The sequence below is a fragment of the Mesorhizobium sp. LNJC405B00 genome (assembly GCF_000502615.1).
GTDB lineage: Bacteria > Pseudomonadota > Alphaproteobacteria > Rhizobiales > Rhizobiaceae > Mesorhizobium.
Map to the genome: position 1 here is coordinate 169,898 of NZ_AYWC01000008.1, position 57,671 is coordinate 227,568.

General features: G+C 63.1%; 48 protein-coding genes, 1 tRNA gene and 1 pseudogene (2 of these 50 running past the window's edge). 17 read left to right on the forward strand and 33 right to left on the reverse strand.

Translation table 11 applies throughout. The features are described 5' to 3' along the window. From leuB to leuD, 5 genes are all read right to left on the reverse strand, one after another. Positions 1-369: the 5' portion of a 3-isopropylmalate dehydrogenase gene (leuB, locus tag X756_RS148940; protein WP_023683822.1), read on the reverse strand. The gene continues 735 nt to the left of window position 1, outside the view; only the first 369 of its 1,104 coding nucleotides appear in the window; the start codon lies at positions 367-369; its stop codon lies off the left edge, out of view. A gap of 149 nt (positions 370-518) precedes the next feature. Beyond that, on the reverse strand, positions 519-869 hold the full coding sequence (locus X756_RS148935) for a VOC family protein (protein ID WP_023683821.1): 351 nt from the start codon (positions 867-869) through the stop codon (positions 519-521). A 12-nt stretch (positions 870-881) separates the two neighbouring features. Then, positions 882-1,265, reverse strand: a complete 384-nt coding sequence (locus tag X756_RS148930) for a RidA family protein (protein WP_023702580.1) — start codon at positions 1,263-1,265, stop codon at positions 882-884. 307 nt (positions 1,266-1,572) lie between these two features. Then, positions 1,573-2,496, reverse strand: a complete 924-nt coding sequence (locus tag X756_RS148925; RefSeq protein ID WP_023730274.1) for a hypothetical protein — start codon at positions 2,494-2,496, stop codon at positions 1,573-1,575. A gap of 64 nt (positions 2,497-2,560) precedes the next feature. After that, positions 2,561-3,166: a 3-isopropylmalate dehydratase small subunit gene (gene leuD, locus X756_RS148920; protein WP_023730275.1), complete on the reverse strand. Its 606-nt coding sequence runs from the start codon at positions 3,164-3,166 to the stop codon at positions 2,561-2,563. A gap of 164 nt (positions 3,167-3,330) precedes the next feature. On the opposite strand from leuD, the gene X756_RS148915 reads away from it, so the two are divergent. Both X756_RS148915 and X756_RS148910 read left to right on the forward strand, forming a co-directional pair. Then, complete coding sequence (locus X756_RS148915) at positions 3,331-3,756, forward strand: GNAT family N-acetyltransferase (protein WP_023730276.1); 426 nt, start codon at positions 3,331-3,333, stop codon at positions 3,754-3,756. 140 nt (positions 3,757-3,896) lie between these two features. Then, the gene (locus X756_RS148910) at positions 3,897-4,628 is read left to right on the forward strand and encodes a DUF72 domain-containing protein (RefSeq protein ID WP_023730277.1); all 732 of its coding nucleotides are present in this window, start codon (positions 3,897-3,899) and stop codon (positions 4,626-4,628) included. Between the two features lie 204 nt (positions 4,629-4,832). On the opposite strand, the gene X756_RS148905 is transcribed toward X756_RS148910, so the two are convergent. The 4 genes from X756_RS148905 to X756_RS148890 are packed head-to-tail and all read right to left on the reverse strand — an operon-like array spanning position 4,833 to position 9,832. Further along, positions 4,833-5,999, reverse strand: coding sequence for an FAD-binding oxidoreductase (locus X756_RS148905; protein WP_023730278.1), 1,167 nt, complete (start codon positions 5,997-5,999; stop codon positions 4,833-4,835). Positions 6,000-6,022: 23 nt separating this feature from the next. Beyond that, positions 6,023-7,618 (reverse strand): HAMP domain-containing sensor histidine kinase, encoded by a 1,596-nt coding sequence (locus tag X756_RS148900; RefSeq protein ID WP_023730279.1) that lies wholly within the window; start codon positions 7,616-7,618, stop codon positions 6,023-6,025. Next, entirely contained in the window at positions 7,606-8,301 is a 696-nt protein-coding gene (locus X756_RS148895; RefSeq protein ID WP_023730280.1) for a response regulator transcription factor, read from the reverse strand. The genes X756_RS148900 and X756_RS148895 overlap by 13 nt, the downstream gene beginning before the upstream one ends. Positions 8,302-8,305: 4 nt before the next feature. After that, positions 8,306-9,832 (reverse strand): DUF4173 domain-containing protein, encoded by a 1,527-nt coding sequence (locus X756_RS148890; protein ID WP_023730281.1) that lies wholly within the window; start codon positions 9,830-9,832, stop codon positions 8,306-8,308. Positions 9,833-10,343: 511 nt separating this feature from the next. Here X756_RS148890 and X756_RS1000000169925 point away from each other — a divergent pair. From X756_RS1000000169925 to X756_RS148880, 4 genes and pseudogenes are all read left to right on the forward strand, one after another. Further along, positions 10,344-10,553, forward strand: a pseudogene (locus X756_RS1000000169925) (helix-turn-helix domain-containing protein); the annotation flags it as partial. A 152-nt stretch (positions 10,554-10,705) separates the two neighbouring features. Further along, positions 10,706-11,458 (forward strand): integrase core domain-containing protein, encoded by a 753-nt coding sequence (locus tag X756_RS1000000169930; RefSeq protein ID WP_245264526.1) that lies wholly within the window; start codon positions 10,706-10,708, stop codon positions 11,456-11,458. Between the two features lie 340 nt (positions 11,459-11,798). Continuing rightward, a complete protein-coding gene (locus X756_RS148885) occupies positions 11,799-12,680 on the forward strand; it encodes a CoA ester lyase (protein WP_023730282.1) in 882 nt (293 codons plus the stop codon). Positions 12,681-12,719: 39 nt separating this feature from the next. Further along, positions 12,720-12,926: a DUF1737 domain-containing protein gene (locus tag X756_RS148880; protein ID WP_023673921.1), complete on the forward strand. Its 207-nt coding sequence runs from the start codon at positions 12,720-12,722 to the stop codon at positions 12,924-12,926. Between the two features lie 163 nt (positions 12,927-13,089). On the opposite strand, the gene X756_RS148875 is transcribed toward X756_RS148880, so the two are convergent. Beyond that, a complete protein-coding gene (locus tag X756_RS148875) occupies positions 13,090-13,512 on the reverse strand; it encodes a metallopeptidase family protein (RefSeq protein WP_023702572.1) in 423 nt (140 codons plus the stop codon). Positions 13,513-13,740: 228 nt separating this feature from the next. Between X756_RS148875 and X756_RS1000000169935 the strand changes: the two genes are divergently transcribed. Genes X756_RS1000000169935 through X756_RS148860 form a run of 3 tightly spaced genes read left to right on the forward strand, consistent with a single transcriptional unit; the run spans position 13,741 to position 19,482 of the window. After that, the gene (locus X756_RS1000000169935; RefSeq protein WP_023730283.1) at positions 13,741-14,793 is read left to right on the forward strand and encodes a hypothetical protein; all 1,053 of its coding nucleotides are present in this window, start codon (positions 13,741-13,743) and stop codon (positions 14,791-14,793) included. After that, positions 14,735-16,213, forward strand: coding sequence for a DUF6504 family protein (locus X756_RS148865; RefSeq protein WP_023730284.1), 1,479 nt, complete (start codon positions 14,735-14,737; stop codon positions 16,211-16,213). Before X756_RS1000000169935 ends, X756_RS148865 begins: the two co-directional genes overlap by 59 nt. Beyond that, positions 16,210-19,482, forward strand: coding sequence for an error-prone DNA polymerase (locus X756_RS148860; RefSeq protein ID WP_023730285.1), 3,273 nt, complete (start codon positions 16,210-16,212; stop codon positions 19,480-19,482). The genes X756_RS148865 and X756_RS148860 overlap by 4 nt, the downstream gene beginning before the upstream one ends. A 120-nt stretch (positions 19,483-19,602) precedes the next feature. Here X756_RS148860 and X756_RS148855 read toward each other — a convergent pair whose 3' ends face one another. From X756_RS148855 to X756_RS148840, 4 genes are all read right to left on the reverse strand, one after another. Beyond that, entirely contained in the window at positions 19,603-19,845 is a 243-nt protein-coding gene (locus tag X756_RS148855) for a Trm112 family protein (RefSeq protein ID WP_023672122.1), read from the reverse strand. A 29-nt stretch (positions 19,846-19,874) separates the two neighbouring features. Next, positions 19,875-20,546, reverse strand: a complete 672-nt coding sequence (locus tag X756_RS148850; protein ID WP_023730286.1) for an LON peptidase substrate-binding domain-containing protein — start codon at positions 20,544-20,546, stop codon at positions 19,875-19,877. Between the two features lie 111 nt (positions 20,547-20,657). Next, positions 20,658-21,665, reverse strand: a complete 1,008-nt coding sequence (gene trxA / locus X756_RS148845; RefSeq protein ID WP_023730287.1) for a thioredoxin — start codon at positions 21,663-21,665, stop codon at positions 20,658-20,660. 80 nt (positions 21,666-21,745) lie between these two features. Continuing rightward, on the reverse strand, positions 21,746-22,243 hold the full coding sequence (locus tag X756_RS148840; RefSeq protein ID WP_023730288.1) for a prolyl-tRNA synthetase associated domain-containing protein: 498 nt from the start codon (positions 22,241-22,243) through the stop codon (positions 21,746-21,748). Positions 22,244-22,474: 231 nt separating this feature from the next. On the opposite strand from X756_RS148840, the gene X756_RS148835 reads away from it, so the two are divergent. Both X756_RS148835 and X756_RS148830 read left to right on the forward strand, forming a co-directional pair. Further along, positions 22,475-22,549 (forward strand) — tRNA-Gly (locus X756_RS148835). Between the two features lie 128 nt (positions 22,550-22,677). Beyond that, positions 22,678-24,900, forward strand: a complete 2,223-nt coding sequence (locus X756_RS148830; RefSeq protein WP_023730289.1) for an SAM-dependent methyltransferase — start codon at positions 22,678-22,680, stop codon at positions 24,898-24,900. 20 nt (positions 24,901-24,920) lie between these two features. On the opposite strand, the gene X756_RS148825 is transcribed toward X756_RS148830, so the two are convergent. Both X756_RS148825 and X756_RS148820 read right to left on the reverse strand, forming a co-directional pair. Beyond that, entirely contained in the window at positions 24,921-25,601 is a 681-nt protein-coding gene (locus tag X756_RS148825) for a redoxin domain-containing protein (RefSeq protein WP_023730290.1), read from the reverse strand. Between the two features lie 19 nt (positions 25,602-25,620). After that, complete coding sequence (locus X756_RS148820; protein WP_023730291.1) at positions 25,621-28,905, reverse strand: adenylate/guanylate cyclase domain-containing protein; 3,285 nt, start codon at positions 28,903-28,905, stop codon at positions 25,621-25,623. 291 nt (positions 28,906-29,196) lie between these two features. Between X756_RS148820 and X756_RS148815 the strand changes: the two genes are divergently transcribed. Continuing rightward, on the forward strand, positions 29,197-30,960 hold the full coding sequence (locus X756_RS148815; RefSeq protein ID WP_023730292.1) for an adenylate/guanylate cyclase domain-containing protein: 1,764 nt from the start codon (positions 29,197-29,199) through the stop codon (positions 30,958-30,960). Positions 30,961-30,980: 20 nt separating this feature from the next. Here the strand turns inward: X756_RS148815 and X756_RS148810 are convergent, their stop codons facing one another. The 3 genes from X756_RS148810 to X756_RS148800 all read right to left on the reverse strand — a co-directional run bounded on the left by X756_RS148810 (position 30,981) and on the right by X756_RS148800 (position 33,834). Continuing rightward, complete coding sequence (locus X756_RS148810; RefSeq protein WP_031238748.1) at positions 30,981-32,354, reverse strand: hypothetical protein; 1,374 nt, start codon at positions 32,352-32,354, stop codon at positions 30,981-30,983. Beyond that, positions 32,354-32,875, reverse strand: a complete 522-nt coding sequence (locus tag X756_RS148805) for a GNAT family N-acetyltransferase (protein WP_023730294.1) — start codon at positions 32,873-32,875, stop codon at positions 32,354-32,356. The genes X756_RS148810 and X756_RS148805 overlap by 1 nt, the downstream gene beginning before the upstream one ends. Positions 32,876-33,012: 137 nt before the next feature. Further along, positions 33,013-33,834 (reverse strand): hypothetical protein, encoded by an 822-nt coding sequence (locus X756_RS148800; RefSeq protein ID WP_023730295.1) that lies wholly within the window; start codon positions 33,832-33,834, stop codon positions 33,013-33,015. 298 nt (positions 33,835-34,132) lie between these two features. On the opposite strand from X756_RS148800, the gene X756_RS148795 reads away from it, so the two are divergent. After that, positions 34,133-35,548, forward strand: coding sequence for an adenylate/guanylate cyclase domain-containing protein (locus X756_RS148795; protein ID WP_023698120.1), 1,416 nt, complete (start codon positions 34,133-34,135; stop codon positions 35,546-35,548). 15 nt (positions 35,549-35,563) lie between these two features. Here the strand turns inward: X756_RS148795 and X756_RS148790 are convergent, their stop codons facing one another. The 7 genes from X756_RS148790 to X756_RS148760 all read right to left on the reverse strand — a co-directional run bounded on the left by X756_RS148790 (position 35,564) and on the right by X756_RS148760 (position 45,187). After that, positions 35,564-36,043 (reverse strand): class I SAM-dependent methyltransferase, encoded by a 480-nt coding sequence (locus X756_RS148790; RefSeq protein ID WP_023726700.1) that lies wholly within the window; start codon positions 36,041-36,043, stop codon positions 35,564-35,566. A 201-nt stretch (positions 36,044-36,244) separates the two neighbouring features. After that, complete coding sequence (locus X756_RS148785) at positions 36,245-37,426, reverse strand: ABC transporter permease (protein WP_031238750.1); 1,182 nt, start codon at positions 37,424-37,426, stop codon at positions 36,245-36,247. Then, positions 37,423-38,421 (reverse strand): ABC transporter permease, encoded by a 999-nt coding sequence (locus X756_RS148780; protein WP_023672136.1) that lies wholly within the window; start codon positions 38,419-38,421, stop codon positions 37,423-37,425. Before X756_RS148780 ends, X756_RS148785 begins: the two co-directional genes overlap by 4 nt. 2 nt (positions 38,422-38,423) lie before the next feature. Beyond that, complete coding sequence (locus tag X756_RS148775; RefSeq protein WP_023730297.1) at positions 38,424-40,322, reverse strand: ABC transporter substrate-binding protein; 1,899 nt, start codon at positions 40,320-40,322, stop codon at positions 38,424-38,426. Then, positions 40,319-42,214, reverse strand: a complete 1,896-nt coding sequence (locus X756_RS148770; protein WP_023730298.1) for an ABC transporter ATP-binding protein — start codon at positions 42,212-42,214, stop codon at positions 40,319-40,321. Before X756_RS148770 ends, X756_RS148775 begins: the two co-directional genes overlap by 4 nt. A gap of 151 nt (positions 42,215-42,365) precedes the next feature. Then, positions 42,366-43,706, reverse strand: coding sequence for an adenylate/guanylate cyclase domain-containing protein (locus tag X756_RS148765; RefSeq protein ID WP_023672139.1), 1,341 nt, complete (start codon positions 43,704-43,706; stop codon positions 42,366-42,368). Between the two features lie 302 nt (positions 43,707-44,008). Further along, positions 44,009-45,187, reverse strand: a complete 1,179-nt coding sequence (locus X756_RS148760) for a DUF3095 domain-containing protein (protein ID WP_027050460.1) — start codon at positions 45,185-45,187, stop codon at positions 44,009-44,011. 74 nt (positions 45,188-45,261) lie between these two features. Here X756_RS148760 and X756_RS148755 point away from each other — a divergent pair, with 74 nt between their 5' ends. Both X756_RS148755 and X756_RS148750 read left to right on the forward strand, forming a co-directional pair. Beyond that, entirely contained in the window at positions 45,262-46,350 is a 1,089-nt protein-coding gene (locus X756_RS148755; RefSeq protein WP_023730299.1) for a glycosyltransferase family 4 protein, read from the forward strand. Beyond that, the gene (locus X756_RS148750) at positions 46,347-47,105 is read left to right on the forward strand and encodes a polysaccharide deacetylase family protein (RefSeq protein WP_023730300.1); all 759 of its coding nucleotides are present in this window, start codon (positions 46,347-46,349) and stop codon (positions 47,103-47,105) included. The genes X756_RS148755 and X756_RS148750 overlap by 4 nt, the downstream gene beginning before the upstream one ends. Before the next feature lies 1 nt (position 47,106). Here X756_RS148750 and X756_RS148745 read toward each other — a convergent pair whose 3' ends face one another. The 3 genes from X756_RS148745 to X756_RS148735 form a co-directional block, all read right to left on the reverse strand. After that, positions 47,107-47,958: an MBL fold metallo-hydrolase gene (locus X756_RS148745; protein WP_023672143.1), complete on the reverse strand. Its 852-nt coding sequence runs from the start codon at positions 47,956-47,958 to the stop codon at positions 47,107-47,109. Positions 47,959-48,069: 111 nt separating this feature from the next. Then, positions 48,070-48,537, reverse strand: coding sequence for a cyclic nucleotide-binding domain-containing protein (locus X756_RS148740; RefSeq protein ID WP_023672144.1), 468 nt, complete (start codon positions 48,535-48,537; stop codon positions 48,070-48,072). Between the two features lie 34 nt (positions 48,538-48,571). Next, a complete protein-coding gene (locus X756_RS148735; protein WP_023730301.1) occupies positions 48,572-51,286 on the reverse strand; it encodes an ABC transporter ATP-binding protein in 2,715 nt (904 codons plus the stop codon). Positions 51,287-51,548: 262 nt separating this feature from the next. Here X756_RS148735 and X756_RS148730 point away from each other — a divergent pair, with 262 nt between their 5' ends. Then, a complete protein-coding gene (locus tag X756_RS148730) occupies positions 51,549-52,220 on the forward strand; it encodes a class I SAM-dependent methyltransferase (protein ID WP_084569921.1) in 672 nt (223 codons plus the stop codon). Here the strand turns inward: X756_RS148730 and X756_RS148725 are convergent. The 4 genes from X756_RS148725 to X756_RS148710 all read right to left on the reverse strand — a co-directional run bounded on the left by X756_RS148725 (position 52,198) and on the right by X756_RS148710 (position 56,833). Beyond that, positions 52,198-53,346, reverse strand: coding sequence for a glycosyltransferase family protein (locus tag X756_RS148725; RefSeq protein ID WP_023730303.1), 1,149 nt, complete (start codon positions 53,344-53,346; stop codon positions 52,198-52,200). The two genes, X756_RS148730 and X756_RS148725, sit on opposite strands and share 23 nt — an antisense overlap. After that, the gene (locus tag X756_RS148720) at positions 53,343-54,587 is read right to left on the reverse strand and encodes a glycosyltransferase (RefSeq protein WP_023730304.1); all 1,245 of its coding nucleotides are present in this window, start codon (positions 54,585-54,587) and stop codon (positions 53,343-53,345) included. Before X756_RS148720 ends, X756_RS148725 begins: the two co-directional genes overlap by 4 nt. A gap of 1 nt (position 54,588) precedes the next feature. Then, entirely contained in the window at positions 54,589-55,803 is a 1,215-nt protein-coding gene (locus X756_RS148715; RefSeq protein ID WP_023730305.1) for a glycosyltransferase family protein, read from the reverse strand. Positions 55,804-56,392: 589 nt separating this feature from the next. Then, complete coding sequence (locus X756_RS148710) at positions 56,393-56,833, reverse strand: Lrp/AsnC family transcriptional regulator (RefSeq protein WP_023730307.1); 441 nt, start codon at positions 56,831-56,833, stop codon at positions 56,393-56,395. A gap of 146 nt (positions 56,834-56,979) precedes the next feature. Here X756_RS148710 and rocF point away from each other — a divergent pair, with 146 nt between their 5' ends. Further along, on the forward strand, positions 56,980-57,671 hold the 5' portion of the coding sequence (rocF, locus tag X756_RS148705; RefSeq protein ID WP_023730308.1) for an arginase. 244 nt of this gene lie beyond the right edge of the window; 692 of the gene's 936 nt are visible here — the first part of the coding sequence; it begins with the start codon at positions 56,980-56,982; its stop codon lies off the right edge, out of view.

The following is a 57,671-nucleotide window of genomic DNA, read 5'->3' on the forward strand; positions in this document are numbered from 1 at the left end:
CTGCTTCAGCGAGGACGACGCGGCCAGCGCCGGATAGCAGATGGCGGGCCGGAGATTGGCGAACAGCTCCATATCCTTGCGCAGCCGTAGCAACCCGGCCTCGGGACGCACCTCGTAAGGCACCTTGTCCCATTTCGGCCCGCCGACGGCGCCGAACAGCACGGCGTCCGCAGCCATCGCCTTTGCCATGTCGGCATCCGAAATCGCCGCGCCATGCGCGTCGTAGGCACAGCCGCCGACCAAGCCTTCATCAGTGGCAAAACCGCTGCCGAGCTTTGCGTTCATGGCCGCGATCAGCTTCTTCACCTCGGCCATCGCCTCGGGGCCGATGCCGTCGCCGGCGAGCAGGAGAAGATTTTTCGAAGCCATGGAGAACCGTCCCAACACTGTTTGGAGAAACCGCGGCCTTGCTAAACGCCAAGAGCTTGCGGCGCAAGGGGATGAAGAACGCTACGACGGCGCCCGCGTCTCAAGACCTGGGTTCCTCGCCGTGGCCAGAGGCGGGGGAGAGGAACAAATCACTTGTGCGACAAAATATTCACCAACCGGCCGAACGGATCGCGCACATAAAACCGCCGTACGCCCCAGGGTTCGTCGGCGGGACCATACTCGATGGCAAAGCCGGCGGCCTTCATGCGTTGCAGCGCCGCATCGACATCGTCGACCTCGATGGAGAGGTCCGGCACCGGCGTGCCGGAGCCGCCCTGGGCCATGAAGCTGATCTGCACCTGCATCCGTGCGTCGGAGCCTAAGGTGACGATCCAGCCCTGATCCATCAGCACATCGAGGCCAAGCACGTCCTGATAGAAGCGTTTCGCCGCTGCCGCGTCTGGTGTCCCGATATTGGCCACGATGCGCCGGACCGTCATGGCTTTGCCTCCTCAAGCCGTACGCCGCAGCGCCGTGACTTCGATCTCGATCTTCATTTCCGGCTTGTTGAGCTGGCACACGATCATCGTCGCCGCCGGCCTGATCTCGCCGAAAGCCTCGCCGAGGATGGGGAAGACCACGTCCACGAAGGCCTGGTCGGTGATGTAGTAATGCGCCCGCACCACATCGGCCATGTCGAAGCCGCCATCCCTCAGCGCCTCGGCGATGGTCGCCAGGCAATTGCGCGTCTGCGCCTCCACCGTTTCCGGCATGGCCATCGTCGCATAGTCGTAGCCGGTGGTTCCCGAGACGAAGCACCAGTCGCCCTGCACCACCGCGCGCGAATAGCCGGCGGTTTTTTCGAAGGGCGAACCGGTGGAGATGAGTGTGCGCATGGAGCCTCGCTGTGGTTTCGGACACTTTGCAGGGAAAGGGCCGGCCAGGCCATGGGCCAAGTCAGGTGCAAATCTTGGTCGTCGGCGGGACAGCACCCCCCTCTGGCCTGCCGGCCATCTCCCCTTCAAGGGGGGAGATTAGCAGTTCGGACGCCTTTCTCGCTTTCCACATTTGCGATTGGCGAAAGCCAGAGTGACGTCTGATCTCCCCCCTTGAGCGGGAGATGCCCGGCAGGGCAGAGGGGGGTGTGACGGATCGCGACGGAACAAGCATGAACACCGAGTGTTCGCCGCGCTGCCGCAAACCCTAGTTCCCCGACTCCTGCGCCTTGTCCATTGCTTCCTTCACATCCGCCGGCCAGTCCGCCACCGGCGGCCAGGCCTGCGGCTCGCCATTGTCGCCGCGGCGGGCGAAGTAGAGCGTGTGCTTGGCCGGGTCGACCGCCATGAAACCGTCATTGCTGCCGCATGCGTGCGGCACGCAGCCGGTGGCGTAGAAGGCGCCCGACGCCGTCTTTTCGGTGCCGCCGCCGACCAGCAGGCTGGTCGCCATGTCGGGCATGGTGTCGCCGAGCAGCGTCTGCGCCGCCTTGTAGACGGCCTCATTGTGGAAGGCGTCGATGATGTTCTGGTATTTGGCCGGATCGACGTCCTTCCAGTCCGTACCCGGCTCCGGCGCGTAGGTCAGGTCGCCCGAGATCGTCAGCCCGTCGCTGGGTGACCATTGCAGCGCTTGCTTCGTATCGCCCGGCAACAGATACGGCACGAAATAGATGGCGTTGTCGGCCACCGCCGCCGGCGGCGCGCCGCATTCGTCCTGTTCGAGCTTGAGGCTTTGTATCTCGCCGCCTTCCGGCTTCCAGACGATGACCTTGGCCGGGCCGCACTGGTTGCCGCCGTCGCCGACATCGACCAGCGCCACGTTGACGCCGCCGACCTTGACTGTTCTGTCGAAGAACACGTCGTAATTGCTGGCCAGCTGCTTGCCGTCATAGGCCAGCACCTTTTCGCCATCCTGCTCTGGCTCGGTAATGGTCAGCTGCCCGCCCTCGAACGGGACCGGCCCCTGGCTGTCATCGTCCGCCAGGGCCGCATTGCTCGACGCGCCCGGATCGGCGGCGGACGGATCTTCTGCCGGCACGAGGACCGTGTCGGTCTGTGCTTGCGCGCCGGCCACCGGCATCAGCATCCACGCCAGCGCGCAGGCGCCGGCAAGAAGAAAACGTGTCATGACTGTCCCCTCCGTTCAGCCGCCACGAACCCGGCTTTGTGGCGGCCGGGCCATCTCGTACCACTCAGGCCCAGGGACGCTCGGCAGCGTTCTTCTTCTCGAACGAGGCGATGGCGCCGGCCTTCTCCATGGTCAGGCCGATATCATCGAGACCGTTCAGCAGGCAGTGGCGCTTGAAGTCGTCGAGGTCGAAGGTGACCACGCCGCCGTCGGGGCCGCGGATTTCCTTGGCCTCGAGGTCGACCGAAACCGTCGCATTGGAGCCGCGCGAGGCGTCGTCCATCAGCTTCTCCAAGTCTTCGGCGCTGACGGTGATCGGCAGGATGCCGTTCTTGAAGCAGTTGTTGTAGAAAATGTCGGCGAACGAGGTCGAGATGACGCAGCGAATGCCGAAATCGAGCAGCGCCCACGGCGCGTGTTCGCGGCTCGAACCGCAGCCGAAATTGTCGCCGGCGACCAGGATCTGCGCCTTGCGGTAGGCTGGCTTGTTGAGCACGAAGTCGGGGTTTTCCGAGCCATCGTCCTTGTAGCGCATTTCGGCGAACAGGCCGCTGCCGAGCCCGGTGCGCTTGATCGTCTTGAGATAATCCTTGGGGATGATCATGTCGGTGTCGACATTGACGATCGGCATCGGTGCGGCGACGCCGGTGAGCTTGGTGAATTTTTCCATGGCTTTTGCCCGTTCTTGATCGATAATTCGTTGCGTCAGGGTTTGCTGCGCCCGGTTTACACAAAGCCGCCGGCAAATAAAAGGCAACTGTTGGTGCGCGGCCCGATCGAAAGATCGGCGGCAAACGTCTTTAAAACCGGCTGCCGTTGGTGCACCTTGCGCCCATGACCGCACAATCGAAGATTATCTATGCCAGGGAGCCTGAGCTCGACGTCGCCGAGTTCCGCCGCGTGCTGGTCGAATCCACGCTCGGCGAAACACGCCCCGTCGATGACGACGCCCGGCTGCAGGCGATGCTTTCGGGCGCGAACCTGGTGCTCACGGCGCGGCTCGACATCGAAGGCAGGCCGCTGATCGGCGTTATCAGGGCCATCACCGATTTTTCCTGGGTGTGCTACGTCTCAGAGCTCGCCGTGTCGCAATCCGCGCAAGGCGTCGGCATCGGCAAGGGCCTGATGGACGAGGCCCGCCGGCAGCTTGGGCCTTCGGTCGCCATCAGCCTGATCTCGATGCCTGACGCCGTCGGCTTCTATGAGCGTATCGGCATGAAGCGCATGCCCGACGCGTTCTGGTTCTCACGCAAGGGCTGACGTCGCGTCAGAAGCAATCGCCGATAGGGACCGGGCGGCGGGCAAGGTTCTCGGGCAATGCGGAACGGTGTTCAGGACCCCGCGGAGCAACGCCTCCTTGTCGCCCTTGACCCGCGCTTCATCCGGTCCAAATCCGCAGCATGGGAAATCGCCGATCTCTGATAGGCACCGCCGGATGGGGAATTCCGTCTCGATACAAGGCTGACTTTCCGCAGCCCGGGTCGCATCTCGAACGTTACGCAAAATGCTTTCCGGTCGTGGAAATCGACACCTCCTTCTACAAACCGCACCGCCGCGAGACCTATGAGCGCTGGGCGCACGCCGTGCCGGAGCACTTCCGCTTCGCGGTCAAGGCACCGAAGAGCATGACCCATGAGCATCGCCTCGCCGATTGCGAGGGGCTGACAGAGGACTTTCTCGGGCAGGTCGAAGGTCTCGGCGAAAAGCTGAGCGTGCTTCTGGTGCAGCTGCCGCCAAGCCTGCCCTTCGAGCCGGAGGTCGCCGGCGGCTTCTTCGACATGTTGGGCAGGCGTAGCCTGGCAAGGCTGGCATGCGAGCCGCGCCATCCCAGCTGGTTCGGTGCCGAGGCGGACGCACTGCTCGCCGGTCACCAGGTCGCACGGGTCGCCGCCGACCCGGCTTCGGTTCCGGAGGCAGCAGGGCCGGGTGGCTCGCCCGGCCTTGCCTATTTCCGCTGGCACGGCGCGCCGCGCATCTACCATTCGGGTTACGATGCCGAAACGCTCGACCGGTTTGCGCGGCAAGTGGAAGCAGCGGCCGCTTCCGGTGCCGAGGTCTGGGGCATTTTCGACAACACGGCCGCCGGGCATGCACTGGGCAACGCGATGGCTGTCAGTGCGATGGTTGCTTAGACTCTCGCGGGACAGCACCCCCCTCTGGCCTGCCGGCCATCTCCCCCGCAAGGGGGGAGATCAGATGCCGCGACCGCTTTCGCCAATCGCCGACGTTGCAAGAATGGCGCCTTCGCCGAAGCTGCCAATCTCCCCCCTTGCGGGGGAGATGCCCGGCAGGGCAGAGGGGGGTGGGCGGGAACTCGACAGTGAGCTTTTGCCGCCTCAAATCACGTTCAATTCCCGGAACGCCCTTCCCTCAGCCACTCTGGCGTACCCAAACGCCGAGCAATCCACCGTCCGATACCCGCCATGCACCAACAACTCCGCCAGCGCCTTGCCGACGGCCGGCGCCTGCTGCAGGCCGTGGCCTGAAAATCCGTTGGCGAAGATGAAATTGCCGACCTCGGGATGCGGGCCGATCACCGCATTCTGGTCGAGCGTGTTGTAGTCGTAGTGGCCGGCCCAGGCGCGTGTCGGCTTGATCGCCTCGAAGGCAGGGATACGGGTTGCCAGCACGGGCCAGATCACCTCTTCGAACAGCGGCCAGTCGACGTCGAAATCCCTGGGGTCGGCGGGGCCATCGCCCTCCTCCGGTTCGGCGCCGCCGGTGAGATAGACCGAGCCTTCAGGCCGGACATAGATGCCGGATGGGTCGACCAGCAGCGGCATGTCGACGTATTTTTCCCGCGCCTCGAAGACGAAAACGTTGCGCTTGCGCGGCTCGACGGGCAGCACGAGCCCCGCCATGCCGGCCACCTTGCCGGCATTCGGCCCGGCGGCGTTGACGACGATGCCGGCTTGCAGTCTTTCGCCATTGTCGAGGTCCACTCCGGTGGCGCGGTTGCCCTGCCTCTCAATGCCGGTGACGTCGGCGGCGATGAAATCTATTTGTCTGTCACGCAATGCCTTGCGAAACAGCGTCAACATGGCATGAGCGTCGAACCAGCCCTCGCCGGTACGGCCGAAGGCGCCGGCGCTGATGCCTTCGGTCGACAGCCATGAAAAGCGCTTTGCCAGCTGGTCGGCGTCCTCGAGCAGAATGTCGGCGCCCTCGGCGACCTGCGCCTCGTGGTTGGCTTTCAGGATCGGCAACCCGGCGTCGCCGGCCAGGATGAGATAGCCGCCTTCGCGAAAACCGATATCGGCGTCGGTGCCGAAGGTCTCCTTCAGCCGCCGGAACAGGTTGAGCGTGAACTGCGACAGCCGGATATTTTCCGGAATCGAGAATTGCTGACGGATCGAGGCCATGGACAGCGTCGTTGCCGCATGGGCGAATTGCGGGTCGCGTTCGATCAGCGCGATGGAGCCGGAAAAGCCTTCCTCGCGAAGGTAGTAGGCGACCGAGGAGCCGACGATGGCTCCGCCGATGATGACGATGTCGTAGCGCACTTTGTTCTCCGATCCACCAGCCCTCACGCGGCTGGCAAGGAAATCTCGAAGCGCGTGCCGCGCCTGGAGTCAACCAGCGCGATCGTGCCATCATGCGCTTTCAGGAGGGCCAGCACGATGCCGAGGCCCAGGCCGGTGCCGCCGGACTCGCGCCGCGTGGTGAAGAACGGCTCGAAAATGCGCGCCCTGTTGCTCGGCGAGATGCCGGCGCCATCATCGCTGATCGCAATCGTCACTTTGCCGTCGGCGCTGGCAGCCGCCAGCAAAACCTGGGTCGCGCCGTGCCTGGCGGAATTGTCGATCAGGTTGGCAAGCACGATCGCCGCATTCTCGGCCGAGATGCGCAGACCGGTTTCGCCGCCCGTCTCGATGGTCACAGCCAGCCTGCCGTCCACCGGCAGCAATGCCAGCGCCGCATCGAGCGATGTGCTTTCGCCGCTCGGCGCCAGGTTTTCCGCGCGCGCCAGATCGAGCAGGCGCCGTACCAGCAGATTGAGCCTTCCGGCATCGTTGACGATGTTGCCGGAAAACCGCTTGCGCTCTGCCGCGTCCATCGCCTCGCCGGAATCGCGCAAGAGTTCGGCCGCGCCCTGGATCGCCGTCAGCGGCGATTTGAGCTCGTGCGAGACATGGGTGGCAAAGGTCTGGATCGAGTCGGAGCGCGCCTGCAGCTTTTCGGCCATGTCGAGGAAGGCGGCGGACAGCTCGGCCATTTCGCGCGTGCCGTGATGGTCGAGCGGCCGGATCGCGTCGCGGTCGCCGGCGGCGATGCGCCTCGTGCGCTCCATCAGCGCGTAGAGCGGCCGGCTGACGGTGCGCAGGAAGACCAGCGCGATCAGCAGCGTGCCGAACAGCATGGCGATGGCCGCCAGCGTCACCTTGCCGCGTTCGCCATAGAGATGCTTGACGATGTTGTTCGGCGTTCGAGACAGGTAGATCACGCCGGCGACATGGCCGTCGACCGCGATCGGCATGGCGACGAAGACGCGGACCTTGGTGCCCCGGCTGACCGAATAGAGCGGCGGCGGCGGCTGGTCGGGAATTCGTTGCCTGAGCGCGCTGGCATAGTGGCCGGTAAGGGCGGTGCGCACCTCCTCTACAAGGGCCAGCGACAGGCCGACCTCGTCGCGCCCGGCAATGACGACGCCATGCGGGTCAAGCAGCCGGAAGCCGGCCAGGGTGGTTTTCTGCGTGGTGTCGAGAATGCCCGACAGCCGCGCGCCGATCGCTGCAAAGGCCGGATCGGTGGCGGCAGCGACGCCGGCGGGCCGGGTCGGCAGCAAATAGTCGGAGGCGAGATCGAGGGTAGGCTCGATCGGCTGGTAAGGCGTGTCGTCGCCGCGGCTGGCTTCGCCGCTGTCAGCCTGCATCGGCACCCCAAGCTTCTCCGGGGCAATGGCGGCGTCACTGATATTCTGCGCATAGATGGCGGCGATGACGGCGCCTTGCGCGATCAACTCGCCCTCGGTCTGGCGGATCAGCTGGTTTTCATAAAGCCGGAAGAAGAACAAGCCGACCAGCGGCAGCGCCAGCACCATGATGAGGATGGCGAGGACCACCGTGGCCAGCCTTGGCCGCCATTTGGTGCCGATCCATTTGGCGTCGCTCAGGCGCCGCATCGGCCAAGCCGGAAACCGACGCCATGCACGGTTTCGATGGCGTCGAGACAGCCTGCCGCCGCCAGCTTGGCGCGGATGTTGCGGATGTGGCTATCGACGGTACGGTCGGCGACATGGATGTTGGCGGCATAGGCGCTAGCGACCACCAGGTCGCGCCCCAGCACATGCGCCGGCCGCGCCAGAAATCCTTTCAGGATCGAGAATTCGATCGCCGTCAGCGCCAGCGCCTTGCCGTCGAAACTGGCGCCGTGGCTGGCCGGCACCAGGCTGAGCTTGCCATGCGCGAAGTTCTTGTCGTCGACCGGGTCGGGCGCCACCGGGCGGGCGCGGCGCAGGATGACGTTCACGCGCGCCACCAGTTCGCGCGGGCTGAACGGTTTCGTCACGTAGTCGTCGCCGCCCATTTCGAGCCCGAGGATGCGGTCGATTTCCTCGTCGCGCGCGGACAGGAACAGAACCGGCACGTCGGAGCGCTGCCTTAGCCGCCGGCAGACTTCCAGCCCGTCCATCTCCGGCATGCCGATGTCGAGCACGACGAGGTCGGGCACGCGGCGCTCGATCGCCTGCAGGGCCGCGGCGCCGTCGGACACGGCCTGCGTCTTCATCCCGGCCTTTTCCAGCGCAAAGCAGATGACCTCGCGTATGTGCGGATCGTCGTCGGCGACCAGGATCTGATGCGGCATGGATCTAACGGTCCGGCACTGAAGGTTGCGAGGGCTGGGTAGGTGGAGGAAGCACGAGCGGACCTCTCTTGTCGAGAACCTGCACGAGCCTCCAGCCGCGAAAGCTCCAGGCGCGCCACTGCTTCTGCTCGGCGATAGTGTCGTCGATCATCATTTGGTCGGCCAGATAGGTGGTTTGGTTTCCGAATTGGTGCATGTAGAGGCGGTCCAGCGCCGGCATGGCGGCAGCGCCGAGCGAGCGCAGATATTCCGTATCGATAGGCGTGCCGTCGCCGGTCATTTCAAGGGAATGGTCGACATTGAAATTGGCGATCGTTGCGGCGAAGTTGATGAAGCAGCAGGCATAAAGCGTCGCCGATAGCGTCGCAAGATTGGCGGAGAGCAGCCATTCGTTGGATTTTCCAAGCGCGATGCGGACAATGATCAGTGCAAGCCCTGACGCCACCAACCCCATCCAGACGAAGGCGGCGATGCGCCAGTAGGTCAGTGCATAGACGCCGATATAGAGATCGAGCCTGAGAATCGACGAGATGACCAGCACGATGTTCTGCGCCACCCAGGCATAGACCAGCCGGCGGATCAGCGGATCGCCTGAGGTTTCGCTGCCCGGCCGCAGCGCCGCCAGCACGAAGCCGGCGGCCAGCAGCGCCGTGGCGATCAGCGGATACGCGCCGCGATGGGCATAAGCGGCATAGCTCAACCCGTCGGGAAGGGCGGCCCCGCCCCAGAGATAGGCTGCGTCGAGCCCGGTCTGCAGCGCAAACAAGGCGTTGAAGACGATCAGCGCGCGCAGGACCGCGGCCTTGCCGAAGACGACGGCCTCGATCGTTGTCGCTGGTTTAGTCGCGGCCGGTGCGGCCACGGCTGCAGGCGGCGTCAAAGGTGGAAGGCGGCGCGGGAAACGCGGCAGGCGAGGCCGCAGGAAAGCCCAGACGCCGGCGATCACGAACAGCCAGAAGACGATCCGCGCCAGTTGGATGAGATCGAGCAGCTTCATCAGGTCGATCAGCGACAGCCAGTATTCGATCACCGGATTGGCGGCGCCGAACAAGAACAGGAACACCGCGCCCAGCGTCACCGGCATGACCCAGACGATGATGGACGCCAGGCGGATGCGGCGGCCGCCAAGCCGGCGCACCGTGCGGCGCCAGTGGAAAAAGTCACGGATAAGGCGCAGCGGCGCCGCCAGCAGGAACAGCGCGACCTGGCCGGCAATGCGGGCGATGCCGTGCCGTAGCCGCCCGGACAGGGACAGCGCAAACACCACCAGCGCCACGACAGCTATCGCCACCGACAGCGGGCTGACGTTCTCGGCCAGCGGCAGCAGCGCGACGAACAAAGCGGCCGGCTTGAGCCAGGGTCGGGTGGAATTCAGCGCGGCAGGATGCACAGCGACCACCGCGCCGGCGATCAGGATGGCAAACAGCAGCACCGTGGTCCCGGCGGGCTGGCCGTAAAAGAAAAAATCCGCCAGCGCCACGAGCAGGACGGCGATGCCGAAGCGGCTGGAAAAGCTTGCAAACGATGTCATGCGCGGATTTTCCTGATGGGCTGGGTCCGCTCGGCCGGTGGGCGGATAAAAGGGAGCAGGCTCGCTTCCAGGTAAGGGCGGGCCGCCGCCCGGGGCGGATCGACCAACCACCAGCTTTCGCTGCGCAGGCGATAGGGCAAGGACCAAAGGTGAGCGTTTCGCTGTTGCATGCCGCTGTTGTCGCGGGCTCGCATGGAAACGGCGGGGCGGAGCGGAGGAGGTTTTCCGCAGGGATGTGCAGTTTTCGTGCAGGACCTGTGCTTACGGCCGGGGCGCTCCCCCCCATCTTTCCGGACGTTGGCGCTGTCCCAGCCAGGCTCCTTTCCTCTCCCTCCGGAGGGGGGAGAGGTGGCTCGGCTGTCCGAACTGGATAGATAGGTAACAGAATGGACCGATAGCATGGGTGACAGTTTTCTCCTTCGCCGGAGGACCGGCGATGGTTTGGCGAGAGACTGGCATCATGGACGAGCGGCTACGGTTTGTTGTGGAGTGTCTTTCTGGGGATGAGACGATGGTTGCGCTTTGTGCGGCCTACGGGATCTCACGCAAGAACGGCTACAAATGGCTAGGACGCTATCGGACGTTTGGGCCTGAGGGTTTGCACGACCTGCCGCGAGCCCCGCTCAATCATGGCCGGGCGACAGCTCAGGATCTGGTTGAGCGGATTGTGGCGGCCAAGGAGCTGCATCCGCTTTGGGGTCCAAAGAAGATCGTGGCACGGCTCAGGCGCACGGCTCCCGAGTTCATGTGGCCTTCAGCCTCGACGGTCGGCGCGATCCTTGCGCGGCATGGGCTTGTCCGCGCCCGCAAGCGACCCCGCCTGCGGGCCTGCGGCAATGGACCCTGGCCACAGCCGCAAGAACCGAACGCGGTGTGGACTGGCGATCACAAGGGCTGGTTCCGGACCCGCGACGGCTGGCGTTGCGAACCCTTGACGGTGATGGATGCGTCGAGCCGCTATCTCTGGCGCTCGAAGCGACGGGGTCGACGGCCGATAGCGAAGCCTGGCCGGTGTTTGAGCGGCTGTTTGAAGAGCATGGCCTGCCGGATCGCTTCAGAAGCGACAATGGCCCGCCCTTCGCATCAGCCGGCGTCACCGGGCTGACGCCGCTTGTCGTGCGCTTCATCAAGCTCGGCATCACCCTGGAGCGGATCGCACCCGGCAGGCCACAGCAGAACGGACGTCACGAGCGCTTTCACCTGACCATGCTGCCGATGGCCGAGGCACCGGAAGCCGACCGAACGGCACAGGGCCAGGCCTTCGAGACCTTCCGGCAAAGCTACAATGAGGAACGTCCCCATGAGGCGCTGGGCATGGATACGCCCGCCCAGCACTACCGGTCCTCACAGCGCGCCATGCCCAGGACACCACCCGAGCCCGTCTATCCGGCCGAGGCCTCGGTCCGCCGCGTGCGCCACAATGGCGAGATCCGATGGAATGGCGGCTTCATATATGTCTCGCAAGCGCTGGCGGGCGAACCGGTCGCTGCGTTGGAGACCGAAGACGGACAATGGACACTCTCATTCCATGCCCACCCGCTCGGCATCATCGACACACGGCACATGAAGCTTGTCCGCCGCAGCGCCGCGCCAACCAATCCGCTTGGCGCTGCGGCGGACGCATAGGGGGAGAGAAGTGTCACCTATGTATCCGGTTCAAAGTGTTACCCATCTATCGGCTGGACAGCTCGGCGAAGCCGAGACGGAGTGGGGGAACCACCTGGCAGTCGCCGCGAACGGACATCGGAAGGGCACTGAGCGCATTGCTCGCGTTACGCCCAAGGGTCGACCCCCACTCCGTCGAGCTTCGCTCGACACCTCTCCCCCGATCGACGGGGGAGAGGAAAGGCCCCCCTTCCGCAACTGCTGCGGGACGGGCGGGGCAGCGCAAGCTTTCGCAGTTGGCTCGTCATCAGGTACCGGTCGGACGCTTGCCTCACCCGCCCCCACGCGGCATAGATCGGCCATGACAAGCGAACCTTACCGCCCGCGCCGCTCGGTGCTTTACGTCCCCGCCTCCAACGACAAGGCGCTGGCCAAGATCGCGACGCTGGCCTGCGATGCCGTGATCATCGACCTCGAAGACGCCGTCGCGCCCGCCGACAAGATCGCCGCGCGGGACAAACTGGCCGGCATTTTCGCCAGCCGACCGAAACGCCGCTGCGAGATGATCGTGCGCGTCAACGCGCTGTCCAGCGAATGGGGCAACGATGACCTGCTGACCGCGGCGAAATTCGAGCCCGACGGCATCCTGTTGTCCAAGGTCGCCACGCCGCGCGATATCCTCGAAGTCGGCGACGTGCTCGACGACAATTTTGCCCCCGACAGCGTCAAGCTCTGGGCGATGATCGAGACGCCCAAGGCCATGCTCAACATCGGCGCCATTGCCGAACTCGGCCGCGACCCGGCCTCGCGCCTAGCTTGTTTCGTGGCCGGAACGAACGATCTGGTCAAGGAAACCGGCATTCTGGCGACGCCTGATCGGCGCTACCTCGTGCCTTGGCTGATGCAGATGGTGCTGGCGGCGCGGGCCGGCGGCATCGACATGCTCGACGGCGTCTCCAACGATTTTCGCGACCTCGACGCGTTTGCGCGCGAATGCACGGAAGCCGCTGCCATGGGGTTCGATGGCAAGACGCTGATCCACCCCGCCCAGATCGAAACCGCCAACCGAGCCTTTGCGCCCGCGCCCGAAGCCTTGGCCCAGGCGCGCGCGGTGAAGGATGCCTTCGCCTTGCCGGAAAATGCCGGCAAGGGCGTGATTGCTTTGAACGGCAGGATGGTCGAGCGGCTGCACCTGGCGCAGGCCGAGAAATTGCTGGCGAAGGCCGCCGCCATCGGCGCATGATCCGCCCCGAAAAGACGAACTCACGACAGGATCTGATCCATGAGACTTTACCGCTTTTTGTCCGCCCCCGACGATTCAACCTTCTGCCACAAGGTGACCGCGGCGCTGAACAAGGGCTGGCACCTGTACGGCTCGCCGACCTACGCCTACGACAAGAAGACCAAATCGATGCGCTGCGGCCAGGCGGTGGTGAAGGATATCGACGGCCAGGAATACGGGCCGGATACCAAGCTGAGCGACTGGTAGGCTTTGCCAGGCACGGACGCAGGCTGTGTCGAGATTCAGGTCAGGCCGAGCCGAGAACAGTGGTTTCCGAGAACCGGAGCGGAGCGTACTTAAAGTACGCGAGCACCGGAAGCGCAGGAAGCTGCCGTTCGCAGGCCGGCTTCACCTGAATATCGGCGCAGCCTCACTCCGCCGCCTCTTCGATTTTCTCCATATCATCATCCGACAGGCCGAAATGGTGGCCGATCTCGTGGATCAGCACGTGGGTGACGATGTCGCCCAGCGTCTCTTCGTTTTCGGCCCAATAGTCGAGGATGGCGCGGCGGTAGAGGGTGATGCGGTTCGGGCCTTCGCCGGTCTGCGGGTTCCAGCGCTCGGCGATGCCGCGGCCCTCGAACAGGCCAAGCAGATCAAACGGTGTCTCCAGCGACAGATCGTCCATGATCTCGTCGGTCGGGAATTCGGCGATCATGATGACGATCTCGCCGGTCAGCTTGCGGAAATCGTCGGGCAGATGCGCGTAAGCCTCCAGCGCCAGAAACTCCATCTCCTCGATCGAGGGCGAGAGTTCGTCGTGCCAGGTGCGGGTCTTGTAGATGCGGGCCATGCTTTGTCCTTTGATCCCGGCATATAGGCTTTCCCTCCGGACTCGGCAAATGGACGGGTACCTGGCCAATGACTGTTTCTTTGCACCGAATGACTGCGACCAAAGCCTAAGGTTGGCTCGCTACCTTTGATCAAGGAATAAATTCCTTCTGACTCCGCTTGACTCTTCCGGCACCCTCTGGAATCTATAGGAACATAACAGGAACAATTGTGAGAGAAATTGACCGTCATGGCGACATCAGCCGTGGCGCGGGAGACTGTTTTTGCCCTGCGCCGCCAGATCGCGAAGATCGAGGGAACGCTGCCCGAGCGCCTGGCCGCGCCGGCTGGCGAGGGGCTGCGCGCGGGTCCTGGCGGCGGTCTCGACGCCGCGCCTGAACCCGATGCCGATGTCACCATCATCCGGCGCGGGCTTGCCGTGGCTTCGCCGGATGCTTTCCTGGCCACCGGCGTCGAGCGCCTCGATGCGGCGCTGAGCGGCGGCCTTCCGAAAGCCGCCTTGAGCGAAATCCATGGCCTTGAGACCCGCAATGCCGGGGCCGTCGCCGGTTTTGTGCTGTCGCTTGTCAGCCTGATCCTCAAGGGCCAGCCCTTGCCCGTGCTGTGGATCGGCACATCGGAGATTTTTCGCGAGGCCGGCTTTCCCTATGCCAGGGGATTGCAGGGCATGTTCGGTCTCGCACCGGAGCAATTGCTGTTTTCCGAGGCGCCGAAACTCACCGATGCGCTGTGGGTAGCCGAGGAGGCCGCGAAGATGACGGCGCTCGCCGCAATCATCCTCGAAATCCGTGGCAGCCCGCAGCGGCTCGACCTCACCGCGACGCGCCGGCTGCACGCGCGCGCCCAAAACGCCGGCCGGCCGGTGTTCCTGCTGCGCCAGGCCGGCGAAGCCGAGCCGACCGCCGCCCCGGTGCGCCTCATCGTGTCGGCTGCACCAGCGGCGAGCCGCCGGACGATCGCCGGGTCGCTCGCCGGCTCGATCGGCCGGCCTGCCTTCACCGTCAGCATCGGCAAGAGCCGCACCGCTCTGCCTGGACAATTCACACTGGAGTGGAACCCCGATGAACACGCATTCGAAGAAAGAAAGCCCCGCGAAAAACGGGCAGAGAATTCTGTCGCTGTGGTTCCCGCATCTGGCGGCCGAACGGATCCTGCGCCAGCGCCTGGGACGGTCGTGGCGTTCCCGGCCTTCGGATCATCTGCCGCCATCTCACCCACCGCTCGTGATCAGCCATCGCGACCGCAACGCCCAGCGCATATCGGCCCTCGACGAGCGGGCTGAGGCGCTGCATCTGAAGCCTGGCATGGGCATTGCCGACGCCCGTGCCATGCATCCCTCGATCGACATTGTCGAGGCCGATCCGGAGGCCGACCGCCGGCTGCTCGAAGGCCTCGCCGACTGGTGCGACCGCTATACGCCGCTGGTGGCGCTTGACGGCGTCGACGGGCTTTATCTCGACGTCACCGGCTGTACCCACCTGTTCGGCGGCGAGCGCGCCATGCTGGACGACATCCTTGCGCGGTTTTTCCAGCAGGGTTTCGATGTCCGCGCCGGGTTGGCCGCGACGCCGGGTGCAGCCTGGGCGGCAGCGCGCTTTTGCGGCGACCGCATCGTTGTCTCCGGCGAGGAAGAAGCGCTGCTCGCCCCCTTGCCGCTGGCCGCACTGCGCATCGAGGCCGATATCCGCGCCAGCCTGGAAAGCGTCGGTCTGCGCACCGCCGGCGCGGTCATGGCAGCGCCGCGCGCGCCGCTCGCCCGCCGTTTCGGCGCGACCTTGCTGTTGCGTCTTGACCAGGCGCTCGGCCGCCTCGACGAGGCGGTATCGCCGCGCCTGCCGGTGGCGCCCCTTTCAGTCGAACGCCACCTGGCCGAGCCGGTCGTGCTGACCGCCGAGATCGAACGGCTGGTGCTCTTGCTGGCGGTGACGCTGAAGGCCGATCTCGAACGCCGCGGCGAAGGCGCAAGGATGCTGGCGCTGCTGTTGTTTCGCGTCGACGGCGCCGTCAGCCGCATCGCTGTCGGCACCTCGCGTCCGCTGCGCGAACCGAAGCTGATCCAGCGCCTGTTCCATGAGCGGCTGGCCGCGCTCGAACAGGACATCGATGCCGGCTACGGCTTCGACCTGGTTCGGCTTTCGGTGCTGGCGGCCGCCGACTTCGACATGCAGCAAGCCGATTTGACCGGCGAGGCCGAGGATGACGACGCCGACATGGCACTCTTTGCCGACCGCATCCGCGCCAGGCTCGGGGACAGTGCGGTGCTGAAGCCGGTCGCCCTCGAGAGCCATCTGCCGGAGCGCGCCGTCGCCACCATCCCGTTCTCGGAAGCGCCACAACGCAAAACACCGCCCAGGAAGCCCGGCTCGAAAGACGCGCCGCGCGCAACCATCTTCCCGCCGGAACGGCCGATCCGGCTGTTCCGTTCGCCCGAGCCGATCGAGGTGCCGGCCACCGAAATGCCGGAGGGGCCGCCGATGAATTTCCGCTGGCGCCGCGCGCTCTACCGGGTCGCGCGTGCCGAAGGGCCGGAGCGCATCGCACCGGAATGGTGGCGTGAAACGTCAAGCGATCCGGTCACATCGACGCGTGACTATTTCCGGATCGAGGATGCCGAAGGCCGCCGCTACTGGCTCTACCGGCAAGGCCTCTATGGCAACCCGCAGCTGCCGCCGCGCTGGTTCATGCATGGGGTCTTCGCATGAATGCGCTGACCGTCATCCCCTATGCGGAATTCGGCATCCAGTCGAACTTCTCCTTCCTGCGCGGCGCCTCCAAGCCGGAGGAGCTGGTGGTGGCGGCCAAATTCCTCGGCTTTTCCTCGATCGGACTGGCAGACCGCAACACGGTGGCCGGCGTCGTGCGCGCCTGGCAGCAGGCCAAGGTCGAGAAGCTCGCCTATCACCCCGGTTGCCGCCTGGTGTTCGGCGACGGCACGCCGGACATTCTCGCCTATCCGCAGAACCGCAAGGGCTGGGGCCATCTCTGCCGCATGCTGACGCAAGCCAATTTGCGCGATGAAAACGAGAAGGGCGCGACCCTTCTCCAGCGCAGCGACCTGCTCGAATGGGGCGACCTGATGTCGCTGGCGGTGCTGCCGGATCTCTCGGCGAATGCCGACGATCCCCTGGCATTGGTCCGTCAACTGAAAGACCGTTTCGGCGCTAATTTGCGGCTAGGCATGGCGCCGGATTATCGCGGCAATGACCGTTTCCGCATCGAGCAGGCGGCGGGCATGGCGGACATCGCCGGCGTGCCGCTGATGGCGACCAACGACGTGCTTTATCACAGCGCCGAGCGCCGCTCGCTGCAAGATGTGCTCACCGCCATCCGCCTCAATTTGCCGGTCGCCGAGGTCGGGCTGGAGCTGACGGCCAACGCCGAGCGCCATCTGAAGCCGCCGCTGGAAATGGCCCGTCTCTTCCGCCGCCATCCACGGGCGCTGGCCGAGACGCTGCGCTTTGCCGGCGAACTGACCTTCTCGCTCAGCGACCTCCAGTACAATTATCCCGACGAGCCGACGCAATCAGGGCTTGGGCCGCAGGCCGAGCTAGAGCGTCTGGCCAGGGAGGGGGCCGCCACGCGCTATCCGGCGGGCGTCCCCGCTTCCGTCTTGCAGCGCATCAGTGAGGAGCTCGCTCTGATCGAGCGTCTGAATTATGCGCGCTATTTCCTGACCGTTTACGACATCGTCCAGTTCGCCCGCAATGAGGGCATTCTGTGCCAGGGCAGAGGCTCGGCCGCCAACTCGATCGTCTGCTACTGCATCGGCATCACCGAGGTCGGCCCCGAGCGCATCGACACGTTGTTCGAGCGCTTCATTTCCGAGGAGCGCAACGAGCCGCCCGACATCGACGTCGATTTCGAGCATGAGCGGCGCGAGGAGGTGATCCAGTACATCTACTCCAAATACAGCGCCAAGCGCACCGCGCTGGCGGCCGCCGTCATCAGCTATCGCGGCCGCTCGGCGCTGCGCGAGGTGGCCAAGGCCATGGGCCTGTCGGACGATGTCCGCATTGCGCTCTCCAGTTCGATCTGGGGCTGGTCGACCTCGGAGCTCGGCGAGAAGGAGGCGCATGCCGGCGGCCTCGACCGCAACGAGACCTCGACCCGTCACGTGATCGCCCACGCCAACGAGATCATGGGCTTTCCCCGGCATCTGTCGCAGCATGTCGGCGGCTTCGTCATTACCCGCGACCGGCTCGACGAGATCGTCCCCATCGTCAAGACGGCGATGGAGGCGCGCAAGATGGTCGAGTGGGATAAGGACGATCTCGACGCGGTGAAGATCCTGAAGGTGGATATTCTAGCGCTTGGCATGCTGACCTGCCTGAAGCGCGCCTTCACCTTGCTCACCGACCATTATCCGAAGGCCCGGGATGATTACGGCCGACCCTATGTGCTGGCCACCCTGCCGCCGGAAGAGAACGACGTGTACGACATGATCTGCCGCGCCGACACGCTCGGCGTCTTCCAGATCGAATCGCGCGCGCAGATGTCGATGCTGCCGCGTCTACGCCCGCGCGAATTCTACGACTTGGTCATCGAGGTGGCGATCGTGCGGCCCGGCCCGATCCAGGGCGACATGGTGCACCCCTATCTGCGCCGTCGGCAGGGCAAGGAAGCGGCTGAATATCAAAAGCCGGAGCTGGAGGCTATTCTCAAGAAGACACTCGGCGTGCCGCTGTTTCAGGAACAGGCGATGAATATTGCAATCGTCGCCGGTGGTTTCAAACCCGGCGAAGCCGACGAACTACGCCGCGCCATGGCCACCTTCAAGCGCACCGGCACCATCGGCAATTACCGCCAGCGCATGATCGACGGCATGGTCGGCAAGGGATACACCAAGGACTTCGCCGAGCGCTGCTTCAAGCAGATCGAAGGCTTCGGCGAATACGGCTTTCCCGAAAGCCACGCCGCCTCCTTCGCTTTGCTCGTCTATGCCTCCTGCTGGTTCAAGACCTTTTATCCCGACGTGTTCTGCGCCGCGATCCTGAATTCGCAGCCGATGGGGTTTTACCAGCCGGCCCAGCTGGTGCGCGACGCGCGCGACCATGGCGTCGATATCCGCGACGTCGACGTCAATTTTTCCGACTGGGACTGCACCCTGGAGAAAGCCCAATTCGATCCGGGCCGCATCCTGGGGCGCCATGCCGAAATGCGCGGTGTCATCAAGACCCGGTACGCCGTCCGGCTTGGCTTCCGTCAGATCAAGGGCTTGGCCGAGAAGCGTATGGAAGCTTTCACCGCGCGGCGCGGCGCCGGCTATACAAGCGTCAGGGATGTGTGGCTGCGCTCGGGCCTCGATGTCGGCGAAATCGAAAGACTGGCGCAGGCTGACGCCTTCCGCTCGCTCGGCCTCGATCGTCGTGAAGCCTTGTGGGCGGTGCGCGCGCTGGATGGCAAGAGCGCCGCCGAACGGCTGCCGCTGTTCGACCAGCCGGCGATCCGGTTGCGCGAACTCGAGCCCGAGACAAAACTGCCGACAATGCCGCTCGGCGAGCACGTCATCCACGACTACCGCGCGCTCGGCCTGTCGCTGAAGGCGCATCCGGTCGCCTTCCTGCGCGAGCGGCTCGACCGCGCCGGCGTCATTCCCAATGCCAATCTCGGCTCGGTGCGCGACGGCAGGCGGGTCTCGGTCGCCGGCCTGGTGCTGGTGCGGCAGCGGCCCGGCAAGGGCAATGCGATCTTCCTGACGCTGGAAGACGACAAGGCCGTCGCCAACGTCATTTTCTGGGAGCGGACCTTTACCCGTTTCCGGCCCATCGTCATGGGCGCGCGCTTCGTCAAGGTCACCGGCAAGCTGCAGTCGGAATCCGACGTCATCCACATCGTCGCCGAAAAGATCGAGGATTTGACGCCGTGGCTGACGGTGCTGCTGGAAGAGATGACGCCGGCTGCCCGGCCCGACATTGCCACCCTCTCGGACAAAGCTGAAAGGGTCATGCCCAAGGGGCGGAATTTTCAGTAGGCAAGTGCAGGGCGGTCGGGAGCCCATGACATTAATGCCGGCAAGGGCAGAGGGGGGCGCGAAGGATCGCCAACAGAATGGCTTCTTAGGCTGAGGTCCGTTTGAACCACCCCCGGCCCTTCAGCCCGGCCCACCCAATCGCGGCGGCGACAGCACGTCTTCCGCCGAAATAGTCCGCGCCTCCGAGGGCAGCATGATCGGGATGCCGTCGCGCACGGGATAAGCGAGCTTGGCAAGCCGCGAGATCAACTCGCCGCGCACCGGGTCCCAGGCCAGCGGCCCCTTGGTCAGCGGGCAGGCCAGCAGCTCCAGCAATTTTGGATCGACATTGACCGACTTGCCGTCACGCCCATCCGCAGCCATTGGATCCCCCTTCAGCCATCGGCTCAGCCCTATTGCAGGCTGGAGCCAAAGTCCTCATTCTCGCGCGCCAGCGCCATTTCGGTGATCGCGATCAGCGTCTCCGCGCGGGCTTTCAGGTCGGGCGCCTCCAGCAGCGCCTGTTTCTCGGCCGGTCCGTAGGGCGCCATCATCGACAGCGCATTGACCAGCATGGTGTTCTCGGCGCGGCTGACGCTTTCCCAATCGGCTTCGAGATCGTTGGCCTGCAGATAGGCGCGAAACGCTTTCAACAGCGCCGGCCGGTCGATCTCGCTTGCCGCCTGGTCTTCGGCGAGATCGGTGAGGAACGGCGCCAGCTTGCATTGCCGGAACGGCGTCTTCACCGGCAATTCGCTGGTGATGCGGAAACGGCAGACGCCCTGCAGCGAAATCAGATAGCGGCCGTCGCCGCTCTCGGCCATCGAGATGATGCGCCCGGCGCAGCCGACATTGCACAGTTCCGGCTCGCCGTCGGCGCGCAACGCGCCATTGAGGCTGGGCTGGACGATGCCGATCAGCCGCGCGCCGACGATCGCCTCATCCACCATCTGCAGATAGCGCGGCTCGAAAATGTTGAGCGGCATGCGCCCGCCCGGCAGCAGCAGCGCGCCGGCAAGCGGAAACACCGGAATGGTTGCCGGCAGATCCTTGCCGACCCGGTAAAATGCGTTTCCGACCTGCACCTTCACTCCTCCGACCCGCTTCGGGCGCGATGTTATCGGCCTAATCTGGCGCGGCGGCCGCCGACCGCAAGGCCCGACAGCCACGCCCCGGCAATTTGGCCGGCAAACGGCTCAGGAAAACAGCAGCGACGACAATTTGCGCCGTGCCGCCAGCGTCGCCTCGTCGGTCATGCCCCAGGCCTCGAACAGTTTCAGCAGCTGCGCCCTGGCGCCGTCCTCGTTCCACGTCCGGTCGGCTTTTATAATCGCCAGAAGATTGTCGGCCGCCGCATGGCGCTCGCCCCTGGCGTTCTGGATCATGGCGAGGTCGAAACGCGCCTGGTGGTCGCCGGGATTGGCGGCCAGTCGCTGCTCGAATTCAGCTGGATTGCCAAGTGCTGCCGCTTCTGCAGCCAGCGTCATCTTGGCACGCAGCGCGGCAAGTGCCGGCGCATTTTTCTTGGCCTCCGGCGCCGTTGCCAGCAGCGCCTCGGCGCCGTCGCTGTCGCCGGCCTCGAACAGAAGCTCGCCCAGCCCGGCAATCGCCTCGATCGTCTCCGGCGCTTGCGCCAGGATGGCGTCGTAAATGTCGGCTGCGGTCTGCGCATCGCCCGCCGCATGCGCTTCCGCCGCCGCGGCCAGTGCTTCGGCCACCGGCGGCGCGCCATTGCCCTTGCCGCCGACCTTGGTGATGAACTCGGCAATCTGGCTCTCGGGGATGGCGCCCATGAAGCCGTCGACAGGCTGGCCGTCCTTGAAGGCGATGACCGCCGGGATCGATTGGATGCCGAGCTGGCCGGCGATCGAGGGATGATCGTCAATGTTCATCTTGACCAGCTTGACCTTGCCGCCGGCGGCCTTGATCGCCTTTTCCAGAAGCGGCGTGAGCTGCTTGCAGGGCCCGCACCACGGCGCCCAGAAATCGACCAGTACCGGCTGTTTGCGCGAATCCTGGATAACGTCGGCGGCGAAAGTGGCGGTCGTGGTGTCCTTGATCAGCTCGCCAGCGGCAGGTGCTGCGCCGGGTGTCGAGCCAAGTGCCGACTTGGCCGGCTCGGCGCCGCCATATTGCGCGGAAGTGGTGTATTGGCCCGAATTGCCGCCGAATTGGCCGCCAAACGGATTGTTGTTGTCGCTCATGTCGTCGCCCTTCCGGTCGCGCCCAGCGGAGCAGCGCGACGTCCTTAACTAGAGGTCAGTTTTCGCCATCCATGTGGCGATCAAGCCGAGACTTTCAAGATAGCAGCATCATGTCCGGTTGCCTCGACGAATCTGATGAGGTCCGCGGACGCGATTGACGTCGTCGCCTCATTGGTCAGCGGATGCGCGTTGACTGTCGCATGTGCCATCAAATCCTGGTCGAGCGCCACCTTGACCCGTCTTTCGGTGTCGTTGATCAGCCCGAACACGGTGACGGCGCCCGGGATGACGCCGAGCAGTTCCATCAGCATCTCCGGCTTGCCGAACGACACCCGGCCGGCGGCGCCGATGATCGTGTGAATCTGCTTCAGGTCGACGACCGCCTCCTCGCCGACGCTGACCAGGAAGAAATTGTCCTTCTTGTCCTTGAGAAACAGATTTTTCGTGTGCCCGCCCGGTATCTCGCCGCGCAGCGACTGCGAATCGGCCACCGTATAGAGCGGCGGATGGCGCACGGTCGACACTGATATGCCGAGATCGGCAAGAAAGGCGAAAAGCTCGGCTTCGGTCTTCGGCATGATCTTCCCCAGTTGGTCTTCGCTGTCTGTCTGGCCTTCGGGCAAAGCCGTTTACGGCCAATGATGCCACCGAGACAAGACCGTCATGCGCGAGGTCCATGAACCACCATGCCCGGCCCGGATGCTGTGGCCAGACGATTTGCCGCGACCAAAAAGCCCGTCATTTCCCTGTTGCAATCGCCGCGCTCTTCAGCCATATAGGCCCGGCTTGCGGCCCCGAGGGCCGTGTGAGCGGGTGTAGCTCAGGGGTAGAGCACAACCTTGCCAAGGTTGGGGTCGAGCGTTCGAATCGCTTCACCCGCTCCAGTTTCCTCAAGGGGAATCAAGCGATGAAGAGGCGCCTTTCGGGGCGCCTTTTGCTTTTTCCAGACCGGCGATGTAAGCGCGTTGCGGGACACTTGTTCTCCCTCAGAACCAGGCGCAGGTAAGACGGCGTGGCGCACAATCCCTCGGGTTCAATTTCGGCGAAAGGCGGCACCGCATCCGAAGCGCTTGCTTGGCTGGCGTTGCGGAACGCCGCGTCCGAATGCGGCTCAGGCTCGCGCTTGATCGACCCGCAGCCCCTGCGCGCACTCCCGGCGGGACGCAAGTGGGCGCATGAGATTGCCAAGGTAATCTTCGATGGCCTCATGGCAGGAAGCCTGTCGGTGCCGGCGCAATTGGCTGCCGGATGGGCGAGGTTCGGCAGCGCAACCACCGCGTTGATCATCGAACTCGGCAAGATCTGGGACAATCCCGCAGCGGCTCGCCGCGTCCAGTACCAGCTTGAGCAAATGCTTCTCGAACCCGACGATCTTGCCACGCCGCGCAGGCTGGCGCGAACGCTCGGAATTCGCGTCGACGCTCGCAATCCGACCGCGACCGAACTGCCGGAAGGCATCGATCAGATCTATGCCCATCTGGTGCTGGATGGCCGGATCGAGGCTGTAGTGCAGTTCGGTGCACTCGGGACGGTGACGAGCGATCATTGGATTGAATTGATCCTGGATGTAGTGCCTGCTGAGCGGCTTGCGGGAGGATCGCCTGCACCGCAAAAGGGCGCCGGCGCGACCACGTCAAACACGCCTGCAGCCGAGGTATCGTTTGCCATGGCGGGAAGCGAGCCCGATCAGGACAGCCACTTCGGCAAACTCGCGCAATTGGCCGCACAGGCGCATGACCTGGTTCGGTCGAACGCTGAACCGTCAGAGCCTGTTACGCCGCGCCGCGCACGGGTCGCGGACAAGCACGACAAGGATCGCACGGCGTTCTGGAACAGCTATTTCGCGACCGAGGATCCCTGGAACTACAGCTCGCTCTATGAGCAGGAAAAATATGAGCGGCAGATCGAGATCCTGCCTGCCGGTCCCATCGGCCGGGCGCTTGAATTGGCCTGTGCGGAGGGCCATTTCACGCGGCAGCTGGCGCCGCGCGTGGGCCATCTGACCGCAACCGACATCTCCGCTATAGCCATCGAGCGAGCCCGCGCCCGATGCAACAATCAGGCGAATGTCGAGTTCGGCGTACTCGATTTCGCTGCCGACACGCTGCCGGGTGAGATGGATCTGATCGTCTGTTCGGAGGTGCTCTACTATCTGGACGATCTCGCCGAGTTGCGGCGCATCGCCAAGAAATTTGCCGAGGCGTTGGCGCCTGGCGGTAGTTTCATCAGCGCACACGCATTCGTGCTGCGTGACAATGTCGAAAAGACGGGCTTCGACTGGAACACATTCGGTGCCCAGGCGATCTCCGAGACGCTGGCAGCGACCGAAGGCCTCGTGCTCGAGCAATCGATCCAGACCGAACTCTACCGGATAGACCGCTTCCGCCGCCTGTCGCCGGACGAGGTGGCGACGGACACGGTGATCGATCATGTGCCGATCCGCGCGCCCATCGAAATCGGTGTCGCGCGAAATATCGTCTGGGGTGGGGCGCGAGCCTTGCGCCGCGACGTCGCACGTAACGAGCAGCGCCGGCATATCCCTGTCCTCATGTATCACGGCGTTGCCGATGAAGGTCCGGCCGCGCTCGCTCGTTTTCGGCTCACGCCCGCCGCATTCGCCAGCCAGATGGCATGGGTGCGCGCCAATGGCTTTCACGCCATTGGCTCCGAGCAGCTGGAAGCATTCATCGCCAACCGTCAGCCTTTCGTTGGCCGCCCGGTGCTCATCACCTTCGATGACGGCTTCCAGAACTTCGCCGACCATGCCTGGCCGATCTTGCGCGCCAACGACCTGACCGCGGAAGTGTTCCTGGTGACGGACCTGGTGGGCGAAAGTGCACAGTGGGACACCGACATCGGTCCGCCGACGCCGCTTATGGGCGCCGGGACGGTGCGACGCCTCGCTGCCGAAGGCGCCTTCTTCGGCAGCCACATGGCGACGCATCGCGCCATCGATGGTCTGTCGAGCGCTGACCTGGCCGCCGAGCTCCTGCGCTCTCGTCTGTTCATCGAACGCTGGACCGGCCGGCCAACCAGGGCGTTCGCGGCACCCTTCTCCGTCACCGACCGACGGCTTGGCCGGCTGGCCAGGGAGTGCGGCTATCGAGTAGGCTTCGGCCGCAGGCACGGGCCGGCGGACCTCGATAGCGATCTCATCGACCTTCCGCGCATCGAGATTCGCGGCGACCGCTCGCTCGATGACTTTATTGCCACTGTCGAGGCCGTGCTCGAATGAACGGTGAACGTGTCAGTTCATTATTGGGCGACTTGCGACACGGCTGACATCAGTTCCTTCGGGTTTGGCGCCCCAAACATGTATCGCCCACCCTCTGGAACCTCCGTGAAACTCCAGCGGACGATTCCCTGCCGGTCCAGCAGGAACTGACCGATCAGTTGTCCGTGTCCCGTTGCGATCATCTGCTCGTCGGCTTCGGTCAGTTCGTAGTGGTCCTTCTTGTCAAGGATTGCGCTGGCCGTCATAGGATCCATGGGACCGGGCAATTCGCCGGGTATGTCGACCCGCATATCCTGTGCCGCTGCCATCGATACCTTGTACGGCCAGTTCGTCTCGTTTTGGGTGAATTCGAGATTGGGAAGCCCAAAAGCACGGTGTGAAGCGCGTTCCGGGTCGGAGGCAGCGAGCAGATTCGGCATCGGATGGTAGCGGAAATAGAGACGCGCCCGTTCGATCGGCGTGTTGACCACCGTCAGGCTCTCCACGCCCTTTTCGCGCAGCTCTGGATCGAGCCGCGCCTGGGCGGCGATGTGGCGCCGGCAAAACGCACAATGCAGACCTCGAAACAGGCCGACCAGCACCGGTTTTTGCCCGCGAAAGTCGTCAAGCGCAATCTTGCCTTCCTGGGTAATGGCGTCGAGTATCAGGTTCGGCGCCCGGTCGCCCGGTTGAAGCGGTATCAATCCACTAGGCGCGGACATGTCCAACCCCCTATCCCGGCTAGTCGAGAAAAGGCAGCACCACAAGCGCTTCCGGGTCGAGCCCGTGCTGGGCGCATATACCCTGCGCCAGGGAAAAGTAGCGTTCGGCCTCGGCCAGATTGTCGAGGTCGAGATTAAGCGTTGCGAGTCCATCATAGCACGGAAACAGCAGTTGGGGCTCGCCCGTTTCGCGGGCTACGTCCAGTGCTTCGTGGAACAAGCCAACCGCCAGTTCCGGATGGCCGTTGCACTGGTGGATCTGCCCAAGCACGATCAACGGCACTGGCAGGTGCTCGCGCTGGTCGAGCGCCCGGTCAATCTCGATGGCCTTCTCGGCAGCAGGCACGCCCTCCGTTGGACAGCGATCCGTGAAAGTACAACAAGCCACCGCCAGATTGGCGAGGAGGCGCGCCTGGAAACCCAGATCACCAATGCGGCGCGCCACTTCAAGACCGCGCCGACAGACCTCCATCGCCTTTGCCGGATCGATGGTCGTGTAGAGCACGCCGAGATTGGTGTAGCCGCGGCAGGCCGCGCCCAGCAGACCGGCGGCTTCGGCCAATTCAATGCTGCGCTCAACCTCACGCACGGCTTCATGGTTTCGCCCAAGGCGAGCCAGCGCAACAGCCTTGGTATTAAGTGCCTCGGCGGTCACGAGGGTGGCATCATCGGAGACATGTTCCGTTGTCAGAGAGCGTACGCAATCCAGCGCCGCGTCTGCCCATTTTGCCGCGAGAGTGTGATCTCCGCTGCGGAACGCCTGTCGGCCACGTTCTTGCCAGAGATGCGCCTGCTCGATCGGGGCATCCGCTCCATCGAGGAGCGCTGCCGCTTCAGCGTAGCGCGATTCCGCGTCGTCCCGCTTGCCCACGTCCCAAAACAGCCGACCGATCTTGCGCAAAACGCGCGCCGCCGCGACACGATCGGCTGACTCGCGATAGGCCTGCAGCACCGCCTCGTAGTGGCGGTGTGCAATCTCGCGGCGGCCTGCCGGGCCGCTCAAATCGGCAATGCGCTCTGCAATTGCCAGTTTGAGCGGTGTTTGCCCGATCGCGCCCAACGCAGTCAGTGCTCGCTCGTAGAAACGAAGGGCGTCGTCATTGGCGTATATCATGCGAGCGCGATCTCCCGCCGCCTGCAGGTAATGCGCGCCCCTCTCCCGCTCGGCGCTCTGAGCGAAATGGTGACCGAGCACGGCCAGATCCTCGAACCGTTCCGGCTTGTCGCCGCACAGTTGCTCCAGGGCGGCACCTACCCGGCCGTGGATGTCGGTCCGGCGTTGCAGGAGCAGATTCTGGTAGATCACGTCCTGCAGCAATGTTTGTGTAAAGCGGTAGCTTTGCGACGAGACCGAGCCTGATCCGGCAACTTCCTCGATGATTTCCGCATCGCAAAGCAGTTCGCAGCCCGCTTCCAGTCGGCCGGGGTCGGCTGCCACGGCTTTCAGAAGCGTGGCATCGAAGCGCGGGCCGATTACCGCGGCTTCCTGGGCCAACCGGCGCACCCCTTGCGGCAGCCGGTCGACGCGAGCAAGCAACATTGCCTGGATCGTGGCGGGGATGCCGGTTGCGACTTCGCCTGCCACGGTCCGCCATTGCTGGCCCTCGCGCACCAATACACCGCGATCGATAAGGCCGCGAACGATCTCCTCCAAGAAAAGCGGGTTGCCGCCCGCGCGCTCGAGGATCTGGTCGAGAAGCCCTCCTGCGGCGTTTACCCAGTTCTCGCCGAAAAGCGCCGCCACCAGGCGGCGTCCGTCATCGCTGTCGAGCGGCGAAAGCCTGAGCGCTGTGTGGCTGACCCGACTTGAGTCGAGTTGGTCGTTGTCCGACGCCGGACGATGCGTGACCAGCAACATCAGCCGCGTGCGTTCCAGTCTGTCCATCACGAAACGCAGTGCCTCGAGCGAGACGGAGTCGGCCCAGTGCAGGTCTTCGACGACAATCAACAGCGGCGACAACACAAGCCGCCATTCCATGATTGTGCGGACCGCGTAGAGAATTTGCCGCCGCAGCTGCTCGGGCTCGACATGCTGCAAGGTGGCATCGGGGTCGCCGAGGCCAAGCACATGGTAGAGCAAAGGCATCAGCCGCTTCGCCTCCTCGCCCTGCAGGCCGAGATCGGCAAGCAAGGCTGCGAGCTTGCCCCGCATTTCGTCCCCATTGTCGTTTTGCATCATCCCGGCAGCGCTGCGCACCACTGCACCCAGGGCGCCAAATGATTGTTCACCCAGCGGTGAGCACGTGGCCTGCCGCACGGCGACGTTGCGAAAACGATCCTCGTCGCCGACGCGGGCGACGAACTCCTTCACCAACCGCGACTTCCCGATACCGGCTTCGCCGACGATGCGGACAAGCTGGGCCGAGCCGCCGCACGCCAAGTCAAGGCTCGCCAGCATTCTGTTGAGCTCCGCATCACGACCTATTATGGGCGCACTGAGGCCGAGCGCCTCGAGCCCGCGCGCTGCACGCGGCGCCGCAAGCGGTGCATCCAGTCGGTGGACGAGCACACTGCCAGCCTTGCCGCGAAACACGACATCGCCCAGCGACTCGTACGAGAAGGCATGCCGGGTCAGCCTGTGCGTGAGCTCGCCCACCAGCACCTCACCCGGTGCAGCCAGCGATTGCAGGCGTTGCGCCGTATTCACCGTGTCGCCGGTCACCGAATAAGATTTGGCGGTGCCGATGCCCAATCCGCCAGTAACGACCGGACCCGTGTTTATGCCTATGTGGAGCAGCAGCGGCGAGCCGGAGTGGCGGGTGCTTTCACCGAGCCGCGCCGTCCGGGCGATCATGTCGAGAGCGGCTCGAAGCGCACGTTCCGGATCGTCCTCATGCGCGACCGGCGCACCGAACAAGGCGAGCAGAGCGTCGCCGATGAATTTGTCGACGAAACCACCAAAGCCTTGCACGGCCGCCGTCAATTCCTTGAACAGTTCGTTCTGCAGCGCCTGCATGACCTCGGGGTCGAGCTGCTCGCTGAGTGTCGTGAAGCCGCAGAGATCGGCGAACAGCACCGTTACCGTTCGTCGATCGGCGTCGGAGACGGAATGCGGCCCCTCTTCGCTTTCGATGTTCGGCGACGGAGCTCGAGAGGGCTGCGCAATGGTGCGGCTTGGTGTCGGAGCAGGCCGTTCGGCAGCTTTTGCGGACGCACCGACGCTTGCCCCACATTTAGGACAGAATTCGAAATCAGGTGCGCAGGCGTAGCCGCAACTGGCGCATGGCACGGGCTGGCGGCGGCCACACTTCGGACAGAAGGCGTAACCGCCCTCGATCTCGAAACCGCAGCCCGAGCAGTTCATGGACACCTCACCAGAGCATGATGCCGAAGAGTGTGAAGCGGTTTTTCGGACGACATCATGCTCTATCTCTTTGACCTTGGGCCATGACGCGTGATCTCGCCACGCTCGTCACGGCCGGGGTATTCACAAGGATGAACCGATAGTCGTCAACCGGCAAGCGGCAGCGCAAATGGGCATCGGTCTGGGTTCGGCGGTGGAGCACTGCCGATACGGGCGGCCGCGTGGCCGTGATTTGCGAAAATTCCCTCGTCCCGCCGTCTTCCTGCTATGATGGAGATGAGGAGGCGACCCATGAGCGAGAACCGTAAGCTGGCCGCAATCCTGGCTGCAGATGTGGTCGGATACAGCCGGCTCGCGAGCGCGGACGAAGATCGTACCTTGGCGCGGTTGCGGGCACTGCGCAGCGACCTGATCGATCCGATCATTGCAGTGCACCACGGGCGGGTTATCAAGCGTACCGGAGATGGGGCACTGGTTGAGTTTCGCAGTGTGGTCGATGCCGTGCGCTGCGCCGTTGAGATTCAAAACGGTATGGTTGAGCGCAATGCCGGCGTACCGCAGGAGCGCCGCATCGAGTTCAGGATCGGCATCCATCTGGGCGATGTGGTCGAAGAGAGCGATGGCGATCTGATGGGTGACGGCGTCAACATCGCCTCGCGTCTGGAGGGCGTTGCGGCGCCCGGCGCCATCTGCCTGTCCGAGGATGCCTATCGCCAGGTCAAGGCCAGGCTTGACCTCTCGGTCAGCGATCTCGGCAGCACACAGCTCAAGAACATCGCCGAGCCGATCCGGGTCTATTCGCTGCAAGTCGGCGCCGGGGCCAAGGCGGCCGCGACCTCGCAAACCGCGACGAGCCCTCCGGCTGCGGCAGCGCCGCCGAAACTGTCGATCGCCGTGCTGCCGTTCGCCAATATGAGCGGTGATGCCGAACAGGACTACTTCGCCGACGGCATCTCCGAAGACATCATCACGGCGCTGTCCAAACTGTCACAGCTCTTCGTCATCGCTCGCAATTCGTCCTTCATCTTCAAGGGCCAGAACGTCCATGTGCAGGATGTCGGCACGAAGCTCGGCGTGCGCTATGTCCTTGAAGGCAGCGTACGCAAGTCGGGGAACAAGGTACGCATCACCGCGCAGCTCATCGATGCAATTTCAGGCGGCCATCTTTGGGCGGAGCGGTTCGATCGCGATCTGACCGACATATTCGCCGTGCAGGATGACGTGACGCAGCACATCGTCGGTGCGCTGGCGCTCAATCTGACCGAGGATGACCGTCTGCGGCTGGCGCCCGAACACCAGCGCAACCCGGAGGCGTATGACTGTTTCCTGCGGGGCCGGGAGCTGTGGCACCGGCTGACGAAGGACACGAACGTCGCGGCCCGCGAGCTCTTGCAGCGGGCCATCGAACTGGACCCGAAATTTGCCTCTGCCCACGCTTTCCTAGCCCTCACGTACGGGCTCGATTACCTCAACAGGTGGGGTGCGTCGGACTCGATGGCGCAAGCGGAAGAGGCAGCAACGCGAGCGGTAACGCTGGATGACAGCGATCCCTGGGCGCACTGGGCGCTGGCATCGGCCAAGCTTTACACACGGCGGCACGATGAAGCCATCGGCGAGGTCGAGCGCGCGATAGCCCTCAATCCGAACTTCGCCGAAGCGCACGTCGCCCGCGGCGAGGCGCTGTATTATTCAGGTAGACCCGCGGAGGCGCTAGAGAGTTTCGCCCGGGGAAAGACCTTGAATCCATACTTTCCGGATGTGCTTCTGCACTTCCAGGCTTTGACATCGTTTCAACTGGGAAGGTACGAAGAGGCCGTCGACCTCTTGCTGCAACGGCTGGCTCGCAACGCTGTCACCGACGTCTCGCGTGCGCTTCTGGCCGCATGCTACGGCCATCTGGGCCGTTTGGAGCAGGCCCATGCGGCATGGCAGGACCTGCTTCGCGTCAATCCCGCCTATTCGCTGGAACACCGTCGCAAAGTCTTGCCTTACAAGAACCCTGCCGATTTCGAACTGATGGTCGAGGGGCTTCGCAAGGCCGGCGTGGCGCAATGACGGGCTAAAGCCCGGCCGGGTCAGAGGCCCGAGGCCCGGCCGATCTTGCACCATCGGGCGTTTTCGCGAACCGGTTTCAGGTCATCGGTCGTCTCGGCAAATGTCCGCAACCGGTATTGCCGCAGCAGGTCCGGGAACAGCGCCCCTTCCGGCAGTCCGGCAAGCTGCTCGCGGACCGAGATTTGTTCATCGATGACCCGCATGCCCCAGGCATTTTCCCGAACCTGCAGCTCGGCGGCCAGATCGCGCTCTTCTGGCGCGTTTTCATCAAGCGCAGCCAGCAGGATCGAGTGAAAAAGCGCGACATAGCCAATCTGTCTCAGGCCGCCCACAACCCGCACGCGCGGCAATATGGCAAGGGCAAGGAACATCAGGAACAAGTCCGGCAAAAGCATGCCGTCCAGCAGTGCCTGCTGGAGATGCGGCCGCTCGAACGGGATGGAAAGACCATGCGGCCTGTCAGGCTCGATCAGCCGCCCGTTCTCGAGGACGAGCTTGCGCACGCGCTGCTCGCGGATGCCCCAGAAATAGGCCGTGGCATTGGGCAGGAACCTGCCAAATGGGCCCGATGCGGCTTCTTGCAAGGCATGGTCGAGACGCCGGCGCCTTGCGGGCTCGAGGAGCAGCCTGGAAAGAAGACTGCCTTCATCTTCCAGATGCCGCGCCACGACAGTCGCGGCCAGCCTATCATCGATGAAAACCGGCCGGGCCATGCCGGAACGATCCCAATCGGCGACCAGATGCTCGTTGAGTTCTGTCAGCGCATCGGCGGCTGTTGCAAATACCTTGTCCTGGCTGGCAAGCAGCGTGCCGAGCCAGCTTCTGGCATCCGTCTCATTGCCCACCGTTTCGAGCGCGCGCCCGTTGAGGGCGACCGGACCGGCCGCGCAGGCGCTTTTGCGGCACAGTTTGTGGCGGCCCATGCCAAACAAATTGACCTTGTCGTCGCCGACATCCAGCCATCCCGGCCCCTCCCGGCCGGTTGTCTCCATGGTCATGGTCGTTCCCATGAAGCCGAAAAAAGCCGACAGCCCGTTTTCGACCGCGCCGAGCCAGGCAAGCAGCAGGGCATCGAAGGTGATGCGATCCATCAGAAGCAGGCAGTGCAGGCCGGACTGGATAACCGGTCTGTGGTCGAATTCGTCGAGGGCCTTGCCGATCGCTTCGGGCTGCACGATCGCACCGAGGCGCTGCTGCAGGACGTCGCGCAGGATCGAGCGGGCAGCAATCGACGGGGCCGATCCAGGCCTTGCCACCGGCCGCCACAGATGGCGGGCATAATCGGAAACCGGTGCATTCCAGTTCTGCTCGATGTCACGCACGACCTCCGGGCAGAGCAGCGACAGCACGGCCAAAATGTCCACCGGAGGGGCAAGGGCAGGGACAGTGGTCATCAGAACCGCAGCCGGGCCATGCTCAGGAGGTCGTGGTATTGCCCGTCGGTAAAACCGGCCTTCACATGCCGGCCTTCGACCTCGAAGCCGTGGCTTGTGTAGAGACGGATGGCCGGTTCGTTGTCGGCATAGACGCTCAATTCGACCCGCTTCAGGGCGCGCCAATTGTCGGCCACGTCAAGCAGCGCGCCAAGGATGGCAGAGCCGATGCCTCTGCCGACAAAGCCATCGTCGAGGCCGATATTGATCTCGCCGATATGCGAGCGGCGCGGCGAACCCTGCGCGACCAGGCTGCCGTGGCCGACAACCTTGCCGTCCAACTCGGCAACGATCCAGGTGGTTTCCGGGCCGGACTTGGCGATGCGCCGCTCCACCTGCTCCACCATCTCGAATGGCATCCTGAGCGTGCCCCAGCGGAAGCCCGGCATATTGAAGATAGCGCACAGCGCCTCGGCATCGCTTGGCCGGACGGCCCGGAGCTGCGGCTGGATTTTCTCGGATAAGGAGGTCGTGCTGGTCATGGCTTTCCCGCCTAACGCAATTTCAGGAAAAGTGTGAGCGGTTTTCCGTCCGGAATTGCGTCAGAACAAAGCGACAGAGGCAATATGCCCGGCACGATGCACCGGACGTCACCTGAAAATCCAGCCGTCTCTGCGACCTATGCCGATTGCGCGGCAAAATGCCGGGGGGCGGCGTAGAGTTTGAGGATACCGCTGACGCCGATCCAGCCGAAAAGGGCGAGCCAGCACAATGTCCCGGCCGCCGTCCAGTCGATCCGGTGCACGGCGGCGTCGGTGATGACGAGGCCAAGGACGGCAAGCAGGCCAACTAGAAACTGCGCCAGGCCGAGCACCAGCAGTTCCTCGCGCGGCGCACTTCTCCAGACGAGATAGGTGCCGCCTGCACCCGCGAGGAAGATGGCGCTGTAGACCTGGGCGTGGAAGGCATCGATCGGCCATGGCCAGAAGCCACCGAATGTCAGGGGAAACAGCAACAGGCCGACGCCGTAGACCCCGAGGATCGCCATTTCCACCGGTAGGTAGGCGCGCCATGCGGGGTTCAAGATCACGCCTTTTGCAGAAGGGCGGGCCCTTGCCAGCCACAGGAACAGCCCGGATACCGCGGCTGACGCAAGATAGACCAGAAACCAGAGCCAGGGGGCTTTGCGCTCGAAGTTGAAATAACCGAGATTGATGAACGAAGCCGCCGACACGATGACGGTGAAGATGAAGGCCATGACCAGCACGAGCCTGCCGGGCGACCAGCGATTCCAGACCAGCAGCGCCGCCATCACTGCCATTTCGGCGGTGTAGAAGCCGCCGAGGAAGCGGGCATTGAACGGCGTGACGGCCCAGGGCCAGCGCGGCTTGACCAGCGCAGGCGCGAAAAACAGGCCGGCCCCAACGATCAGGACGATGATGACCCCCGCCGAGAAAAGGCGAAGGGCCGCCGGAAATGGCGGGTTGTCGCGTGTCGGCATGGAGAAAACCCCAGAGATGAATGCCCCATGGGCTATCATAGTTTGGAATTCAACAAATGGAAATTGACCTGTCACCAGGCTTGTCCATTCGAATGGCCGTACGGTCCGTTTCGCAGTATGATGGAGCGTTCGGGTCGAAGATCGGTCCGGCCAACACGCCTAGAGCCGGATGATTTCAGGTCTGTCCGACCTGAAATCTGAATCCGCCTCTGAATCAGGAAGAGCATGATGTCGTCCGAAAACCGCTTCACACTTTTCGGCATCATGCTCTAGCGGCGCAATTTCCGGAGCCTGCACGATGACCGAAGCTCAGGATCTGTTCTCGCTTCTGCGGCAATCGACCGATGTCGATCCGCAGGCAATCGACGCAATCCGGCAAACCATCGCCGAGGGCAAGGACCGCGAACTTTGCCGCATCAATGCGCTGGCCTTCGCCAGCAAGCATGGCCTCGACGAGGAACGCACCATAAGCGCCTTTCTCCATGCAGCGCGGGTGGGCATCTTCGACATTTCCTGGAATGTTCTGTGCCCCGGCTGTGGCGGCGTGCTCGACACCAACGCCACGCTGAAAACCATGCAGAAGGACGAATACACCTGCGCGCTGTGCTCCCAGGGCTATTCGCCGACCCTCGACGAGATGGTCGAGGTGACATTCACCGTCAGTCCCCGCGTGCGCAGGATTGCCGCCCACAATCCACACGAACTGCCGTTGGTGGAATATTACCGCCAGATCTACTGGGCGTCCGGGGCCGATCTGCCGGACGAGGATCTGGCGGAAAAGATGGAAGCGTTCTCGCTGGAAGATATCGAGCTTGCGCCCGGTGAAAAGGCGGTTCTGCACATCCAGCTTCCGCCCCAATTCATCATCATCTTCGAGCCGGTCACGCATTCGGCCCAGTTCATCGACGCGAAGGGCGAACCGGCAAAAGAGCGGCGAAACCTCTCTCTGGCCTTCGACCGCGACCATGTCCAGAGCCAGACGCTGGAGATGCAACCCGGCCCATTGCGCATTTCGCTGGAAAACAGGACCGACACGCGCGTGCTGCCGACGGTCTTCATCGCCTGCCCGGTATTGCATGATTTCCTGGGCAAGCGCCGGCCCTTCGTGACCGCCAAGCGCCTGCTCACCAACCAGACGTTCCGGGATCTCTATCGCACGGATACGCTCGACATCAACCAGCGCCTGAAGATCACCAGCCTGACCTTCCTGTTCACCGATCTGCGCGGATCGACCGAGCTCTACGAGCGGGTGGGCGATCTTTCAGCCTTCGATCTCGTACGCGAGCACTTCCAGGTTCTGCACGAGATCGTCGCGGCGGAGGCAGGGGCGGTTGTGAAGACGATCGGCGATGCGGTGATGGCGACCTTCGCGACGCCTGACCGTGCGATTGCCGCGGCGCTGCGGATGCGCGACGCCATGCGGGCGCTCAATGACAAAAGCGGGCGCGAGGACCTTCTGCTCAAGATCGGTGTTCATGCCGGCCCCTGCATAGCCGTGTCCATGAACGAGCGGCAGGATTATTTCGGCCAGACGGTCAACATTGCTTCGCGGGTCCAGAACCTCGCCAACGCACAGGCGATCTTCGCCACGCGTGCGGTGGTCGACGATAATCTCACCGCCGATCTGTTGCACAGGAACGCGCTGACGCCCGTGCCGCACGAGGTCTCGCTGCGCGGCATCGAGCGGGAGATTGCGGTTTATACGATCCCCTGAAGAGTTCTCTACCGCTCACACGCGCTTGCAGAGGAAATAACGGTCGGCGGGCTCCGAAGTGGGCGCCGGGAGCTGTTGCAGCAGCGGGTGATCGAGCGGCGTGCCACTGACCGCGAAGCCGCCGACGCGAAGCAGGCTCGCAATCAGATCGGGAAGCCAGGTAGCGGTCACTGCATCGCGATCGTCATAGCCGGTGCCAATGTCGGCATGAACAAGGGCGGCTTCGATGCCAATGAACTTGCGGCCCGTCTCGCGTATTTCGCCGAGCACGAGGTTTTCAGCTTCGGGAATTGAGCTAGTGTGCGCGCCAACTTCGCGGTCGAACACCACGATCCGGCGCCCGGGCAGAAGCTCGCGCAGATGGTGGAATGTCCGGCCATTGCCGAGGCCGAGCTCAAGCACAAGCCCCTCCATCTTCGCCACCTCGGGGCAGATTCGATTGAGAATGTCGCGCTGCGCGGTCATCCTGCTGATGAAATTATCGAGGCGACTCATATGCGATTGTGTGTCCTGAACCAGATCAAGAGATCGGTAACGCCCGCGACAAGAATTGTTGACGGGTGAATCCCGAAGCTGACGCGCTAAGCTCGATTGCGAGTCGGCACATATAGGGGCGGACAATAAACAGTGCAACAACCGTACAGGGGGCCGGCAAGCGACATTCCGGGTGGCACTATGCGTGGCGGAATGGCGATCTCACTTGTAGGGGTCCGCGGCGTCCCGCAAGCCGTCGCCGAGGAAGTTGAACGCCATGATGACGAGGATGACGGGCAGCATCGGCAAAAGCAGCCATGGATAGAACGCGATCACGCTGACGCTGCGCGCCTCGGTGAGCAGGATGCCCCAGCTGGTGATCGGCGCTCTCAGGCCGAGCCCGAGGAAGCTCAGCGCCGTTTCGCCCAGGATCATGCCAGGGATGGAGAGCGTCGCCGTCGCGATCAGATGTGACATGAAGCCGGGAATGAGATGCCGCCTGATGATGCGGCTGCTCCCGGCGCCCATCAATTGCGCCGCCAGAACGTAATCCTCCTCGCGCAAGGCCAGAAGCTTTGAACGCACGGCCCGCGCCAGTCCGGTCCAGTCGAGCAGCCCGAGGATGACGGTGATGCCGAAATAGATCAGGATCGGACTCCACGTTATCGGCATGATCGCCGCCAGGGCCAGCCATAGCGGAATGCTGGGAATCGATTGCAGGACTTCGATTATCCGTTGGACGATCAGGTCGAAGATACCGCCGTGATAGCCGGCCAGCCCGCCGATGACGATGCCGAGCAGGAAGCTGAAACTGATGCCGACGAGGCCGATAGTCAGTGAAATGCGTGCGCCATAGATCATGCGCGAGAGCACGTCGCGCCCCAGCCTGTCGGTGCCGGCCAGAAAGAGTTGGCCGTTCTCGGCAGGACAGACAAAATGCCTGTCACCTTCGATCAGGCCCCAGAACCGATAAGTGTCGCCCTGGCAGAAGAAACGGAGCCGCTGAACGTCGTCGTGGTTCTCGATGTAGTTCCGCTTGAGCGTGTCCATATCCAGCGTCATCTGGCGGCCATAGACGAACGGCCCGACGAACTCGCCATTGTGGAACAGGTGCACGTGCTGCGGCGGCGCATAGATGTAGTCCATGTTGCGCGAGTGCAGATTGTAGGGCGCCAGGAACTCGCAGATCAGTATCCCTAAATACAGCACTGCCAGGAATATGCCGGATATAAGCGCAAGCCGGTGTTTGCGGAATTTCCACCACATCAGCCGCAACTGCGATGCCTGAAAGACCTTCGATTGGTCCGGCGTCATCGCCTCGACCGACTGCAGGTCGAAGGGCGCGCCGGAAATGTAGTGTTGCAGTGGAGCACCCGGAGCGGGCAGCGGCGAGTCCTGCTTCATTTGGTGCTGCCACCCTGCAAACGAATTCGTGGATCAAGCAGCGCCAGCGCCAGGTCGGAAATCAGCACGCCGATAACCGTCAGGAAGGCGAGGAACATCAGGAATGACCCCGCCAGATACATATCCTGGCTTTGCAGCGCCTTGATCAGCATCGGCCCGGTCGTTTCCAATGACAGAACGATAGCCGTGATTTCGGCGCCGGAGATGATGGCCGGCAGGATCGAGCCGATGTCGGAAATGAAGAAATTGAGCGCCATGCGCAGCGGGTATTTGACCAGCGCCTTGAACGGATGAAGGCCTTTGGCCCGAGCGGTCACCACATATTGCTTGTGCAGCTCGTCGAGCAGATTGGCGCGCAGCCGCCGGATCATGCTTGCCGTGCCGCCGGTGCCGATGATCAGGACCGGGATCCAGAGATGGGCGAGGATCGACTTCGCCTTGGCCCAGCTCATCGGCTCGCCGAGATATTGCTGGTCCATGAGATGGCCGATGGACGTGCCGAACCAGATGTTGGCGAAATACATCAGGATCAGCGCCAGCATGAAATTCGGGATGGCAAGGCCGAGAAGGCCGAAGAAAGTCAGGCCGTAGTCGCCCCAGCTGTATTGATGCGTGGCGGAGTACATGCCGATCGGAAAGGCGATGAGCCAGGTGAAGATGATCGTGACGAAGGAAACCAGCACGGTCAGCCACATTCGGTCGCCGACGACGTCGCGAACCGGCAGCTCATATTCGAAGGAATAGCCGAAATCGCCGTGCAGCATCCCGCCAACCCAGTAGAAGTAGCGAATGACCGGCGGCTGGTCGAAACCATATTCCTTGCGCATCATCTGGATGCGGTCGGAATCCACCGCTTCGCCCTGGGCCCGGAGCTCAGCGACATAGCTGTCGAAATAGTCGCCCGGCGGAAGTTCGATGATGGTGAACACCAGCGCCGATATGACCAGCAGCGTTGGAACCATCACGGCGATGCGCCAGACAAGATATCGAAGCACGCTCAGGAGCCTCCAAGCCAGAATGTGTCCGGCATGTAGACACCGAAATAGGAGGTCGGGTCATAGCCGAAAAGTGCCTTGTCAGGCAGGTTGCGCAGCCGCGAGGATACCAGAATCGGCTGATGCGTTGCGTTCACCGTGCCTATTGAAAACACCTGATCGGTGTAGATCGACAGCATGGAGTTCCAGATTTCGGCGCGCTCGCTGGCTTCGGTCGATCCGTTCCATCGCTTGAGCAAAGCCATCAACTCGACCACTTCAGGAAGATCGGGCGCCTCACCCATCTTGCCATGGGACAGATAGTGAGCACCCCAGAGCGGCCACTGCAATTGGTCGTCGATGGTGGGGGCCAGTTGGTACGGATTCATGTCGGCGGTCGGCACGCCATTGTCGATGCCCGACCACATCGACATCATGATCTGGCCGCCAAGCGCGCGGCTGCGGAAGATGTCGCGCTGCGAAGTCCGGATGAACAAAGCGATGCCGATCTTGCGCCAGTGATCGGTGATAAGTTCGAGCGCGTCGGTTTCCAGCGTGCTTTCGCCGGCCGTTTCCACGATGATCTGCGCAGAGCGTCCATCCGGAAGCATCCGCACGCCGTCATCGTCACGGGCCTGAAGCCCGACCTCGTCTAGCAGGGCATTGGCCTTGTCGGGATCATGGGCGATCCAGGCTTTCGCGTATTCCGGCCGGTAGAGCGGGCTCTCCGGCAACACCGTATCGGCACTTTCCTGCGCCAATCCATAGAACACGGCCATGTTGATCTCACGCCTGTCTACAGCAAGCGAAAGTGCGCGGCGCACGCGCACGTCTCTCAAAAGGGCACGCCACACCGGGTCGGCACAATTCAGATTGGGCAGCAGCGCCAGCCGCGAGCCCTGAGTGCGTTTCCATAGATGCATCTTCACCGGGTAGCGCTTCTCCGCATCCTTCAGGAACGAGTAATCGCTGAAGTCAATTCCCATGCATTGCAGGTCGCTCTCCCCCGCACCGGTCTTGGCCGAGATGATCGCCGACGAGCTGACATTCATGATGATCTGGTCGACATAGGGCAGTTGCCGGCCATTCTCGTCTGTTCGATGAAAGAACGGGTTGCGCTCGAAGATAAACTGCTCGGCTGGCGGCTTGGTCCGGTTCCGCCAGGGATCGAGCGTCGGCAATTCCGGGTTCTCCGGGCGATACTGCCGCGACATGCGGATATGCAGGAGCGTCCATTTCTTGGCCCGGTTCTCCTTCATCAGGCCGGCGAGCCGGAATGGATCCTGGTATTTCTTGTGGAACTGCTTGAGATAGGCGGCCGGCAGAACGAGCGATATCGGCGCGGCAGCAGCGAGCTTGGGCAGGAAGTCGGGATTGGGCGCGTCCCAACTGTAGCGCACCGTCAGCGGATCGACGATCTCGAAGCGCGGCGGCTGGCCGTCCGCCAGCAGGGTCGGGGCGAGCCCCCCTTGCGAAAGCTCATCGTTCAGCCAGACATCTTCCCAGCAATAGCGAAAATCCTCCGGCGTCAGCAGGCTGCCGTCGGACCATTTATGGCCTTCCCGTATCTTGAAAGTGAAGATGCGATCATCCGCTACGTCGAAACTTTCGAGAATGTCGGCATGCAAGTTAAGTTTTTCGTCATAACCGACCAGCCGGGAATACCCGTAGATCGTCATCATCCGGATATCTTTCTGGCTGCCGATGATCGTACGCAGCGTGCCGCCATACTGGCCGGGCTGCCGGCCCATCGCCGCGAGGTTCAACGCGCGCGGGCTTTTGGGCAGGCGCTCCGCGAGTGGCGGCAGAGCCCTGGCTTTCAGCTGCGGCTGAAGAAAATCCGGCTCCAGATCGCCGGCGCGCGCCGTGCCCGGCAGAAATGCCGAAGCCATGAGACCAAGGACAGTGCGGCGGCTGATCAATGGCGTAACTCGCTGACATCGGCCGAACGTCGGGCCAGCACGAGATGGCCGCCGCCGAGATCGAGCGGCGACAGCATATCCTCTTCGCCCTCGTCGCGGAATTGCGGGCCCCATGCGCTGGTGTCGGAAGCGCCGCCGAGCTTCAGCGTCTTGAAATCCATCGGCCGGTCGAGATCGGGGAAGGGGACTGCGGCGAGCAGCGAGCGCGTGTAGGGGTGGATCGGTTTCCTGAGCAGAATTTCGCGCGGTGCAAGCTCGACGATACGCCCGCCGCACATCACCGCGATGCGGTCCGCCATGTAGTCCACCACCGCCAGATTGTGGGATATGAACAGGTAGGTCAGGCCCAGTTCCTTCTGCAGGTCCTTCAGAAGGTTCAGGATCTGCGCCTGCACGGAGACATCGAGCGCCGAAACCGGCTCGTCGCAGATCAGCAGTTCAGGCCCCAGCGCCAAGGCGCGCGCAATGCCGATACGCTGACGCTGCCCGCCGGAGAAGCTGTGGGGATAGCGCTGGATGAAGCGCGGATCGAGCCCGATTGCCTGCATCAGGCTCTTGACCGTGGCTAGCCGGGACGCGGCATTGCCACGTTGATGGATTTCCAGCGGCTCGCTCAAGATGTTTTCCACGGTCATGCGAGGCGAAAGCGACGAGACCGGATCCTGGAAAACCATCTGGAGTTTCGCCCGCAGCAAGCGCAGGGCGTCTCCCTCGGCTTCCAGGACGTCGATCGTTCCGTCGCGGCCGTTGAAGATCACGGAGCCGCCGGTAGGGGTGACGGCCCGCATCAGGATCTTGCTGACGGTGGTTTTGCCGCAACCGCTTTCGCCAACCAGGCCCAGGCACTCACCTCGCCGGATGTCGAAGCTGACGCCGTCCACGGCGCGAACAGAGGTCTGATGGCTCCCGCTGAACCATCCGGAGTTGCGGATGGTGTAGACCTTTTTCAGATCCCTGACCGACAGCAGAATGTCGTCCGGCCCCTTCGCTTCCGGCGCCGTCTGCTTGCCCAGCAGGGTCCCGACATTCACCGGCACCTCGCGGAGCGCCTTCAGTCTTTCGCCAGGCTTCAGGTCGAAATGCGGAACGGCTGCCATGAGGCCCTTCAGGTAAGGGTGGCCTGGCCGGCGGAATATTGCCTCCACAGGGCCTGCTTCCATGATCTCGCCATGGTACATGACGACCACCTCGTCGGCGACATTGGCGACCACGCCGAGGTCGTGCGTGATCAGCAGCATTGCCATGTTGAGCTTGGTCTGGAGCCCACGAAGCAATTGCAGGATTTGCGCCTGGATGGTGACGTCCAACGCCGTCGTCGGCTCATCGGCGATCAACAGAGCGGGCCGGCAGATAAGCGCCATGGCGATCATAGCGCGTTGCCGCAATCCTCCCGAAAGTTCAAATGGATACATGTCGTAGGCGCGCTTGGGATTGGGAAACCCGACGAGGCCGAGCATTTCCTCGGTCCGTGCCTTGCGCTCCGTCCGATCCATGTGCGTATGAATCTGCAGGGATTCGCTGACCTGGTTGCCGATCGTGTGCAGCGGCGACAGCGATGTCATCGGCTCCTGAAAGATCTTGCCGATGCGGCTGCCTCTCAACGCCCGGATTTCGGGTCCGTCTCGCGGCATCTGCAGGATATCCTGCGTCGTGCCGGGCTTTTTGGGATCGGAAAACAGGATACGGCCGCGAACATGGGCCGTGTTCGGCAAGATGCCCATCACGGCCTGGCTGAGAACCGATTTTCCGGAACCGGACTCACCGACAAGCGCGGTGACCTTGCCGGGCAGGACGCGAAGATTTGCCCGCCTGACGGCATGCAACGGTCCCCCGACAATGGCAAAAGAGATGCCAACATCCTCGATCCGCAGCAGATCAACGCCTGCATCCATTCCCACACCAGCCCCAATCTGGCGCCTCCCGACCGGCCCCAAAAAGCAAGACTAGCGCATTGTCAGCGCAGAGCAACTTGGATTCGAAACGAATTCCCCGGCGACCGGCGGCCGGACAGCATACCAGGGCGTCCAGATCGGATGGTGGTGACTACTGGAGCTTCCTCCGGTCGCCCGCCGACAGCCGCGCGGCATCGCGATGAAGTAGCATGACCTGCTCGGCGTCCGATATCCGATCGTGAAACGGCTGCAGCGCAGCGTCTTCATCGAGTGCGAGAGCACCCGACAGATCGGGTGAAAGCACCGTCAGCTTCTGCTTGCTGCCCGCCAGTTCCTCCTCGCCGAGCGTCAGCCAGCTGTTGGCCCCGCAATAACCGGCGAAGTCCTTGCTGGCGAGAACGCTGTGCGGATATTTCTTGGTCAGGGTCTGGAGACGCTGGACCTCGTTTACAGCCGAGCCGAAGACGGAGAATGTGAGTCGGTCGGTAAGCCCGACATTGCCGAACATCACATTGCCGACATGCAGGCCGATACCAAATTTTATGTCGCCCAGTCCTTGCTCTTTTCTGCGCAGATTGAGCTCCATCATGCGCATGCTGGCCTTGTGCGCAGCCGCAAGAGCAGCCTGGCAGGCGATCTCTGACTGCGCGCGGTGCCTTTCGCAGGGGTAGACGGCAATGAATCCATCCCCCAGGAAACTCATGATCTGCCCGCCTTTGCGATTGAAAGGTGCTGCGATGGCATCGAAAAACTGGTTCAGCGTATCGATATAGACTTCGCGGCCGGAGGTTTCGGCGAGCCTTGTCGACCCGCGCATATCGCCCATCACCAGCGCGGCCCGGATTGTATCGCCCTCGCCGCGCTTGATCTGGCCGTCCAGCACGCGCCTGCCGGCGTCACCGCCGAGATACGTGGTCATCATGTTGTCGGCGAGCTTGGTGAGCACCGCCATCTTGCTTGCTATAGCGAGATGGTTCTGGATCCGCAGCAGCGCCGAAATCATGCTGTCGCTGAAGCCTGAAGCACTGTCGGTGGACCAGGACCCCAACATGCCCTGACTTGTATCGCCGTTGAAGGGATGGACGAAAGCCATGTAATCGGTGACGCCCATAAGCCTGAGCTCATCGAAAACAGGAAACTCCGACCGCACCGACGGGTCGAGCCGGCGCCGCAGATGGTCGAGCTTGTTGCTGAGCAGATGGTAGTATGGGCTGGTCAGGAATCTGTCGGAATGGACGCCGTTCTCACTCCGGAAGCCTTCCACTTCCAGGCCTTGGCCGCGAATCCAGGTGAAACCGAGCGCGTCATAAAGCGGATGCAGCATCGAAAAGCTCAAATGCACCCGCTTCAGCGGCAGGCCGGCAGCAGCCAGCCGTTCACAAAAACCCTTGACCAATGTTTCCAGGTCGTCGCCCGCCAGCGCCGATTGGGTCAGCCAATCGGCAACCTTATCCATGAGAATGTTGGAAATTTCTGCTTGCGCTGTGCTCATGCTATCTCGAAACCCGTCGAAGACGAGCCATCTCCTTTGATCCGCAAATTCTCGAAGTCAATGAAGCCGGCGTCGGGGGCAGAAGCCGGCGAAGAATATCCCAAATGACTGTCCTTGCAGGAAGCAAGCAGACGTCGACCGCACAAATCACCTGCGACACTATGTGGCGAGGCTGCCGGCGAAGTGCAATCCCGATCCTGACATCGCGCAAAAAATTGGTCGGCTCAGGCACCGTCGGGCTCGCCGGGTCTCAAGAACCATGGCCGAGGCGCATTGCGGAAAATCGATTCCCCAAGCCGTCATCAGACCGGCGCCTTCGCCTTCAGGCTTGCGGCAGCCATTGCATAGCCGCCGGCGGCGCCATCGATGAAGTGAACATGATCGCGCTGCAGCGGCGAGATGACGAGGCATGTCATCAAGGCCGACTTCTGGCGGTGCAGGCCATAGTTGCAGATGCCGGCCTCTTCCGCTTGTTTCAGCCGGTTCTCGATCCGCTGCAACACATCCGCGTCGACGTCGATGGTCATCTTCAAGCCGTCGTCGAACTTGCGGAAATCCGAATTGCTGGCCACCTCGCGCTTGTAGACCTTCGGATCGAAACCGCCGATCGTCCAGCCCAATTTGTCGGTGACGGCCGTAAGCGTCATCAGGAAGATCACCCACAGCTTGGCCAGCCACCGCCGCCCCGGCGGCGCCGTGGCCCGTGCCTCGACATCGAGACCGGCGGGCAAGAGACTATAGGCCGGACCGTCCACCGGCACCGGGTGGCCATCGCGCTCCTGCCTGCCGGCAAGGGTGATGATGTCGGAAGCCAGAAACTGGAAACCACGCAAGTCGCGCGATGCCCCGGGCACGGCTATGATCGAGACAATTTCGCCATGCCGGGCTTCGATCGGGTTCCAGCGGCAGGAGAGGCCGGTCAGATCCGGCCGCGCGCCGGCCGGGGCGGGGTCGACGCGGTAGCGCCCGGCTTTCATTTCGGCTTCCGCCCAACTGCCGCCGCCGCCGGCGAACATGGCATAGAAGGCTGCTTCGGAGGCCTGGAACCTCGCCACGCGAACGTCGAGGCCTTGCGCTCTTATGTCCTTTATCGGCACGATTGCGGCACGCAAGGTCAGGTCCAGTTCGTCCGCCACCCATCTCTGGACAGAAGCCAGCGCGTTACGGGCGATCTCCAGCGCCGAGCCGGGAAACGCCACGAGCGCGCCGTCGCCGCCGAAGACGAAGGGAAGATCTTGCCGGCCCAGTGCATTGAGCAGCGCCGAAATGACGCTGGCGCCGGCCATATTGACGGTTTTGTAGCGCCCGGCCTCGATCGCCTTGGTCGAGCCGACGATGTCGGCGGTGGCCAGCGCCCAGCCATCGGGGAGAGGCCGATAGTTGTCGATATCGGCAACGCTTTCGAACTTTGCGAAGACCGGCAAAGAAGCGACGAACGGGTCGGACGCGACAGCTGTTTCCATAAGCATCAGATAGCACATTCCAGCGCTTGAAGGTGAAGTCGATCATGCCTCGAAATTGACTTGGGCAGGCTTTGCGATGATAGGATCGCGCGATGCGAATTGCCTTCTACGCCCCGCTGAAGTCGCCCAATCATCCCGTTGTCTCCGGCGACCGCCAGATGGCACGGATGCTGGTCCAGGCGCTGCAGCATGGCGGGCATAGCGTCGAACTGGCATCGGAGTTGCGCTTCTATCTACGCCAGCCGGAACCGAAAAGTTTCGATGCGCTCATGATCGAGGCCCGGGACGAAGCCGCGCGACTGACAAGGCTTTGGGACCGTGACGGCAAGCCCGATCTCTGGTTCTCCTATCATCCCTACTACAAGGCGCCCGACCTGATCGGGCCCGAGCTGGCGTTGGCCTTTGCTGTCCCCTATGTGACGGCCGAAGCCTCCTATTCCGAACGGCGCAACGCCGGTTCGTGGGCCGATAGCCAGGCATTGGTGGCGCGAGCCATCGAGCAGGCGGCGCTGAACATCTGCTTCACGCAAAGGGATCGCCAGGGGCTGGCGGATGCTGTTCCCCACGCCGCTCTCGGTATGCTTTCACCCTTCATCGACACATCGGCATTCCACGAAATGCCGGTACTGGATTATCCGACGCGCCTCGTGACCGTCGCCATGATGCGCCCGGGCGACAAGGTCTTGAGCTATCGCATGCTGGCGCAGGCGCTCGGGTTGATCGGCCACCTCCCCTGGACGCTGTCGGTCGTCGGGGACGGACCTGCCCGCGACGAGGTAAAGGCGCAATTCGCCGGCTTGCCCGCCGACCGTATCGAATGGCTTGGCGCGATTGAGCCGGTCGCCGTGCCGGATGTCCTCTATCGCGGGGGAATCTACGTCTGGCCGGGTTACGGCGAGGCCTATGGCATTGCCTATCTTGAAGCACAGGCCGCCGGCCTTCCGGTGGTGGCTCAGGACATTGCCGGCGTGCCGGAGGTCGTGCGGCATGGCCAGACCGGGTTTCTCACCCCGCCAGGCGATGTGGCGGCGTTCGCTTCTGCCATTGCAAGGCTTCTGGCCAATAATGATGAAAGAACCATCATGGCTGCAGAGGCCAGACGTTTCGTTCTCGAAGAACGCTCTCTCGGTGCTGCAAAGGCCCGCCTGGCCGAACTTCTCAAGATGATCCCGTTGTCATGACATCCGACCCGACTTGGCAGCCCCTGGTGGACGAGCTGGCGCACCGGCAACGGGCGGGCCGCAAGGCAGAGTTCTGGCTGCGCGACGATGACGCCGTGGATCCGACGCCGGCGCTCGATCGGTTGCTCGACCTCACCGGTGACTTCGCGGTGCCGGTCACTCTGGCCGTCATTCCGGCCCAGACCGACGGGACGCTTGTCGTCCGGCTTGACGCGGCGCCGCATGCCACGGTCGCCATTCATGGCTGGGCGCACCGAAATCATGCGCCCGAGGGTCAAAAAAAGCAGGAGCTTGGCGCGCATCGGCCACGCGAGGTGGTGCTGGATGAGCTGGCCGGCGGGCTGTCGCGTGTAAGCGGCCTGCACGGCGCACGTGCGGTTCCGATGCTGGTGCCGCCCTGGAACCGGATCGACGCCGGCCTGGTACCCGACCTCCGATCGATAGGATTTGCGGCATTGTCGGTGTTCGGGCCGCCAAGGCCGGCTTCCCTGGCGGTCATCAACAGCAATGTCGACATCATGGATTGGCATGGCACGCGCGGCTGCCGCGATCATGGTCTGTTGGTTCAGGCCATCGTCGCGCAATTGCAGCGTGCATTCGGCGGCGGCGAACCGGTCGGCCTGCTCACCCACCATCTCGTCCATGATGAATCGGCTTGGCTTTTCCTCGAACGGCTGTTCACGATCACCGCGCGGGCAGAAGGCTGCGCATGGCTTCCGATCAGCACACTGACAGAACGCAGCGCCGGAAAATAGCTCAGCGCTTTTTGTGCAAGACTGGAAATGTGAGCGTCTGGCCATCCCGCGCCGCAAAAGCGCCGGCAAATCTGTCTTTGGCCAGTTTCTCCATCTCGTCCAGCTCATCGTCGGTGCGTGCCGGATCGTGGTGAAACAGCGCAAGCCCGCGCGCGCCGGCCGCCTCGCAGAGCTTGACGCCCTGTTGCCATGTCGAGTGCCCGTTGCCGCGGTAGCGCTCCATTTCCTCCTCGGTGTAGGTGCAATCGTAAATGACGAGGTCGGCATTCTCGATCAGGCCGAGCACCGCCGGATCGAGTTTGCCCGGCTCGTGCTCGGTGTCTGTGATGACCGCCACGACGCGGCCCCCCCATTCGACCCGGTAGCCGATGCAGCCGCCCGGATGGGTAAGACTACCGGTCCGCACAACAACTCCTTCGCGCGGCCGAAGCACGTCTCCGGATGCGAAATCGCGGCAGTCGAGGCTCGCCTTGCAGACACCGAGTGTCACCGGAAACCATGGCGGCCGAATGAATTCATCGACCATCTGCCGCGTCGTCATGCGTCCAGCCAGATGCCCGGACCAAAGCGTAACTTTGATGCCTCGTTCATAAATAGGCTTGAAAGCCGGCAGCCCGATGACGTGGTCGTAGTGGCAATGGGTGAAAAACAGGTCGAAATCGGTGACGCCCGCCGCCCGAAGCGTCCTGCCGGCAGGCCGCAAGCCGGAGCCCGCGTCGAACAGAAGCGTATGCTTGCCGCATTGCATCTCGATGCAGATCGTGTTGCCGCCATAGCGAGCAAATTCTGGCCCCGACACCGCAATGCTGCCGCGCACGCCCCAAAACCTGACAAGGAAGAAATCGTCGTCCATGCACCCTTTCGCCCATCGTAGCCAACCAACTGCTGCCAGAGTCGTTCCAGGAAAGGTGTGACACGGTTCCGGAAACTGCGTCAAAACAAAGAAACAGAGCGGCTCGCCGCTTCAGTGCAACTGTGAATCGCTCTCGGCCGTTCGTGCGTCGATCAGGTCCGCGGTCGTACTGCTTAGCCTATCGGCAAGAACCCGCAATATCTCGATGGTCATTTCGGGAAACTCCTTCATAAGCCTCAGGAAATGGTCCTTGCGGATTCTCAAGGCCTCCAGCTCACTTGCCGCTTTGACGGTGGCAGTACGGGAGCTGTTGCACAATATGGCAATCTCGCCAACGATCGAATTTGGCAGCAATTCGGCAACTTTGATCGGCCCATTGTCGGAATCGACCAGAATATCCGCGCTGCCCGAAAGGATGACATAGGCGGCGTCTGCCTCGTCGCCCTGCCGGAAAAGAATCTGGCCGGCACTGTAGTTCACGCGATCGGACGTGAACGCGAGCAGCTTGAGCTTTGTCGGCTCGATGCCAGAGAACAAGGGAACGCGTTGCAGCATTCCAACTTCATCCTTGAGCAGCATTGTCGCAAACCTTCCTGAATTCGCGTTTGCCAGACTATGACACAAGTTCCTTGAAGATACCGTTTCCCGCCAGGAGTGTCTCGTGTGTTCCGTCTTCCACCAATTGGCCTGAGTCAAAGACCACAACCCGATCGAACATCGCCGCCATTGCCGGATTCGTCACCACCCACACAATTGCCGGCGAATGGCCGTCGCGTCTGGCTTCGTCGAGCACATTCCGCAACACCTTGTCCTGCACGCGCTGGTCGAGCGCCGACAGCGGCCGATTGAGAATGAGGAAATCGGGACGCTTGAGCAAGGCGCGGGCAACATCGAGCTTCTGTCGCTGTCCGCCGGTCAGCCGCCTGCCGGCGGCGCCGACGTTGAAGTCCAGGCCGACATCCAGAAGCTCGGCATAAAGCCCCAGTTCGTCAAGAATATCATAGACGATGGAGCGAATGCGGTCCGGCGCGTCGGGATGGTTGTTGCCGACACGCCCGAACAGGACGTTGTCCATGACGGTGGCCGCGGCGATGTATTTGGCAGGGTCAAACCGTTCGACAGCTTTCTCCAGCTCGGCCGGCAGGTTTTCATAGAACTGGTTGCGTGCAGCGATGATCTTGCTCATCAGCTCGTCGGTCAACAGGCCGAAGCGATGCCGGGGCTCGATATAGGCAAAGCTTAAGGTGACCATCATGGCGCGGTCGTTCTCCGAAACCGCATCGTAGGGGCGATTCTTGAGCCGTTGCAGCAAGGTTTCGTAGGCGGGTATCTCCTCGGCGCTCATGAAGGCGAGCTGCTGGAAGAACTGGTGTTCGGGCGGCAGGTCGGCAAACAGCTCGATCGCCTGTTCGGCGATCTCCATGCCCATTTCGTAGAGCGTGCGGTCGAGGCCGGCTTGCTTCAGCACGGAAGCAAAATAGGGATTGGACGCCAGTGCCTTGTGAGCCAGTTCGGGGCCGGCCGCAGCGCCGAAGAGCAGGTTCTGGCCGATCGTCGCTTCCTTGTTGTAGGCGCCCGGTTCAAAAGGAACCACCAGCGCGCTCAGGCCTTCTTCCTCCAACCGGGTTCGCAGCGCCGCACGCAATTCGACGATCCGCCCGGCAAGCTTCGTGTGGCGCTTGAGGTCGGCCGAAGAGCGCAAGCCTAGATCCAGAATGTCGCGCGACAGAAGAACCGCGTCGAGCACCCGGCGCACGGCTTCAAAGAGGTCGTGCGGGCCGGTGGCGCCGGCGGAGGCATAGTTGATCCAGTCGCTGCGGATATCGAGATCCGGATTGCCCGACCGGCGCGCCTCGTCGATATTCCAACGGTGCTGGTCCGCCGCGGCGCCGTCATATGTCACCGATGTCAGCGGCGCATGCTTCAACCCGTAGAGCAAATTGTCGCGCAGGCTTGCCTGGAACAGGAAAACATCCGACGAAGCGTAGGAAATGCGCCGGCCGGTCACGGCTTCGGGGAGATCGAGCAAGTCATCGGAGCCCGAAACGATCCTTCCGCTGTCCGGCCAGGTCAGCCGCGCAAAGGCTTCCGCAAGCGCCTCCGCTCCCCCTGTTGCGGTGCTGACCAGCGCCACCGTCTCACCCGGCTTGACCTCGAGCGAGATGCGATTGAGGAGCATTGCGCCGCCATCGTCTGCTATCGACAGGCTGACCGCCGACAGCGGCTTGGTCATCGGATCGGGATCGTCGACCGTCAGTGCTCCGATTTCCGGCGCGATGATATTCTCGACGGTGAACTGTTCGACGACCTGCTGATATTTGACCTGGACATCCTGCCGGTCCTGATCCCAGTCGATCAGTTCCTTCATCGGTCCGGGCAAGTCCTTGTAAGCGCCGATCACGGCCACGAGCTGGCCGACATCCAACCGCCCCTGGATGACCAGATAGCCACCGATCATGTAGAACAGAAAGGGCGTGAGCTGCGCGAGAAAATTGTTGAGGAACTTTACCATGAATTTCCATTGGTAAAGATCGAAGCGGATTTTGAAGATGAGCCCGAGCCGGGCTGCTATGTCGGCGCGCTCGTAGTTCGACGTATCGTGGACGTGAACCGCGCCGATGCCGTCGACGATTTCGCCAACCCGGCCTGAAAGCGCGCGCGCCGTCAACTGCCGCTGGCGCCCGAGCACGAGCAGCCGCCGCCGCATTCGCGGGATAAGCACGATCTGGATCGCCACGATCACGACCGCTATCATTCCGAGCCAGACGTTCTGGACCATGATGAACAGCATGGCCGTCAGCGCCTGGCCGCCGAGCAGCACCGGCTGCAGGAAGGCATCGCCAATGAAGCCGCCCAGCGGCTCCACCTCGTCCTTCACCATGGTCGCCACTTCGGCGGATTTCACCCGCTTGAAGTAAACCGGCGGAAACCGCAGCACACGATCGACCAGATCGAAACGAATACGCCGCAGCATGCGTTCGCCGAGCCGGCCCTTGTAAGTGTTGATGTAGAGCTTGAACAAGCCGTTGATGACGACCAGCAAGAGGAACACAAGGCTGAGCGCAAGCAGGGTCGAGGTGCGGTCCAGTTGAAAACCGGAGAAGAACTGGACCTCGCCGATGAACGGCAGGTTATAGTGCAACCGCATGAATGGCAGGGTCGCGCCCGGTTGCTCGAACCCCTTGCCCTGGATCGGGCCGTTGACGATCAGCTTCGGCAGGTCGAACGACATGAAATACGGGACCATCGAAAGCACGACGATCATCAATATCCAGAGCTGCTGCTTCCTGGTGTGCGTCCAGATATAGCGGGCTAGGCTGGTTTCCATATGCGATTGTCAGTTTGAAGGATGCGGAATGTAAAGGCACCTGCTGGCAAATGGTGTATCGGCCATGTCTTCGCCGCCAACGACGAGCTCAAAGCGGCAGCTGCGCGCCAAGCGGATGGGCGCCGATGGTCCGGACAAATTCAATCGGCCTTCTCCGGGCAATGGCGAAACGGCTTGCGGCACAGTCGCGTCCGCAAGTCGAACAGGCAAGAGGCAAGATTGCGTTGTGTCGCCCGAAATCCCAACATAGAAGACGAATATGATGGATGTCACGCAACCACGCAATGCCGGCATGGATGGGCATGAGCAAGCCCTGGACCTCACGCGGGGAATTGCCGCCTATGTCGACCACCCTCTCGTGGCCGGGCTGGCGCGCGTCATCGCCAAGCATCCGCAGGCCAATATCGCGAACGCCTTCAACCACAAACAGGTCGCCTGCAAGATGTGGGCGCTCGACAGGCTTTTCGAAAGCTGCGGCGGCCGGTTCGAGCGCATATGGGTTCTGGGTGGATGGTACGGCGTATTGCCGGCGATGCTTTTCAACGACGCCCGCTTCGACATCGCGGCGATCGACAGCATCGACATTGATCCCGAAGTCGGCGCGGTCGCCCGGACACTCAACCGGCAAGCCGGCGACCGGTTTCAAGCGCTGACGGCAGATATGTACGCACTCGACTATGCCGCCGGCGGGCCCGACTTGGTGGTCAATACGAGCTGCGAACACATAGCCGACCTCAGCGCCTGGCTTGCCCTGCTTCCGCGGGGCACGAACGTGCTGCTGCAGTCGAACGATTATTTCAGCGAGCCGACGCACATCAACTGCGTGGCGTCACTTGCAGCCTTCGAAGCCATGGCGGCGCTGCGGCAGATCAGGTTCTCCGGTGAACTGCCGACAAAAAAATATACGCGCTTCATGCTGATTGGAACTGTTTGAAGCGTTCGCACAGGATTTGCGCCGAGCGCCGCGCCCCTTCCAGATCGAGACGATGCGCGGCTGGCGGCGGTCCCGCAAGCGCCTGCTCGATCGCATGCGCCAGACCTTCAGGCGTCAGGTCCTGTTCCGTCAGCACCGTTGCAAGACCGAGCTCTTCGAGCATCAGAGCGCGACGCGTCTGCTCGGTTTCCCCGCCGGCTGCAAATGGAACGAGCAGCGAGCGACACCCCGCGCGCATCACATCGCAGACCGTGTTGTAACCCGCCTGCGAGACCGACAGGCGGGCGCCGGTCAGCAGGCTGGCGAAATCCTCGCGGAACCGGAAGATGGACAGGCGTGGGGAGGCATCGCGTGAAATCGCGTCGAACTCGTCCTTCGGCAGGTTTGGGCCGGTGATCAAACACCATGTCCAGGCGTTATCGGCACTTCGCGCCGCCGCGACGGTGGATCTGACAAGGCTCTTTCCGGCCGCCCCGCCGCCAACCGACACCAGAACGTCGAAGCGCTCTGAGGCCGCTTGCGCCGGCGGCGCGGCAACGAGCCCTGTGTAGGCGACCTCGGCCCTGATCGCCCCAGCCAGCGGAAATGTCTTGTCGATGGTTGCGAAAGCCGGATCGCCATGGACCATGACAAGATCGAAATGCCTGTTGACGATATCGACCGTTTCTTCGTTTCGGCTCGGCTTCACGCGCTCCTGAAGGATGTCGCGGACGGACGCCGCCAGCAGCGGTCTGGGCGATGTCGCTTCGATGGCCTCGATCAGCGGCAGGAGTTCGAAACGCATCTGCCGGCGTCCAAAGGGAAACGCCTCGATAATGACGATGTCGGGCCTGTAATCCCGGAAAGCCTGCAGCAGCATGTCTGAGCGCCGCGTCTTGAAATCATCGTCGACGGCTTTGCCCTGCAGGTCGACAAGTCCGGAAAATCCTTCGTCACCGGAGGTGACAGGCGGCAGGGTCACGGATTTTACGCCCGATCCCGGAAATCCCGCGATCGGCGCTCCGCCGGTCACGACGGTGACGTCGAACCCGTCATCGACCAGAGCCGCCGCAATGCGGCTGGCGCGCGCGAGATGGCCGATGCCGAGCAGGTGCTGAACATAGAAGAAAGCGCGCAGCCGCTTCATTCGGCGACCCGCCACTCCCGCTCGAACAGTTCCTTGAGCTGTCCAATGCCTGCCACATGATCGAAATTGCTTCGCACGCGCCGCTCCGCGGCGTCGCCGAGACGGGCGCGGAGGACGGGATCGCGGATCAGGCGCTCCAGCGCCTGTGCCAGGGCAGTCGGGTTTTCCGAGGGAATCAGCAGCCCGGTTTCATCCGACGACAAAAGCTCCGGCACGCCGGAAATATCGGTCGACACGCAGGCAAGCCGCTGGCTGGCCGCCTCCACCAGAACATTCGGCAGGCCGTCCCTGTCGCCATCCGCGGTGATCCTACAGGCCAAAGCGAAGATGTCGGCGCTGCGGTAGTGCTCAAGCACCTCCTCCTGCGCCAGCGCGCCTTTCCAGGAGACGCGACCCTCCAGTCCGAGCCTTTGCGCCAGCGCCTTCAGCCGTTTTAGTTCCTCGCCGCCACCGATATGCTCGAAACACCACGCCAGATCGCCAGGCAAGAGGGCAAGAGCCTCCAGCAACGTATCATAGCCTTTCTTTTCAACGGCGCGTCCGACACTCAAGATCATGACCGGTTCGGCCGGCGCCGAGCCGTCACGCTGTTTTCGCGCCTCGCCGAAACTGCCGAAGCGGTCAAGGTCGAGCCCATGATAGCTCAGATGCACGGACGAACTGCCGTTGGCGAGTTTTTTCAGATGGTCGAAGCCGGTTTTCGTGCACGTGACCGTCCAGCGCGCCGAGGAAAGCTTGCCGGCCAGATCCCAGTCCGCCGACGTCCAGATGTCCTTGGCATGGGCTGAGCAGCTCCAGGGCAAGCCACGAAGCTGGCTGGCATAGCGCGTCACCGATGCCGGCGTGTGCGCGAAATGGGCATGCAGCCATCCGGCATCTTGCGGCCATTCGGCCGCCAGCACCAGCGCTTGCCCGAAGCGGCGCGCGCGATTGCGCGTAAAGTCGCGGCGGATATCGGCAGCGAGCGATTTGAGCGCGCGCCAGAAGCCAGGCCGCGGCAGACAGGCAAACAGCGATCGAACCACGCGCAGCGGCTCTCTGTGCAGATATTCCGGCAGATAATGGACGGGGGCCTTGATCTCGTCATGCACGGGATGACGTTTTGCGTCGGTCGGCCGCCTGAGCGCGAAAAGTATCAGGTCGAACCCCGCACGCTCGAGACCGAGCAGTTCCTGTGCGATGAAGGTTTCCGACAGCCGCGGATAGCCCTTCAGAACCACGACGATCTTGCGGTGTTGCAACTCAGTTCATGCCTTCAATGACCGAAAGGTGATGGCCGGCCCGGCGGTCGAGCAGTTCCGCGACGATTTCGGAAATATGAGGCAGCCCTTCCAGAGTCAGATGCGCATTGCTCTGCGATGGGCGGGGCCGGCCCGGCAAAACCTGCAGCACATCGGCAAACCGCTGGGCATCCTCGGCCTCCTCGGGCAAAAGCATCTCGATGAGGCCGAGTTCGGCTGCGCGCCGTGCCCGGATCAGCTGTTCCTCGCGCGGCGTGACGCGCGGCACGATCAGCGCCGGCTTGTCGAAAGACAGTATCTCGCAATAGGTGTTGTAACCGCCCATCGCCACCACCGCCTTGGCGCCGGCAATCAGCTCTTCCATGCGGTTGTCGAATTCGATGATCTTGACATAGGGGATCTTGGCCCCTTTCCTGACCAGCTTGTTGCGCTTGCGCGCCGGCATGTAAGGCCCAAGCACGATCAGCGCCCTGTGCTGCAATCGCGGATCCTGCTGATAGGCCTCGATGACGTTGTGGATCAGGTCGGCGCCGTCACCACCGCCACCGGTGGTAACCAGGATATAGTCGCCCTCGGGCCGGTGGCCGGGCAATTGGTTCTGCTGCAGGCTCCGTTGCAGGAAACCGACGAACTTCATCTTTGCCCTGACCGCCGGCGGCACGTCCAGGCCGGTCAACGGATCGTAGAAATCCGGCGGGCCATAGACCCAGACCTTGTCGTAGAACAGGCCAATCTTGCGCATCACATCCCTGCGTGCCCACTCCGCTTCGAGCAAATGCGGCGCGTCCATCACCTCGCGCAGGCCAAGCACGAGCGTGGTGCCCCGCGTCTTGAGGTAGGACAGCGTATCCTCGATCTCTCCGCGCAGCCCCAGCGGTTCCTTGTCGACGATGAAGATATCCGGCCGGAAGCTCTCGGCTGTGTGGCGAATAATCGACTGCCGCATCCTGAGCGTCTCATGCAGATCGATGTCCTTTTCCAGCGAGGTGTATTCGCCGTTGCGCAACTTGATGACGCTGGGGATCTTCACGAAGTCGACGCGGGCGCGGTAGTCGAAGGCGCCGGCGATGGTGGCGCCCGAAATGATTAGCACCTGAAGTCCGCGGAAATCCCCGACCAGCGAATGAGCGATCGTTCGGCAACGCTGCAAATGGCCGAGCCCGAACGTGTCGTGGCTGTACATGAGAATTCGTGCGTCTTTGGCGTGCTGTGTCATTGTGAACGTCTTTTAGAATTCTCGCCGGACCGTGGGCAACCCCGCAGGCTTCGAAACCATTCTCACGGGTCTATCGACCTGTTTTGAAACATGGGGGCGAGAGGTACGCAACGGCATTCTTCACCAGGTCACGAATGCCAGGGGCGCTGATTGTGGCGCCATACCTTGTCTTCGCCGACGATAGACGGCCCGAGCACAAATCTCTGTCATGAGGCTTGACCCCGTGGAATTAAATGCCCTGCGGCCTGAGGCAGGCAAAGCGCACATTGCGAAAAATCAAGGGCGACCAAGGCGAAACGAGGCTGCCGCACATTGTGAGGAGAACCCGCACCTTGGGAAAATGCTTCATAATCCATCGAAACACAACGGCCGCCAGAGGCCGCACGTTGCGGCCTTTTATCCTGCCATCAGCCTTGGCCTGTGGCAAGCGTCCGGTCCTTGCACCGTTGAAGCTGGTGCAATCTCGCGTCATGCCGGCTTCCTCCGTCATGTGGAGGATAGCTGCGGCCCCAATGAGATTCGTCAGCCAGGCGACCCATTCGCCAGTTCCGCCCAAAGCTTTGCGTGAACACGCCGGCCGGAACGGCGGCTAAGCCAGCCGCGCCCTTGTCGTCCTCGACGTTGCCAGCAGCAGACTTGTCTCGCTGCCGGTTATCCCCGGGATTAGCCGGATTCGGCGCAGAACCGCGTCGAAATCGGTGAGCGAGGCCGTGCCGAGTTCGACCACCAGGTCCCAGCGGCCATTGGTGGTGTGAATGGTCGAAACCTCAGCGAGACCGCCGAGCGCCCGGACCACGCGGTCGGCGGCATGGCCCTCGATCTCGATCATCATCACGCCGCGTATCCGCTGGTCGACGGCGTCGGCGCGCAGCACCACCGTGTAGCCGATGATCTCGCCCGTTTTTTCCAGTCGCTCCATGCGCGCCCTGACCGTGGCGCGCGACACCCCGAGATCGACCGCGAGATCGGAGATGCTGCGCCGGGCATCATGCCTGAGCAGCGTGACCAGCCTTTCGTCAAGCAAGTCCATGATTCTATCCACTTTGACCAAAGCGACTTATCGGAATGATAAATCATTCTTCTCGAAATGCCAACTTCGTTTGTTCAAACTGCCGGTCCAGGATGGTTCATTCCACGCATCAATTGCCCAATCAATTTGCAAGGACAACAAAAACCATGCGCTGCAGGATCGTTGGCGCGCCGGTGCAGGACGGCGCCGGCAGGATGGGATGCGAGATGGGGCCGAGCGCGCTGCGCACGGCCGGGCTTGTCTCGGTGCTGTCGGAACTCGGCCATCAGGTCGAGGACTGGGGCGCGGTGCAACCGGCCGCAGTGCGCGCACTCGTCCATGGCAATCTCGCGCTGAAGGCCCTGCCGGAGATTTCCGCCTGGACGGCGGCAATTGCCGAGACCGCCTATGCGGCTTCGCGGGACGCCATGCCGATCTTCCTTGGCGGCGACCACGCGATATCGGCCGGCACGGTGTCGGGCATAGCCCGCCGCGCCGCCGAACGCGGCCGGCCGCTCTTCGTGCTGTGGCTCGACGCGCATCCGGATTTCCACACGCTCGATACCACCGTCAGCGGCAATCTGCACGGCGTGCCGCTCGCCTATGCCAGCGGCCGGCCGGGCTTCAGCGGTTATTTCCCCGACCTGCCCGTCGCCGTCGATCCTGCCCACATCTGCGTCATGGGCCTGCGCAGCGTCGATCCGGCGGAGCGCCGGGCGCTGAGCGAAGCGGGGGTTACCGTGCACGACATGCGCACCATTGACGAGCACGGCGTCGCACCTTTGCTGCGCGCCTTCCTGGCCATCGTCGAAAAGGCAAACGGCCTGCTGCATGTCAGCCTCGACGTCGACTTCCTCGA

Coding starts and splice junctions, on each gene's coding strand:
- X756_RS148880 (WP_023673921.1), top strand. CDS start 12,720: ATGAGACTTTACCGCTTTTTGTCCGCCCCCGACGATTCAACCTTCTGC.
- X756_RS148925 (WP_023730274.1), bottom strand. CDS start 2,496: ATGACACGTTTTCTTCTTGCCGGCGCCTGCGCGCTGGCGTGGATGCTG.
- X756_RS148800 (WP_023730295.1), bottom strand. CDS start 33,834: ATGCCGACACGCGACAACCCGCCATTTCCGGCGGCCCTTCGCCTTTTC.
- X756_RS148710 (WP_023730307.1), bottom strand. CDS start 56,833: ATGGACTTGCTTGACGAAAGGCTGGTCACGCTGCTCAGGCATGATGCC.
- X756_RS148725 (WP_023730303.1), bottom strand. CDS start 53,346: ATGAAGCGGCTGCGCGCTTTCTTCTATGTTCAGCACCTGCTCGGCATC.
- X756_RS148895 (WP_023730280.1), bottom strand. CDS start 8,301: ATGCCGCATCAGATCCTGGTCGCCGACGACGATCCGCACATACGCGAG.
- X756_RS148740 (WP_023672144.1), bottom strand. CDS start 48,537: ATGCTGCTCAAGGATGAAGTTGGAATGCTGCAACGCGTTCCCTTGTTC.
- X756_RS148885 (WP_023730282.1), top strand. CDS start 11,799: ATGACAAGCGAACCTTACCGCCCGCGCCGCTCGGTGCTTTACGTCCCC.
- X756_RS148930 (WP_023702580.1), bottom strand. CDS start 1,265: ATGCGCACACTCATCTCCACCGGTTCGCCCTTCGAAAAAACCGCCGGC.
- X756_RS148860 (WP_023730285.1), top strand. CDS start 16,210: ATGAATGCGCTGACCGTCATCCCCTATGCGGAATTCGGCATCCAGTCG.
- X756_RS148785 (WP_031238750.1), bottom strand. CDS start 37,426: ATGAAGCAGGACTCGCCGCTGCCCGCTCCGGGTGCTCCACTGCAACAC.
- leuD (WP_023730275.1), bottom strand. CDS start 3,166: ATGGAAAAATTCACCAAGCTCACCGGCGTCGCCGCACCGATGCCGATC.
- X756_RS148810 (WP_031238748.1), bottom strand. CDS start 32,354: ATGACCACTGTCCCTGCCCTTGCCCCTCCGGTGGACATTTTGGCCGTG.
- X756_RS148915 (WP_023730276.1), top strand. CDS start 3,331: ATGACCGCACAATCGAAGATTATCTATGCCAGGGAGCCTGAGCTCGAC.
- trxA (WP_023730287.1), bottom strand. CDS start 21,665: ATGAGCGACAACAACAATCCGTTTGGCGGCCAATTCGGCGGCAATTCG.
- X756_RS148745 (WP_023672143.1), bottom strand. CDS start 47,958: ATGGACGACGATTTCTTCCTTGTCAGGTTTTGGGGCGTGCGCGGCAGC.
- X756_RS148735 (WP_023730301.1), bottom strand. CDS start 51,286: ATGGAAACCAGCCTAGCCCGCTATATCTGGACGCACACCAGGAAGCAG.
- X756_RS148755 (WP_023730299.1), top strand. CDS start 45,262: ATGCGAATTGCCTTCTACGCCCCGCTGAAGTCGCCCAATCATCCCGTT.
- X756_RS148730 (WP_084569921.1), top strand. CDS start 51,549: ATGGATGTCACGCAACCACGCAATGCCGGCATGGATGGGCATGAGCAA.
- X756_RS148760 (WP_027050460.1), bottom strand. CDS start 45,187: ATGTGCTATCTGATGCTTATGGAAACAGCTGTCGCGTCCGACCCGTTC.
- X756_RS148890 (WP_023730281.1), bottom strand. CDS start 9,832: ATGACATCGTTTGCAAGCTTTTCCAGCCGCTTCGGCATCGCCGTCCTG.
- X756_RS148875 (WP_023702572.1), bottom strand. CDS start 13,512: ATGGCCCGCATCTACAAGACCCGCACCTGGCACGACGAACTCTCGCCC.
- X756_RS148750 (WP_023730300.1), top strand. CDS start 46,347: ATGACATCCGACCCGACTTGGCAGCCCCTGGTGGACGAGCTGGCGCAC.
- X756_RS148825 (WP_023730290.1), bottom strand. CDS start 25,601: ATGTCCGCGCCTAGTGGATTGATACCGCTTCAACCGGGCGACCGGGCG.
- X756_RS148805 (WP_023730294.1), bottom strand. CDS start 32,875: ATGACCAGCACGACCTCCTTATCCGAGAAAATCCAGCCGCAGCTCCGG.
- X756_RS148855 (WP_023672122.1), bottom strand. CDS start 19,845: ATGGCTGCGGATGGGCGTGACGGCAAGTCGGTCAATGTCGATCCAAAA.
- X756_RS148820 (WP_023730291.1), bottom strand. CDS start 28,905: ATGAACTGCTCGGGCTGCGGTTTCGAGATCGAGGGCGGTTACGCCTTC.
- X756_RS148715 (WP_023730305.1), bottom strand. CDS start 55,803: ATGACACAGCACGCCAAAGACGCACGAATTCTCATGTACAGCCACGAC.
- X756_RS1000000169935 (WP_023730283.1), top strand. CDS start 13,741: ATGGCGACATCAGCCGTGGCGCGGGAGACTGTTTTTGCCCTGCGCCGC.
- X756_RS148900 (WP_023730279.1), bottom strand. CDS start 7,618: ATGCGGCGCCTGAGCGACGCCAAATGGATCGGCACCAAATGGCGGCCA.
- X756_RS148795 (WP_023698120.1), top strand. CDS start 34,133: ATGACCGAAGCTCAGGATCTGTTCTCGCTTCTGCGGCAATCGACCGAT.
- X756_RS148765 (WP_023672139.1), bottom strand. CDS start 43,706: ATGAGCACAGCGCAAGCAGAAATTTCCAACATTCTCATGGATAAGGTT.
- X756_RS148935 (WP_023683821.1), bottom strand. CDS start 869: ATGACGGTCCGGCGCATCGTGGCCAATATCGGGACACCAGACGCGGCA.
- X756_RS148770 (WP_023730298.1), bottom strand. CDS start 42,214: ATGGATGCAGGCGTTGATCTGCTGCGGATCGAGGATGTTGGCATCTCT.
- X756_RS148815 (WP_023730292.1), top strand. CDS start 29,197: ATGAGCGAGAACCGTAAGCTGGCCGCAATCCTGGCTGCAGATGTGGTC.
- X756_RS148840 (WP_023730288.1), bottom strand. CDS start 22,243: ATGCCGAAGACCGAAGCCGAGCTTTTCGCCTTTCTTGCCGATCTCGGC.
- X756_RS148790 (WP_023726700.1), bottom strand. CDS start 36,043: ATGAGTCGCCTCGATAATTTCATCAGCAGGATGACCGCGCAGCGCGAC.
- X756_RS148910 (WP_023730277.1), top strand. CDS start 3,897: ATGGGAAATCGCCGATCTCTGATAGGCACCGCCGGATGGGGAATTCCG.